The organism is Legionella sp. 39-23 (genome assembly GCF_001897665.1).
In the GTDB taxonomy this organism is placed as follows: Bacteria; Pseudomonadota; Gammaproteobacteria; order Legionellales; family Legionellaceae; genus Legionella; species Legionella steelei.
On record NZ_MKTO01000004.1, the window covers coordinates 173,015 to 230,685 of the forward strand.

A 57,671-nucleotide genomic window follows, 5' to 3' on the forward strand; every position below is an offset into this window, starting at 1 on the left:
AACAATCAGGAACTGCTCAATGATCCTATGTATCTAGGATGTCGTCATCCACGCATCAATCCCGCAGCATATGATGACTTCATTTCCACCTTTGTTCATGAAATCCACAAACAATTTCCCAATGCATTTTTACACTGGGAAGATTTTGGTCGTGGTAATGCGCGACGCATTCTGGAAAAATTCCAAGATCAATTATGTACCTTCAATGATGATATTCAAGGTACTGGTGCAGTTACCTTAGCGGCATTATTAGCAGCCTGTGATGTAACAGGTTCAAAATTACATGAACAACGCATTGTTGTCTTTGGTGCAGGTTCAGCAGGAACAGGGATTAGTGATCAAATTGTTGATGCGATGGTTCGCGAAGGGATTAGTCCCGAAGAAGCTTATCAACGCTTCTGGTTAATTGACCGCCAAGGATTATTACTCAACACAGACCCAGACCTTACCGAAGCACAAAAATACTACGCACGTACCCCTAAAGAAATAGAAGCATGGGCGATTAATGAAAAACAACACCCATCACTTACTGACACAGTAAGACATGTGAAACCCACTATTCTTATTGGTTGTTCCGCTCAGCCAGGAGCATTCTCTCAAGACATCATTGAAACCATGTCCGTCAACTGTGAACGTCCTATCATTTTTCCGTTATCTAATCCTGATGAAAAGTGTGAAGCAAAACCGGCTGATATCTTAATATGGAGCCAAGGAAGAGCATTAATTGCTACGGGAACAGCCTTCCCTGCAGTTGAATACCATAATCGCATGGTGCAAATTGCCCAATGCAATAATGCACTGGTTTTCCCAGGAATAGGATTAGGTGTTCTTGCTGTTAATGCAACAAAATTAACAAAAGACATGATCTTGGCTGCGGCCCATGCTTTGTGTAAGTTTGCACCAAGCAAAAAAGAAAGCTACTTACCATTATTGCCTTCATTAGATGATGCGCAAACTGTTGCTAAAGAAATTGCAGTAGCCGTAGCACGTTGTGCTATAGATTCCGGACTTGCGCAAAAAAATCATGATGCCGATTTGGAAAAATTAGTAGCAGATATGTTTTGGGAACCAAGATATTTGCCTTTTAAAAAAGCATGATGATGTCTTGTAGCCTGGGTGCTGAGCACCCAGGTGCCACCCACCATTAGTTTCCATCTTTTTTTACAAAGTTCACTTTAATTTTTTTAATTGTTGCAGTTTTAGGCTCCCAGGAGCGCGCATATTTAAAAACAAGCACAGTACTTTCAGGGTAACTTTTCCCTTTCTTTAATTCAAAAGTGAAATGCATTTGCCCACCAGCACCAATAAGATTAGTCTTCGTTCCTTCATAAGCACTGTTGCTAAGAATTAATAGATTTTTATCATACCGGACAACCTTCCACTGAAATCCTGTCGTTGGATTTGCTGGTAAAGTCACTACAAAATTGGGATTATTTACACTCACGTCCATGGTTGAATTATCATTTGCGGAGGCCATCATGGAACAACTGAGAAGCAAGAGACCAAGTATTGTTTTCATGCACAAGCTCCTTTTGGATTTTCTACACATGAGTTTAGCTTATTTTGCAACATTCTGTTACTTCATTTTCTAGCCCCTAGATTTTATATATTTAGATAATCAATGAGGCCAGGCTTAGGGCAAAGCCGTAACCCAGGTTGCAGATAAAAAGTCGGGCACTAATCCCCGGGTTCCGCTTCGCTGCATCCAAGCTACAAACACTCATGATACTGCCCTTAGTTGTGTATTTTTTATTTATTACATCGACTCACTAATTTTCAATATAAATCTTGATCTTAAGGCATAGAAAAGCGATTATTTTATCCTTTGTAATCACAGTTAGGAGCGCGTGTGGAACACGAAACCATGGAATTTGATGTAATCATCGTCGGTGCAGGACCGGCGGGGTTATCTGCCGCGATTAAATTGAAACAATTGGCCTTAGCCGCCCAAAAAGAATTATCGGTGTGCATCTTGGAAAAAGGCGCTCAAGTTGGAGCTCATATTCTTTCTGGAGCAGTTTTAGAGCCAAGAAGCCTTAAAGAGCTTCTCCCAGAAACCTGGCAGGATGCGCCTTTAGATACTCCAGTAACTGAAGATCTGTTTTACTTTCTATCTAAAAAAAGTGCCTACAAACTACCTACGCCCAAACCAATGCATAATGAAGGCAATTATATTATTAGCCTGGGTGAGCTTTGCATGTTTCTTGCGCAACAAGCTGAATCTCTGGGTTGTGAGATCTACCCTGGTTTTGCTGCCGTGCAAGCGCTTTATAATGATCAAAACCAAGTTATTGGTGTGGCAACTGGGAACGTGGGCCTCGATAAAAATAAAGAAAAAACCAATAATTACCAACCAGGTATGCATTTACTTGCGAAACAGACGTTGCTTGCTGAGGGATGTCGTGGGCAACTTAGCCAAGGCCTAATGGCGCGCTATCATCTTAGAGACAAAACCAACCCACAAACGTACGGTTTGGGTATAAAAGAAATTTGGCAGGTCAAACCAGAACAACATCAACCCGGAAAAGTCATTCATACTATAGGTTGGCCAATGGACCACGCAACCTACGGCGGTTCATTTATGTATCATTTATCGAATCATCGTGTTGCCATTGGTTTTGTTGTGGGTTTGGATTATAAAAATCCCTGGCTAAATCCTTTCGCGGAATTTCAGCGGCTCAAAACACATCCATTAATTCAGCCTGTTTTAACTGGAGGCGAACGAATCAGCTATGGTGCACGTGCACTGAATGAAGGTGGGTGGCAATCTTTACCGAAACTTACTTTTCCAGGTGGTGCATTAATTGGTGATGCGGCTGGTTTTCTTAATGTTCCTAAAATAAAAGGAATACACACCGCAATGCAATCGGGCATGCTTGCAGCTGAAGCATGTTTCGAGGCATTGCAGCAAGAAAACACGCCCCAATTTGAACTAACTACTTACCCTCAAAAAGTCAAAAACTCTTGGCTGCATGGTGAGCTTCGTTCTGTACGCAACATCAGACCAGGATTTAAATACGGCTTAATTCCAGGTTTGCTCAATGCAGCACTTGAAACTTATATTACACGTGGCCACTCACCATGGACCCTAACCAATCATGCCGATCACAATACGTTGATTCCAGCCAACAAAGCCAAGAAAATCGACTACCCTAAACCTGATGGAGTTCTTACCTTTGATAGGCTTTCATCTGTCTTTTTATCCAATACCTATCATGAGGAAAATCAACCCTGCCATCTCGTATTAAAAAAACCTCAATTGGCAATAGAAGTCAATTTAAAAACCTATGCATTCCCTGAAGGTCGTTATTGTCCTGCAGGAGTATATGAAATTGTTGAAGAAGAACATGGTCCCAGATTACAAATTAATGCTCAAAATTGCATTCATTGTAAGACCTGCGATATCAAAGACCCTCGACAAAATATTGTCTGGAATGCGCCTGAAGGAGGTGGTGGTCCTAATTACTCTGGAATGTAACGCTCAAACAGGTTGGGCTTTAAAAGCTCAACCTGAATTAAAATCCACTTAACGAGCTATTTTGCAAAAAAAACTCATTTTGCCGATGTTTTTTTCACCATTATCAATTAAAATCCACCCACTCCAAATAAACGAGTGCAGCATTGAACTGTTGACTGTCTAAAAGAAAGGCTATTTATGTCCAGATTAACGAAACTACATAAAAAAATACTTACTAATTTTAATACTTATATATCTGATGCAGAACAGATAAAGTTATTGGCTGCAAATATTAGCCTATTTGAAGAGATACCTGACTCCTATTTAAAAAAACTTTTTAAAAGAATCTCTGCTTTTGATTTGCTGCAAAATAACCAGGTTCTCTTAATTGTTGCAGACAGCTACATTCAATATGCACTTGAAAATAAAAATACAACCAACCTGAATGACCTACTTATTCTTTTAAATAAGGCGGCAGGCTGCTTTCAGAGAATTATTAATGCCAATGAGTCACTTCCTCCTGCTCTATTAAATCAGGAACACTCAGAACAGTTACTTATCGCCAAATTTCAACTACATAAAATCAAATTTCTTGAAGCTGAAATGCGACTCTTTTTTATTGAGAAAGAAATAAAGAATAATTCACAAAATATAGCCTGGGTGCGTAGAGAGTTAAGAGAGATTCTTAATGAATATACTTACTTTAAAAGGACTTTGGCGAAGTATTACAAAGACTCTACGCTTAGAAGTCAACTTTCAATCAATGATACACTCTTACATTCTATCGATGAAGGGTTTACATTAGCAAAAAATTTATTAGATAACTTACCTCCACAAACAACAAAGCGTCGTCAACTTGAGGCTGTCCCTGTGGATGATGGCAAAGCAGATGAAAACACAGAAGATTTATCCCAAGCAAAGAGAAACAAAAAAGATACAAGTGACAATCAAACAAGTACTTCAAACACTGAGAATAGCAATCCAAGCTCTGAGTTGACTGGTTTAGACCTTTTAAGTGCTTATGTCGCTGAGGTAGCCCCTATGGAACTTAATGACGAAAACACTATGGTTCCACCTATGTCAGAACCTAATTTTACACCGCAAATTTTTTGGACCCAACCACCATCCAAATCTACAACAGACAGTAGGAAGTTTTTAACTGAATTTAATCAATGGTCTAGTGCATACTTCCATACACGCAGCGACTATTCAGATGCCAAAAAAACTAAAAAAGCTCTCGAAAAAATTGCTCATGCTTTGTTATTTGCAGCAATAAAGTTACAGAAAGAAAGTTCAATTTTTAAAGATCAACAATTTAATCCAGCCATTCAAATCGCGGTACAGTTATTTTCATTGGCATGTGTCAAAGAGGCAAAAACAACTTCTGAAGCGACAGAAAAATTAGGCCAATTATCAAAGACCTACGCACCTCTTTTAAGACCGTTCGTACGTTCATTTTTCCATAAGACATCACCTGAAAAATTCATTAGCCATCTAAGAAATCAATTTATGGCCATAAGTCAAACGAATGTTTCCTTTCTAGGTTTAGAACCTCAAGAACTTGTTGAGCAATTATTTAAACATTTGGAAACCGTATTAACTGCTGATGATTATGAAAAAGTAACACAATGTTGCCTCGATTGTGTCACACAAGCTCATATGAGGTTAGAGCATAACTCTTTACCATCACATAAATAAAAGCATTGAAATTTAGTGAGGCAGTCACTAGTGACTACCTCATTTTAAGCAGCATGCCAACTAGAAAAGTTTAGTAAACAATATTTTTTGAGTAATAGTTCACGGTTATTTTTTAAGGCGATAAGCGTTGTAAATACCATTGATTTTGTTTTAAACCATATTCCCAAACATCCGATAATTCATCCTGTCGATATGCATAGAACACAAAACGTTGAGGTTGTATACGAAAACCACAATACTCGGGACTTAGAGGGATTGATTCACCATGAAACGAGTCCTCAATCTTTTGGCGTTTTCCTTCAAGGACCTCTTTGCTCTCAATTGCATGCATTGAAGTGGCTGCGTAGCTTAAAAAACGAATTTGCGCCCATTGCGGGTACGTTTCCCAATATTTTTTATTCTCTGCATCATTTAAAAATTGCGCATTACCTTCAATAATAACTTCTCTTTGCAAAAGTTCCAACCAGAAAACAAGGCTTACACGGGGGTTACTTTTTAATTCCATTACCTTGCGAGTACCTTTTTGGGTAAAGAATAAAATTCCTTCGTCTGAAATCTCACGAACCGCAACAACTCGACTATGTGCAGCACCATCTATCGCTGTAGATGACAAAACAGCGTGATTTGGATTAGGTGCTCCTGCCTCTCGTTCACGTTCCAACCAAAGACTCAATTCAATAATAGGATTTGCTTGCATTGCCTATTTTCCTACGACTTAAAAAGTGTTTTATTAATTGTACTTGCAACTCTGTTTTCAGCATACCATCGACAATCAAATTGGCCTTTCTTTTCAGATCTTCATCAAAAAATAAAGCTCTTGCCTCATTTACATAAAATAACAACTCCTCCAAAAGCTCAGCTTTCCCTTTGTTATTCTCTTTAAAATCGCGTAACACCCTTCGGCATAAAGAAATATCTAAAGGAACGTCAATATGAAAACATAAATCAATATATTGCCCAGTCTGGTGATGCAAACGCCCTAAAGGCGCATCAAAAATAATAAGCTCAGTCGGTCTCAATACATTATGAGTTACCGGATGTACAATAGAAGCACCTGATTTAAGTGTCTGTAGTACCTGTGCTAGTTCACAGTAATTCCATTCGTGATAATCTTGTCCTCGTTGATACCAATCCACGTAATCTTCTGGTGCAATTGAAATCTCATCAAACTCATCCCAACTGATTAACACTGCATTTAAACCCTGTGCTAAAGCAGCCGCAAGTGTTGATTTACCAGCACCTGATACCCCACTCACACCAAGTATCATTACCATAACACCCTCCGTAGCCTGGGTGCAGCGCAGCGGAACTCGGGATCGACGTGATTACTTTCCCCAGTCTCTGCATTGCTTCACTCAGAGCTCTATGAATTCTTTTGAGCAACCCATACCGTTGCATCGCCACAATCTGGATCGCGAATTTTATGTACTATTACATGTAGGTTATTCTTATGTAAAATTGCTTCATACTCATTGCTATCCAGTGATGCATGATATAAATCATAACCACCATTATCACCCCAAACTTCTCCTGCCTCAGGACCTGAAGTAAAAAGTAATAGGCCTTTGGGTTTTACTAAGGATGAAAATAAACTCAACGTACTTCTTTGATCCGCTTGAGTTAAATGAAAAAAACTATGCCATGCAATGACAACATCAAATTGCTCATTAAATTTCATCGCACGCATGTCTGTTAAAATCCATTGGGCATCCGGGAACATTTTTTTGCAACGCGCGATCATTTTTTTGCTCGCATCAACACCAGTTAACTCATAACCTGCTTCAATAAAAAATTTTGCAATGGGCTCACCAGTACCACATCCAACGTCCAAAACACGTCCACCACAAGGAAAATGCTCTCTGACTTTTTCCAAATAAAATTGTTCCATATCCAGCTCTTTATTACGATGAACATCATACCAATCAATGATGTGATCATAAGCTTCATACACTTTATTTTTGTTTGATTTTTTCATCACTTTATCTTGATAATTTTAAATTGAAATATGGGGGCCAATGCTATCAACTGTCAGGTTAATCTACTTGTGAAGCGACTTTAAGAGCTACTTTACCGCTGATTTTTTATCTTTTACTTATCCACCAAAGTCCATTCTATTTTCGTCATCGGTATCTTCTTTAGGGCGCATGTCTTGCAAAGCAGATTTATATTTCATTATAGAATCCGATAGATTATGATCCTGAACAATGTCTATCTTTGTAGCAAGCTCTGAATCGGATGACATTGCATCAATTACAGACGCAAAAAACTTCACAGCACTCGCTAAAGCACGCCATAATGAAGAGGAACTTCCCATTGCCTTATGAGAAAGGTTAACTAAATCCTCATTAACCTTATGCATTTCCACCATCTCACCCTTCTGCAATAAACTCAAGTTATTATTACATTGTGCAATAATATGAGTCAGCGTATCCAATTTTTTGGGATCCATGTTTTTCAATACACCCTCATCATTATGGTCCGCAATTGCATCCAGCCGTTTTAATATCTTATTCATTGCATGTTTAAGAGGCCTACTCGCCTGCTTTTCTGCAAAGGAAGTATAAAGGTCCTGATATGCTTTTACTGCTGCATCTTTAAAAAGGTTATCTATGTCTTTTATTTCTTCTTTATTATCAATTTTTTCTTTGAGTTTACTATAACAATCTAAACGGGCTCTGACGCCTTCCCCATGCTCACATTGAGCCAGTGAATCCAATAATGCCTGCATTAACTCTTGCTTTGCTGCTAATTGTTTTGGATCTCCAGCACACCACTCAAGCTCGCCAAATAAAACCGTTGAAAGTTCTTTTTTCAAAGGTTCATCCAATGAAACATGCAGCCGCTGAAAACACTCCAGCTTACTTTGATGTAAAGCAATCGCTTTATCTAAAAACCCTTCAGGGCCTAAATAATCTTGATAAATTTTTATTAGTTGTTCTTTAACGCCAACATCACTTTTCTGCATTTTTTGAATTTGCTCGGCTAAGAGAGGGGCAACACCATACAAGCGAGAGGCCATTAAATTTTTAACTTGCTCAAAATGATTAATTTTTAAACTAGTATGAGGTGGACTGATAACCACAGTATGATCTCGCTCAGAATCAGGTTCAGGCTCAATCTGAGTTACTCGCTCATCTGCTACAATTCCATTTTTAGATATCGTACCATCATGAATCGCCACAAAATCAAGCATACCATATCCTGTATAGCCCACTCGCTTTGGATCCGGACCGCGTATATGATTGTAGGTGGATTCGCCACTGTACTGGGCTGCCGCAAGAGAAACACGATGAATGCCATGTATTTCGGGATACTTACTCGGATCATCCCACATATTAACCTCTTGACCCTGCTCATCAACTCTATGACGAGTATTCACATCATATCCCGAAAGCAATAAATTAGGACAGGCCGCTACAAGGTCATCCCAATTCGTCACCTCTTTTATTGTTGCTTTATGAAGAACATGCCAATCTCGATTGCGTTTCAGAATATTACTAGCATCTAAATGACCACTTACTGCTTGCGCATGGATACACTCTCCGTTTCGTGTTATGGAAAAATCAGTGACCAATCCACCTTTGTTATATCCTGGACCACTACTGAGTCTCTCAAAAAGTCCATCGCCTGGACTACGTCGTGCTTCTCTTGGGGTTTTCTTACTTAGCACTAAGTCATTCTTATAAATAATAAAAGATGCTATTCCCGTATTCGAATGAAATTGTGTATCCAGTTTAGTGTGGGTAGCCATTTGCCCCAAACACTCTACCTTATAACCCTCGCTAACCAGGGCTTCAAGTTGTTTTTGGGTATTTTCAAAGTGGACTTCTTGACAATTGATCACATAAAAATCGGCATTGTCTTCTGCAAGTAATCGCGCAATTTCTCCACCGGCTACCATCCCAATAGCATCATTACCACAATTCGCTGTAATTGCCCGATATTTAAAAGCCATGGAACCCTCTCACTACTGATCCATAATTTCATTGACCTATATTACAAATATAGACTATCGCTTAGGTATCACGCAGTAGACATTAAGACTTTGCTCATCAATCGCCACTTTCGAAGCATAGTTTGATAGATTTTTATCCAATCACATTCAGCAACGAGCGATTTACCTCGGGAGGGCGATATCTACTCTTAAAAACGATTACCGCATCAACTATTTGCTCTACATCGCCTTTTTCAGCCCAAAAACTTTGAAATGCTAAGGGGTATTTTCTTAACATATCTTTTTTAGATATTTCTGTAGGATGGTGCATTACTTTTGACATTGCTGTTAATAGTTTAATTTTATCTTTTATTGTCCCATGCTCTGCTGCCTCATTTTGTCTTAAAATGTGTAATCTTTGTTGAATAAGCCTGAGAAGATAAGGTTTTGCCTCATCCAAATCCATCGTGCGAATCAATGCACTATAATCGCAACATGTAAACATTCTATGATGTTTCGGCTCCATTTCTTGAGCGTTTTCGAGTTTTAAAATCTCCTGCTGATGTGCCATTGCATCCTGATTGGCATCTGGCTTACTCAAATGCAGCCATCCTTTGATTAACTTTTTTACATCATAGGGAGTCATCCGCCACAATATATCAAAAGCAGTAAACAACACCGCTGTAATTGAAAAGGCACTACCTACAGCGGGAATAATAGGAAAGAGCAATACAAACACAACGGCCCCCAAAGCAGAAGCTAAAAAAGCCGTAGCAAACAGGTTACTAAATGCCGCTTGAATGTAGTGCATACGCTGAATGCTATTTTTTGGAGATTCATAAGCTCGAAATAAATTGAGTCCAAACATCATCAACTGATGGCTGGATGCCACAATTAAGCTACTGAAAAAAAACCAAGGACCTGCCGCAAAACTAAAATTAAGTAGTACAGATAGGGCTGCACCATAAAGCGATATACTTGCTAAAGCGGCACACGCGGCTGAAGTGATGAAAAGAAACCAGCGATCAAAATTGCGGTTGCTGGCTTTTGCCAGCCGATATCCATTAATTAGAGCATTTGCAGTCAATAATAAACCTATAAAAGGTAACATGACGTAAAATAAAGGGGATGCACGAAATGCCGCTGATAACCCAGCGTCAGCCATTGTAGTAAAAAGGGCTATTTCCTGCGCTTCTCTAAGGTATGTAATTGCTTTCTGGATGTGAGTAACAAACATAAACCTCCTGATTATTATTATTCTTAGTACTTGGGAGACCTATAAAAACTCTTAACTTGTGGCCTAGTTGCTTGCAACCAGGATTTTCTGTGTGATCTAAAGATCCTGGTGCAAGCAACTAGGCCACTTTTTTCTAAGATTCTTTTTTTGTAACAAAGAGACAGCGGTGCCTATCAGAGAGATATACCTTTGCCTCTCTATCGCTCCCCCACTTGTGGAGGAGCGATTTTATTTTATTGTCGCAAATGAGGGAACAAAATAACATCTCGGATTGACTGGGAGTTGGTAAATAACATGACCAATCGATCAATACCGATACCCTCTCCTGCCGTAGGTGGTAATCCATATTCCAGAGCCTCGATATAATCACTATCAAAATGCATCGCTTCTAGATCACCCGCATCCTTTTCTTCAACTTGCTTACGAAAACGTTCTGCTTGATCTTCTGCATCATTTAATTCAGAAAAACCATTGGCGATTTCTCGACCAGCAATAAAAAATTCAAAACGATCTGTCACTTCTGGATCATTATCGCTGCGACGTGCCAAAGGTGATATTTCCGTAGGATATCCCGTAATAAAAGTAGGCTGAAATAACTGATGTTCAACAGTTTCTTCAAACAATATAATTTGCAACTTGCCTAAACCGTCTGTTTCTTTAAAAGCAAAGCCCTTTTTCTGCAAAAGTGCCCGACAACTCACAATACTCTCAAGTTGTTGTGCCTCGATTTCAGGGTGGTAATATAAAATTGACTCTTTTACAGTCATGCGTGTAAATGGCTTATTAAAGTCGATGATTTGACCTTGATATTCAATCTGGCGTTTTTCTAGTACTGTATCACAGAGATAACGCAATAATTCCTCAGTAAAATTCATCAAATCTTTGTAATCAGCATAGGCTTGATAAAACTCGACCATTGTAAACTCTGGATTATGGCGTGTTGAAATGCCTTCATTACGAAAATTACGATTAATTTCATAAACTCGCTCAAATCCACCTACAACGAGACGTTTTAAGTAAAGCTCAGGTGCAATACGCAAATACATGGTCATATCCAATGTATGATGATGCGTCACAAAAGGTCGAGCCATAGCTCCCCCTGGAATAGGATGCATCATGGGTGTTTCCACTTCCAGAAAGTAATTTTTATCCATAAATTGTCTAAACGCTTGAATTAGTCGTGAACGCGTTAAAAACGTATGACGGCTTTCATCATTAGCAATTAAATCAACATATCGCTTACGATATTTCACCTCTTGATCGGCTAAGCCATGGAACTTATCAGGCAAGGGTCGTAATGACTTCGTTAATAATTCTACACGTTCTGTCTGTACCGTAAGCTCACCGGTGTTTGTTTTGAACAACTCACCTTGAACACCCACTATATCGCCTAAGTCCCAATGCTTAAATTCTTCATACTGCTCAGGGAGATCATTAGCACGAATGTAGACTTGCATGCGTCCGGAAACATCTTGAATATGGAAGAAACTGGCCTTACCCATAATACGTCTTAATACAATACGGCCAGCGACAGTTACTTTAACATGCTGTTGTGCTAACGTTTCCTTATCTAATGAATCATAATCATTTATTAGCTCTTTGGCTAAATCTTCACGACGGAATTGATTTGGAAAGCTAAAGCCCTTTGTACGTAATTCAGCTAATTTTTGTTTGCGAATAAGATAAACTTCACTCTCATCAATATGTTCTATTTGTTCGTCACTCATGCTGCCCTACTCCTGCCTTTAAACTGGCTTCAATAAATTGATCCAATGCACCATCCAATACTGCCTGAGTGTTGCTCGTTTCAACACCAGTGCGTAGATCTTTAATACGAGATTGATCTAATACGTAAGAACGGATTTGAGATCCCCATCCTATATCTGATTTACTGGCTTCCAATGCCTGCTGCTCTGCATTTTTCTTTTGCATTTCCAATTCATACAACTTAGCGCGCAGCTGCTTCATTGCCTGATCTTTATTCCGATGCTGGCTTCTATCATTCTGACATTGTACTACAATCCCACTTGGAGCATGAGTAATACGTACAGCCGAGTCAGTTCGGTTAACGTGCTGGCCTCCGGCTCCGGATGCTCGGTACGTATCAATGCGTAAGTCAGCCGGGTTAATTTCTATATCAATATCATCATCAACCTCGGGCGAAAGGAAGACTGCTGCAAAAGAAGTATGTCGTCTATTGCCCGAATCGAAAGGAGATTTTCGTACTAGCCGGTGTACCCCACTTTCTGTACGCAGCCAACCAAAAGCATACTCACCCTTAAAATAGATAGTAGCACTTTTAATACCTGCAACCTCTCCTGGTGAACATTCAATTAATTCGGTAATAAATCCGTGCTGTTCTCCCCAACGTAGATACATGCGCAATAACATTTCTGCCCAATCTTGAGCCTCCGTTCCCCCTGAGCCAGATTGAATATCCAGGTACGCATTTGAATTGTCCATTGCTCCCGAAAACATGCGGCGAAACTCTAGATCAGCGACTTTTTGTTCAATAGAGGATAATTCTTCACCAATTTCATTTATCGTTTGCTCGTCATTTTCTTCGCGTGCAATCTCAAATAATTCATGAAAATCATTAATGGATTGACTTAATTGCGTTAAAGTTGAAACTACCGCTTCGAGTTGCGTTCTTTCACGCCCTAATGCCTGAGCTACTTCAGGATTATCCCAAACTGTGGACGATTCTAGTTCGCGAATAACCTCTTCCAAACGCTCACTTTTAGCGTCAAAGTCAAAGATACCCCCTAAGCGCGTGTACTCGCTGCTCAAGATCCACCAGATTAAGATTAATTTGGTTAACTTCTAACATAAGTGTCTCTTTAAAAAATAATAAATTGAGTCAATGTAGCCTGGGCGAAACGAAGCGTAACCCGGGTAACCCTTCGTTTCGCCCAGGCTACAAAAAAAATAAGCTTGGGATTTTACCGTGAATACAGTTAAAAAAACAACTTTATGGAGTCTTCATTGCTGTTCGATAGGCTTGCAAGTTCATTAATAAATCAGCTTCCGCAGGGGATAAATGACAACTATCGACAATTTCATCTCGATTGCCCCCCATTTCCAAAATACGTAAAGCATGCCGATAACCGCCATCATTCTCTCTTTTATTTTCTAAATCCTGAATTTGGTTATCCATACTAATTAATTGCGTATTAATTTCCTTTAACTGTTTGGAAAACAATAAATCAGCATGCACTAACATGGGATGATCTTTGATAATTTGATCGATCAATTTTTGTTGTGTCTCTAGTTTTTCCTGAATATCAATTAATTTTTTGCGTTGATTTAATAAGTAATTTACTACCAATGAAAAAATAATCACATTTAAACATGAAAGAAAAATTATCATTTTATTTCCTTATTCCCAATGACTACACGATGGGTTTGCTCACTTAATGCAGGATTAAAAAGACGAGGAACATTTCGACTCGGGGCAATAACGATACTCACCCTGCGATTTGCCGCTCTCCCTTGTTCTGTAATGTTATCTGCAATTGGAAATTGTTCCCCATAACCCGTTACTAAAATACGTTGTGTTGAAATCCCAAATGAATTTAAAATTCGACCAACGGCCGCTGCACGCATGGCTGAAAGCTCCCAGTTTGATGGAAACTGTGGGGTTTCTATAGGAATATTATCCGTATACCCTTCTACAGCAATAATAGAAGACGATTTTTTAATTTTACTCGCCAGGCGCATTAATTTAACAAAAGCGCCTGGTTTTAAATCAGCCTCACCGGACTCAAACAAAGCACCTGATTTAATGTCCAACTCTATCCAACCTTCTTGACGGTTAATCTTATAATTTCCATCTTCCAATTCGGATAGCGATTGATTCAACTCATCAAGTCCATCATTATAGAGTCCATGAACTTGTTTGGTTTGCGGTCCATCTTTTTTATTATCCGTTGATTTGAGCGCACGAGCCTCATCTTTTTTATTAAAAGCTGATTTCATCCCCTCTGAAAGTGAGTGGTATTTTGAAACATTCACGGAAGAAATAGCGTACATCACAACAAAGAATGCAAAAAGCAAGGTAATAAAATCTGCATAAGAGACAACCCAGCGATGATGGTCATTATGTTGTTCATTTCTTTTTTTTCGTGATTTCATTTTTCTTATGCTGACCAAAGTTATTGAGTTTTAACAGCAAGATCCCTGGACTTTCCCCTGAGGCGATGGCGACTAAACCTTCTACAATCATTTCGTCATAGTGCACTTTATGAGCAATACAACTTTTTAATTTATTCGCCACAGGCAAAAAAATGAGATTCGCCATTCCAACTCCGTAAATAGTCGCTACGAAAGCAACCGCGATACCTAATCCCAATTCACTCGGCTCAGATAAATGACGCATCACTTGAATCAATCCTAATACTGCACCGATAATTCCGATAGTTGGGCTGTATCCGCCCATACTTTCAAAAACTTGTGCTGCATGCATGTCATGATTTTCTACACGTTCAATCTCATCTTCCAAAACTTGTCTAATCGTGAGTTTGTCTACACCTATAACCAATAGCTCTAATCCTTTATTAATCAGCGGGTTCCTTTCAACTTCCAAATGCTCTTCCAGAGAAAGTAATCCCAGTTGGCGTGCTTTTCGTGCCAACTCAAACATTTTATTACGGCAAGGTTCAAAATCGAGTTTTGGGGGTTTTATGACCCAAGGTAGAATATTAAATGCTCTCTTAAAGGTACTCAGTGGTGTTTGCACCATAACGGCACCAATTGTTCCTCCTAGCACGATAAGCAGTGCAGACACATTCATTAAAGCCTGCATGCTTCCGCCTTCAAACACCTGGCCGATTATAATAGCTAAAAAGCTGGTTAACATCCCTATTAAAGTTAAAACATCCATTGTTTTTTATTCCGGTAAACGTGATTTAATCCGATGTGTTGCCTGGCTAAGAATCTGTGATACGCGTGATTCACTAACGCCGATAACGTCCCCAATTTCTTTTAAATTCAGATCCTGTTCGTAGTATAAAGAAAGTACCATTCGCTCCTTATGGGGCAATCCTCGGATGACTTCCGATAAACGACTCATCAAATCATTATGAAATACATTAACATGAGGTTCAGCATATCCATCTTGAACTTGCAACACATCATCGGTGACACCCAGGTCTTCAAAACCGTACAGATGACTGCTCACTGAGTCTTGTAACATTTCATGATACTCATCAAGTGAAATACCAAGTTCCGTTGCAATTTCTGAGTCCTTAGCTTCTCTTCCTAATCGATGCTCAACATGTTTTACTGCTTCAGAAATCATTCTTGAATTACGATATACTGACCGAGGCACCCAATCATTACGTCTTACTTCATCGAGCATATATCCTCTAATTCGAATTCCTGCATAGGTTTCAAAGGAAGCACCTTTGGAAGAGTCGTAATGTTTTGTTGCTTCCAGCAATCCAAGCATTCCTGCTTGTATTAAATCATCCAATTGCACGCTTTGCGGTAAACGTCCTAATAAATGATGCGCTATACGCTTAACCAACAAGGCATGGTTTTTTACCAGCGTTTCTTGGATTTGCTGATTAACTTTGCTATAGGCAGCCAAAGCATCCACAATATTCTCCTTAAAATTCACCTGCTACTAATCGCTCTAAAAAGAAACTGGTATTACCACCCAGTAAAGAGCTGGAAGGCCATTCAGATACTTCATCTGCTAACTGTCTAAGTGCCAAAGCAGCAGCAGAATCTGGATAAGCAATTAATACAGGTTTTTGCATTTTTACTGCCCTGTGTATGTGTTCATCAAAAGGTACCGCTCCTAAATAGTCTAGCTGAACCTCAAGAAATTGCTCGGAAACTTTGAATAATTTGTTAAATAATTCCCGTCCATCTCTTTCATTTCTCACCATATTGGCCAAAATATGAAAACGCGTCCATTCATAACGTTTACTCATTACTTTAATTAAAGCATATGCATCAGTTAATGAAGTGGGTTCATCACATACAACAACAATTAATTCTTGCGATGAACGGGCAAAACTTAAAACCGTGTCTGAAATCCCAGCTGCAGTATCTATAATCATGTAATCTAAATCATCGGTGAGCTCATTGAAGGCATCGATGATTCCTGCAAGCTCCGGTGGAGAAAGTTGGGTCATAAATTCTGTCCCTGAAGCTGCGGGAATGACACTAATGCCATTTGGTCCTGGCAAAATAATGTCACTTAAATGACAGGCGCCCTGTATTACATGAGATAAATTATACTTTGTATGTAATCCCAGCATAATATCGATATTTGCCAATCCTAAATCGGCATCGAGTATCATCACTCTTTTGTTAAGCTGGGCCAAACCAACTGCCAAATTAACGGAAACATTGCTCTTGCCTACTCCGCCTTTCCCGGCAGAGACAGCAATTACCTTAATTGGTTTAGCACGTGACAGATTCCTCAGACCTGAAGCCTGATCACGTATATTTTTCTTTACTTTAGACATGATATTCTCTCCCAGCACCTTGGTGCCCTTTTCCAACCTTGTTTGTCTGGAATAGCTGTGCTTCCTGCTCTGCAAACAACTCAATTAGTTGGTGACGTGTTGCCATTTTAATGTCTTCGGGTACACGTTGTCCGTGTGTGAGATAGCTCACTGCTAAACCTGACTCAATGAGTGCGCTTAGTGCACCACCTACTGCTAATGACTCATCCAGTTTGGTTAAAATACACTGATCAACTTGATTTGCCTCATAACGTCTTATGGCATCCACTAATACTTGATAGTGGCTGGTTGCAGGTAGAACCAAAACCTTAGAAATCGATTGCAAATAAGTGCCTAATACATGCATTTGTTTTGCAACTCGCTCATCTGCCGGATTCATTCCCGCGGTATCAATCAAAATTAATTTTTTGTCGCTTAATTGTCGTAATACTCGTGCTAAGGAAACTTCATCCTGAGCAACACAAACCTTAACACCCAAGATTTTTCCATACATCATAAGTTGTTCTTGTGCGGCAATGCGATAAGTATCCATAGTTACTAGTCCTAACTTATCGGCCCCAAATCTCAATGTAAATCTCGCCGCAATTTTGGCTAATGTCGTCGTTTTTCCGACACCAGTTGGCCCTACAAAAGCGTAAACGCCACCTTCTTCTATCCTATGGGTATCACGTATGGTCAATTGCTCAGAAATAAGATTCAGTACTGCTTCCCAGCCTTTTTGCTGATTCAAATCAGACCGCACAGAACATGCCCAAGTCGCAGCTGTAGTGTGACTTACCCCCAGATACAGGAGCTTCTGAAGCAAAATGGTATGCAAAGGCTCATGAACACCGACATTTCCTCTTAATTGGGCCTCAAGCATGCCCCTTAGTGTTTGAATTTCTTGACGCATATCATCAAGAGGAGTTTGCATTTGAAATTTATTAGCCTGGCTTGGTGGTTCAGCGCAAGCTACTGCGGCTGAAGTTGAAAGAATTGTTTCATCAAAATCAATCGCAGCAACAACTTCCACGCCACCTTCTACATGGTGACTGGACAAAATGACTGCATCGTCACCAAGTGTCTCTTTAATTTGTTTCATAGCGCTGCGTGTATCGGTCGCAACAAAACGTTTTAATTTCATAAAGCCTCCTGCTTATGAAGAAATTTGTTACTATTCACGCAATGCCTCTATAGAAATTGTAGTCTGATTGTAGGAAAACTGAGAAATTTATGTTCTAAGTTTCTTTTTTCTTTCCAAGGCTACTGTTCCATATTACAGACCCAGTGGCCATTTCTATCCTACTGTACCTACTATTCTTATTTGTTTGTTATCAGGAATCTCCTGATACGACAAAACATGAAAGTCATGAGAGATATTACGCACAAATCGTGCCAATACTGCACGTATGCCTGGTTGTACCACTAATACAGAACTCTCTTGTTTTGCCTGCTGCTGCATTGCTAATTGTGTCAAAGAATGTTGCATTTTATCCGCCATTCCTGGCTCAAAGTTTACGCCTCCAGTCCCACTGCTCTGAATAATGTTTTGCAATAATTGTTCCAACTCGGGTTTTAACGTAATAATTGGCAGTTCCTCGTGAATTCCACTGATTTTTTGTGTGATTAATCGCGATAAGGCAATCCGTACCTGACTGATTAAAAACTCAGTATCCTTAGATTTTGGCGCTAACTCCGCCAAAGTTTCGACTATAGTGCGTATATCCGTTAGTGGAATATGCTCGACTAATAATCCTTGTAATACTTTACTGACCATTCCTAAGGAAAGACCATCTGGAACCAACTCTTTCACTAATTTAGGTGAGTTTATTGCAAGCTTATCTAAGAGCTGTTGTGTTTCTTCATAACCTAATAATTGCTGACTGTTTTGCTCTAATATTTGGCTTATGTGGGTCGCAACAACTGTTGAGGTATCAACGACGGTATAACCTAAGGTATGTGCCTGTTCTTTTTGACTCTCATTAATCCAGACTGCTTCCATACCAAATGCCGGATCATGGGTTTTTATTCCTTCAATGTCACCAAAAACTTGTCCGGGGTTTATAGCCAAGCAACGGTCCAAATGAATTGCGGCCTCGCCCATTACAACTCCGGCCAAACTAATTCGGTAATGGTTAGGCTTTAAATCTAAATTATCACGTACATGTACCGAAGGAATTAAAAAACCCAGCTCTTGAGATATTTTCTTGCGCACCCCTTTTATACGAGAAAGTAAAACCCCTCCTTGTGACTGATCCACTAAAGGAATCAGACGATATCCTACTTCAAGACTAATCACGTCAACAGGGTTCACATCATCCCATGATAGTTCTGATGAAATATTGGGACCTTGCACCGCCAGCGACTCACTTTCCTGACTGAGTTGTTCCTTACGTTTTACTTTTTCTTGTTGTTGAAACAAATAAGCAATTCCCGCCAGACCAGCAGCAAGTAAAATAAATGCTACATGAGGCATTCCAGGAATAATACCAATCAGCCCGATAATCGCTGCAGCAATAACTAATGAGCGTGGATTTGCCAGTAATTGAGAAATAACTGCATGCCCCATATTCTGTGCACTGGAAACTCGCGTAACAATAATGGCTGCGGCAGTTGATAAAACTAAAGAAGGAACTTGCGCAACCAAGCCATCACCAATGGTTAATAGAATATAATTATGCAATGCATCTGCAACTGTCATCCCATGCTGAAAAACACCAATAATCAACCCACCAATAATGTTCACAACCAAAATTAAAATCCCAGCAATTGCATCACCACGAACGAATTTGCTGGCACCATCCATAGAGCCGTAAAAATCGGCTTCCTGCGCTACCTCTAATCGACGTTTTATCGCCTGTTCTTGATTAATTAGACCCGCATTCAGATCAGCATCGATAGCCATTTGCTTCCCAGGCAAAGAATCCAAAGTGAAGCGCGCACTGACTTCAGATACACGGCCAGCACCCTTGGTGACCACAACAAAATTTATAACAACCAGAATAATAAATACGACAAGACCTACCGCATAGTTTCCCCCAATAACCACTTCACCAAATGATTGAATCACATGTCCAGCAGCATCAGTTCCTTTATAACCATTTAATAAAACCACACGAGTTGAGGCTACGTTTAAAGACAATCGCAATAAGGTTGCAAGCAATATGACGGTTGGAAATACGGCAAAATCCAGAGGCCTTTCACTGTATATCACCGCTAACAGCACGACTAAAGAGAGAGCAATATTAAAAGTAAAAAACACATCCAATAAAAAAGGCGGCAAAGGCAACATCATCATGCCAAGCATCATGATGAGCGCCAAAGGTGTGCCTAAACCTTGACGCATCCAATATTGAATATAGTGCAATGCTTTATTCATTAGCAGTCTCCTCTGCTTCGCGTGCTAATTCTGGTGGAATAGGAACATCCTGTAACACAGTAGGCTTATAATCATAACGCTCCTTATCACGCAGTTGAAACACGTAGGCTAAAACCTGGGCTACAGCGACGTAGAGTCCCCTTGGTATTTCTGCATTTAATTTGGTAGAAAAATAGAGGGCGCGAGCTAACGGTGGCACTGTAATAATAGGAATTTGATGTGACTTTGCAACATTACTAATTTGGAAAGCAATCAAGTCCTTACCCTTTGCCACCACTATTGGTGCTTTATGACTCTTATCTTTGTAGCTAATTGCCACCGCATAATGCGTGGGGTTCGTTAACACCACATTTGCTTTAGATATTTCATTCATCATACGTCGGCGTGAAATTTCTTGTTGCGCACGCCGAATAGCACTTTTTACCTCTGGCTTACCTTCTGTTTCTTTATATTCATCCCTCAATTCTTGCATCGTCATTTTCATATTTTTTTGATGCTCATACCATTGAAAAGGTACATCAAAAGCAGCAATCAAAATTAAACTGGCGGAAATCAATACAAATGATTTCACAACAATTAAAGAACCACTCCCAATCGCTGTTTCTACAGGAACATGGGCTAAAGCTAATAATGCAGGAACTTGTGTTTTAAGTACTGCTATGGCGACAACTGCAACAATGAGGAACTTAAAAAACGATTTGATCATTTCGGCAAAACCTTTCACCGAAACCATCCGTTTAAGCCCTTGAAATAGATTGAGTCGTGAGAATTTGGGCTGTAGGACTTGTCCACTAAAAACCCAACCGCCCATAAGCAACGGAGCCAATAAGGTAATAAAAAAAATCACAACCAATAAGGGCACTAAAGACCAAAACCCCATCTTAGCTAAAAAAAACAAACGCTCAAAACTCTTTGTTGGCGTAATAAGAACTCGTGTATCAAACTCAAAAGCATGGTGCATCATAGTTGCCATTTGATGTGCTAATTGCTTTCCAAAAATAAGAAAGCCCAAAGCAGTAAAGAGTAAGGTCACTGTAGTATTGAAATCTTTCGAGCGAGCAACCTGCCCCTTTTGTCGCGCTTCTCTGAGCCGTTTGGCCGAGGGCTGTTCGGTTTTTTCTTGTGCTTGTTCTTGATCCGCCATCAGCGCAACATCCCTATCATAAAACGCACCCCATCATTGATAAGATCAGCCATTTGTGCAGCAACACTCGGCAAACCCACCTTAATCACAACCATTCCCATGATTAACGTTATAGGGAATCCTAAAGAAAAAATATTTAATTGCGGTGCCGCCCGAGCCATAATCCCGAAGGCAAGGCTCACAATAAGTAAAGACAATAAAGCAGGAATTGAAATCAATAATGATTGTTTAAACATCCAACCTGAAAATAAAATAACATTCCATACCATAGATTGAGTAACTGAAAGCTGTCCTATAGGCATCATTCTGAAACTATCTAATAAGGTCTCAAAAACCGCCAAATGTCCATTAAGCGCTAAAAAAATTAAGGTCATCATCATTGAATAAAGCTGACTAACCAATGGAACACTGGCTCTGCTGGTAGGGTCCATCATCACCGCAAAACTAAGTCCAGCCTGCATTGCAATAATTTGTCCACCCAAAATAAAAACCTGAAAAACAAGTTGTAAGACAAATCCCATTAACAATCCAAAAAGCAATTCCTGGATAATGTATCCCAAAAAAACACCTTTGAAATTCAGGAATGAAAGCTCTTTAGGAACCATAAAAGCGCAGACACAACTTAAAAAGAAAAGCAAAATAATTTTAATGCGACCAGGTATTAACATAGAGGAAAATACAGGTACTGTAAGCAATAAACCACCAATACGTCCCATGGGCCATATAACCTGACTTACCATGCTTATTATTGTTGGATAATCCAGCTTCATCTTGGGGTTAGCCTATTAAATAAGGAATATTGGTAATTAACGAATCCGTGTAATTCACCATCGTCTTCAATAACCAAGGGCCAGCAAATACGAGCATCAAAAAAGTAATAAATAATTTGGGTATAAAACTCAGACTCGTTTCATTAATTTGTGTTGCCGCTTGAAACATGGACACGATAACTCCAACAATCAAACCAGGCAGAATGAGTACGGTGATCAATAACAGCATCAAATACACACCTTCACTGAATATAGAAACTACAGACTCTGGGGTCATATTATTTCCCTATAATTTTATAGCCTTTTTACAGACTCTTCTTTCTTTTTAATTCACTTCATCATGCCTTTAACTCATGGCAAAACTTGATGCCACTGATCCTAAAACAAGTGTCCAGCCATCAACCATAACAAAAAGCATGATCTTAAAGGGTAATGAAATAATTAAAGGCGATAACATCATCATACCCATAGCCATCAGAACACTGGATACCACCATATCAATAATCAAAAAAGGTAAAAATAAAATAAAGCCAATCTGGAATGCTGTTTTTAATTCACTGGTGATGAACGCAGGAATCACCACACTCATGGGGACTTCATCAAGCGTAGCTGGATTTTTTTGCGCAAATTTTTCAAACATGGATAAATCATTTTTGCGTGTCTGATTGAGCATAAATTCACGTAGAGGCACTTGTGCATTGGCTAAAGCCTGAGGAAATTTTATGGTCTCTGCAAGATAAGGTTGTACTGCAGTATCATTAATTTTATTAAATACGGGTGACATCACAAAATAAGTCATAAATAAAGCAATGCCAATTAAAATTTGATTGGTTGGAGTTTGGGCCATGCCTATAGCCTGGCGCAAAATAGAAAGCACTATAATGATTCGTGTAAAAGCTGTCATTGCCATCAACATTCCAGGCAAAACAGTTAACAAAGTCATAAAAATCAAAATTTGGAGGTTAACGCTGTAGGTTTGTTCTCCGTTTGCTCCAGGTTGTACTGTCATTGCTGGTAAGGATAAAGGTGCCGCCTGCAAAGCCACAGGAACACAACAAAATAAAATAACAAACAATGTAACCTGGGTGCGGCGCAGCGAAACCCGGGATTTAAAAGCACTCATTACTATTTCCATTAAGTCCCATACAGAGGATAACCAGTTCCGTACGTATAAATTCATTCTATTCATCTTATGATTTCACAACCGATTTAAGCAGATCTGCAAATGAAGATTTATTTGTAGTATCAAAGCCTGGTGGCAATTGTTCACCAAAATCATGGAGTAACGTGACATTTCCAGCACCTGAGCCAACCAACAAATAACGTGTTCCTACTTTTAACAAAGTGATTTTTTCCTTTGGTCCCAAAAGCATAGAGGCCACAGATTGAAATCCTTTTGCCGACCCCATTTGCATACCATGTAAACGCTTCACTACCCAAGACAATACAAGGATGAGCAATAAAACCAATAATAAGCCCATCACAACACGCATGAGCTCTCCTTGACTGAGTACACTTTGCATTATCTTAATCGCTTAATTCGTTCTGCTGTACTAACAATATCAGTTAATCGCACACCAAATTTATCATTCACCACAACAACCTCGCCATGCGCAACCAGAGTGCCATTAACCAAAACATCCAGTGGATCACCCGCTAAACGATCCAGAGCAACAATACCTCCTTGGTTTAATTGCAGTAAATTACGAATGGTCATTTTGGTACGACCAATTTCTACCGTCACGGATACCGGTATATCCAAAATCAAATCCATTTTCTCACTGTCTGCATCCTGAGGAAGATTATTGGCTGGTTTTGGTTGTTCTATTGCTTCTTGAGACATTATTTATCTCCCTAATAACTAATATTTTTTATTATTTTTACTGCGCGTTTGTCATTTGCAGTACCTTGAGTTGCCGTAAAACCTGGAGTCCCTTCAATATCTAAAGTAACTATTTCTTTCATGTCCATAGGGATGAAGTCACCTACTTGCCATGACATCACTGCCCCCAGAGTACTTTTTGTTTCAGCCATTGCCGAACTGACAGTTAACTCAACATTCATTAACTCTTCTTTCAGTGATTTAACCCAGTTGGGATCAATTTCATCATCAGGTCGAGATGCACCAAGCTCCAATTGCTCTTTAATCGGCTCAACCATGGAGTAAGGTAAAATGAAATAGAACGTTCCAATTTCTTTGCCAAAATCCATAGAAAAACGGGCTACCAACAGCATTTCATCAGGTTCTGCAATATTGACCAACTGTGGGTTTGTTTCATCATTAAATTTGGTAATATCAAGCTGGATAATTGGCTTCCACGCCTGAGTCAGATTGGCAATGAGTTTTTTGGTAATGACATCCATCACACGCAACTCAGTCGCAGTAAAATCAGTTCTGTCTTTTTGAGCAAAAAATTGCGAGCTTCCACCAAAATAATAGTCGACCAGATCGTAGACGAAAGTACTATCAAAAAGAATAATACCTTTACCTCGTAATGGTTTGAATTTAGAAATACACATTAAGCTTGGATTGGGTAAGCTCTCCATAAAGTCGCGATGCTTTATAATGAGTAATGGATCTTGTTTAATCTCAAAATCTTTGGCGGTGACATTATAGACATCCGATGCAAATAAGCGCGCAGCGCGATCATAAATTCTATCTAATACTGGTAACTTGCCTTTGACGATGCGTTCTTGAGCAGTAAAGTTAAGAGTTTTTACATCATTTTCTTTTGTTTCTACTGTCTCAAATACAGCTTCTGCTACCTGTTTTTTTTGACCTTTTGCTTTTTTATGCCCAGCTTTTTCAGGAGCCCCTGTAGTCTCTGTTGAGTCTTTATGCACTTCTTCAGGAGTTTCGCCTACAGTTTTCAGCAGCGCATCTATTTCTTCTTGTGATAAAACGTTTTTATCAGCCATATAAGCAATCCATACTAATTTTTAAGCTTGAATTCACTCATTAAATTCAAGCAAGTATCATGATTTTTCTATTGAATGACTACGATATGCAAACTGTATGCCATTTGTGAAAAAAGGTTTTATTACATTGCTATTAGATGAAGCGCGTTTCCCTTCTACTCATAGGGAGAGGAGACTAAGTGGCAGTATTATCCTAGGTGCTGCACCCAGGCTACAATTTAAATGGAAATAACCGTGATGCAGGCGATTTGACAGTCAAAAAAATTTTATGCCAATCATTTGACAATGTATTCAAATTAACGAGAAACAATGCAGGTAATTTTACTCATTCGTCTCTTGCTGGCATTTTGCCTGTGCCATTCTTCGGCAATTATCCTGGCAATCAATTTGCTCTGAGTTTAAGCATTGAGAATTAATACAATCCTGGCTCGTATTGTTGATGCACTGCGATTTGTCATACTTCTGTGCGCCTATATTATCCTGAGGAATATCCGCCGCGAAAAGTGAAAGAGAAAAAAAGAAGCTCAAAAAGCTTAAAAAAGTTTTCATCATAATTCCTTTTAATTATGTTTCTAAATGAATTATAGTCTTAATATTGAAAATAATTGAATCACGAAAAAAATGCACAGCAAAACACAAACGCTCAGCAATTTTAGCCGTGCACACTTTAGTCAGTCCTCCTGTCTACGTCCAGATGATGAAGCGCAACTCGTTGATTATCTGGCACATAACCCGCAACAAAATCTACTCGTGCGAGGCTCAGGTTTAAGTTATAACGACAGTTGTTTTAATACCAATGGATTTATTATCGACAGCAGACGCTTGAATCATTTGATCGATTTTAATCACGAGACAGGGATTGTGCATTGTCAAGGTGGTGTATCACTTAAAGAGTTATTTTTAGTACATCCTGATTTCATTCCACCCGTTCTTCCTGGCACAGTCCACATTACAGTGGCAGGTGCAATTGCTCACGATGTACATGGAAAAAATAATCACCAGGCTGGTAGTTTTGGCCACCATCTCATTGAGTTTGATTTATTGATTGGTAGTAAAAAATTCCATTGCAGCCGTGAAAAAAACAGTGACTTATTTTATGCCACGCTTGCAGGATTAGGCCTTACAGGCGTTATTACTCGTACCGCGATCCGTCTTAAAAAAGCATCTCGTTTTGTGCAAGCAGAACACAAACCATTTGCATCCATGCAAGCACTAACAGAATATATGGCCACTGAAGGTATTCATCATGATTATCAAGTATCCTGGCTTGATCTTCTTAACCCAACACCACGAGCGATTCTTTCGGTAGCGGATTATTGTGAGCCAATTAACGATAAAAAACCCAAAGTTCATACCGTACCTAAAGTGCCCTTTTCTTTAATCAAAGCATGGAGCATGAAATTATTTAATCAGCATTTTTTTAACAATAAAAAAGGGCATGAAAAACTATCGCTTGAACAATTTAATAATCCGCTTGATAAGCTCTTGCACTGGAATAGACTTTATGGTCCTAAAGGATTGATCCAATTCCAAGCAGTATTTAGTGCTGAGCAGGTTAGAACTACTTTGGATAAGCTGATTCAATTAATGCGGATTAATAAAGCAACACCTACTCTTGCAGTCCTCAAGTTATGCACACAAGCAGGAGAAGGATTACTTTCTTTTTGTGAACCAGGATTTACCTTAGCGGTTGATTTTGTTCATAACAATCAGGCGAAACAAGCGATACGTGCAATGAATCAATTAATCACTGACCTTAATGGTCGAGTTTATTTAGCGAAGGATTTGCTTTTGAATCAAGAACAATTCCACAGTATGTATGAGAACCATCAGCAATTTTCTCAGACACTGGAGCACTATGGATGTACAATGCACTCTGATCTGGCAAAACGATTAGGGATAAAAAAATGACGCAAAGAACTTGGGTAATACTTGGTGCAACCTCCATTATTGCAGAAAAATTTGCACATATTGTTGCTCATGAAGGACATCAATTGCTCTTGGTAGGCCGCCAACAAACCCCGCTGCAAATCATTGCGAACGATATCAAACTGAGATATAAAACAAGCTGTGATGTGCTGATTGTGGATCTGCTTGAGCAGTTGGATGAACTACTCACTGTATTAAAAACAAATGATCGTGAATTGGATTTGTTCATTGCCCACAGTGATTTCACTAATAACGATCATCTGAATTATGAAACAATTACACACCTCATTAAACTCAATATTCTAAGTACATCTTTAATCATCCATACCTACTTGAGTCGTCAACAAAAAGAATATAATTTACTATTTCTAAGTTCCGTTGCAGCATGTAGAGGACGCTCCAAAAACAGTCTTTATGGCGCAAGCAAAGCAAGTATTGAAATTTATCTCCAAGGCTTACAACAATCCGCCAGCGACAACCAACACATTACAATCGCCCGCTTGGGTTTTATTGACACCAAGCAAACTTATGGCGTACCTGGAGTTTTTTATGCGGCACCTGCAGACGCTTGTGCAAAAGCATGTTGGAATGGATTAATGCGTCGAAAAAAAATGTTTTATTATCCTTATTTCTGGCGAATGATTATGGCGATAATCACTCGTTTGCCATTCTTTCTTTATAAGAAAATGGGTAAGGTTTGATCGTATCTTTTGAGTTTTTAAAGCGCTCCGAACAGAGCAAAAGTATTAGTCTTATTTATTAATGCATCTCCTATTCTATATTGAACAAGAGATGCAATTTCATTTTTTCTGTATTTTATTATGCAAATACATTTTTAGCTACATCGCCATTCGTCATTCTGATGCGAGTGAGGAGTCTTTGCGGTATGGTAGAATCTCTCACTGTTTGAGATAACAGAGTAAATTAAAATTAACCAATTAAATACAACTGCTGCAAGCAGCAGTTGTATTTTAATGTCACTGCAACTATATATATTTCCCCTACATAAGTAATTATTTAAAGATCTTAACCATAGGTAAGATTGTTTTTATCAATCCAAAAAATTGTAAAATGTAGATGACGAGTACAATAAGTACCAGCACATTTAACAGGCTTTTAATTGATGGGGGCATAGGAATAAAAGTATCTATTAGCCATAATACTAACCCAAAAACAACAATTACAGCGATCAAATTCAGCAACCCGCTCATAATTATCCTTATTAAGATGGTTTTCTGTATAAAATTATAGCAGATTTACAAATACTTAGCTTTTTTAATATCCAATTAGATCATAATGTAATTGTAGTGATGATTCGTATCGCCATTATCCCTGCATGTATTAAATAATTCGTTGACAAAAACACGCAAAACAACCGTAGGCTGGGCTGTTGTTAAGCCCAGCGTTTTAACATCGCTCTAAATATTTCCCTCTTGGGAACAACCATGGATAGACACTTGCTAATTGTATATATAATGATAAGTGGGTAAGCAAGAAAAACGCTGGGCTTAACAGCACAGCCTACTTTTCCACAGTCAAAATAAGGGAAAAAGATGTTTGCAGAGAACTCCGAATTACACTGTGCTAATCCGGTAACATTATTCGCTTTGTGTACCTGTTTTTTCCTTCAATAGATCACGAATTTCCGCTAATAAAGTTTCTTCCCTTGATGGTGGTGTTTCTTTTTTTTCTTCTTTTTTTCTTAATAAAGAAATCCCTTTGACTGCTATAAAAATTGAGAAAGAAATGATGGTAAAGTCAATCACTGCTTGGAGAAACTCGCCCCACTTCACAACTGCATCTCCGAGTGTAAACGTTTTATTGGCGACATTGACACCACCTAATAATAGACCAATTAAAGGCATGACAATACCACTAACTAAAGAACTAATGATTTTGCCAAATGCAGCGCCAATCACTACTGCAACAGCGAGATCAATTGCATTTCCTTTAACAGCAAATTGTTTAAACTCTTGTAAAAAACTCATGTCATCTCCTTATAGATGGTTATTTTACAAAAAGTAGCCTAGAGTTCACATCTTATTCACCAAACGGTTACGGGGAAAAGCCAGGCTACATCAAATCGATTTATGAATGGTGGCGAACCATTTCTCTAATTTCTTCTATCTTTTTCTCCAAGTCATCCGGAGCAACGCCGCCGCCCTGAGCCATATCATCTCGACCACCACCCTTTCCACAAAGATGTCTTACCAAAGTAGCTGCTGTAGGTGCTTTGCCTAAAATATTTTTACTCACCCCAGCAATCACATTCATTTTACTTTGATCGAGGGTAAATAAAACAATCACTGCAGAATCAAGTCTTGATTTCAATTGATCCAAGGTAGTACGCATGGTTTGGCTGTCTGCGCCTTCCAATTGTTTCACAAGCAAATTGATTCCATTGATTTTTTCCACCTCATTTGCCAGATCAGCACCTGATTTTTGTGCTTTCTCACTTTGTAATTTGGCAATTTCTTTTTCCAAACCTTTATTTTCAGTGATGAGTTGTGCGATTTTATCCGCTAAATTATTTGTTGTGGTTTTTAATAAAGAGGCTAATTCGCTCAACAAAAATTGTTGCTCATTAACCCAGGTTAAAGCATAACGACCAGTCACCAGCTCGATACGTCTTACACCACTGGCAATCCCATATTCCGCAACAATTTTAAATAGACCGATATCACCAGTCCTTCGTGCATGTGTCCCACCACAAAGTTCTTTAGAAAACTCTCCCATGGATAATACACGTACTTCATCTGTATATTTTTCTCCGAAAAGAGCAACAGCACCACTTTTTTTAGCCGATTCAATATCCATAACTCGGGTTACAACTTCATGATTCGCACGAATTTGATCATTAACTAATAGTTCAACTTCTTGTATTTGCTCTGCAGTTAATGATTCAAAATGAGAAAAGTCAAAGCGCGCACGCTCTGCATCTACCAAAGATCCTTTTTGCTGTACTTGTGGCCCGATGACTGTTTTAAGTGCGGCGTGCAATAAGTGCGTTGCGGTATGATTTAAACGAATAGCCTCGCGGCGTTCATTATCAATTTGTGCTTTAACCAACAGATCTAAAGTACCAGTGCCTTCAACTACTTCTCCATAATGCACTATGGCTTGGCCTTTCTTTTGTGTGTCATCGACACGAAAACGTAAACCTGCACCAGTTAAAATGCCCTTATCACCTACCTGCCCTCCACTTTCCGCATAAAACGGTGTATGGTCAAGGACCACAGCCCCTTTCATACCTTTATTTAAGGTGTTTACTTCTTTTCCTTCCTGAAGTAAGGCAATAATTTTTGATTCCATTTCCTTTTTTTCATACCCATGAAAATCAGATTGGTAATCTAATTGTGCACTAGTACTATAATCAACACTGAATTGGCTGGCTGCCTGAGATTGCTCTCGTTGTTGTCGCATCAATTGATTAAAGCCATCCATATCTACATAAAGATTTTGTTCTCTGGCTATATCCGCTGTCAAATCAACAGGGAAACCATAAGTATCATACAGTTTAAACGCGATTTCCCCAGATATTTCGTGGCCACCCAGAGAATGCATTTGCTCTTGTAATAAACGCAAACCCTGATCAAGCGTACGAGCAAACTGATTCTCTTCTTGAGTAAGAATTTTCTCTACATGGCTCTTATATTTTATCAATTCAGGATAAGCATCGCCCATGACTTTAATTAAGGGCTCAACTAACTTTGAAAAAAACGGTGTTGGTAAACCTAACTTATTACCATGTCTTATTGCTCTTCTAATAATTCTTCTCAGCACATACCCTCGTCCTTCATTGCCAGGAATCACTCCATCAGCAATTAGAAACGCACATGATCGAATATGATCGGCGATGACTTTTAGCGAGGTATGATTTAAATCGATATTATTTCCAAGTTGCGCAGTAGATTGAATCAAATATTGGAATATATCGGTTTCATAATTGCTGTGTACGCCTTGAACTACTGCAGCAAGTCGCTCAAGTCCCATACCTGTATCCACGGATGGTTTAGGTAGAGGATGCAGATTCCCATCTTTATCGCGATTAAACTGCATAAAAACTAGATTCCAGATTTCTATATACCGGTCGCCATCTTCATCAGGGCTTCCTGGAGGACCACCTGGGATTTGAGGACCATGATCATAAAAAATTTCAGTGCAAGGGCCGCAAGGACCGGTATCGCCCATAGACCAAAAATTATCTTTTTCACCACACCGTGAGAAACGTGTGGCTGAAACGTTCATTTCTTTTAGCCAAATATCTTCTGCTTCCTGATCGTCTTTATAAACAGTCACCCACAAACGTTCTTCAGGTAAACGCAGAACTTGAGTCAAAAATTCCCAAGCAAATTTTATGGCCTCACGCTTGAAATAATCACCAAAACTAAAATTACCTAACATTTCAAAAAAGGTATGGTGTCTTGCTGTATAACCCACGTTTTCCAAATCGTTGTGCTTACCGCCTGCACGCACACAACGTTGTGCAGTGACTGCCCGTTGATAAGAGCGGGTTTCAAGTCCTAAAAATAAATCCTTAAATTGCACCATACCTGCATTGGTAAATAATAAAGTAGGATCATTAGCAGGAACTAAAGAGCTGGACTCCACGAGTTGATGGCCACGTTGTGTGAAATAATCAAAGAATGCTTGTCTAATTTCAGAACTTTTCATTTTCTAATTCAATACCAATTTGAGTTAATTTTTATCTGTAGCCTGGGTGCAGTACTCTTCATCATCCCAAGCACAGCAAGGGATAACGTCCCAGGTTTCGCTACGCTGCACCCAGGCTACAAAGCTATTTTTTTCATTCCCCAAAGACTACGATCTCATTTTTATCTTTTCAATTCTTTTTTCACTTGAACAATGGTATCCATTCCAAATCCACGATACAGCAAAAAACGCTGTTGTTTTTGCAATTCATCAAAAGAAAGATCAAGTTGTCCTTTACTTTTTTTATGCCAAACATCTAATGCATAAGTCAACCAATTATCTTCTTCTTGTCGCATGAACTGCTGAATTAATTCCTTATCAATTCCTTTACTGCTCAATTCCTGGCTTATTTTTAAAGGTCCATAACCCTGCCGTATACGTGAACGACTGTATATTTCTACAAAACGTCGATCACTTTGTAAATCCAAGCGCCGGCATTCATCCAATGCGTTGTTTACTTCAACTACACTATATCCTTTTTGTTTTAACTTCTCATACAGTTCTAGTGCACCGTGCTCGCGCCTAGACAACAGGCGCACAGCACTATCAAATGCTTTAGTCATCGGCGGTCTCAAATTCTTCCGCACTGGCTGCCGCAAGCATAGGTAATTTCTTCTCTAAGAGCTCAGTACGAATGAGCTGCTCAAGAGTTACTGCAACTTGAGGATTCTCCTTCAAATACAAGCGAACATTATCTTTGCCTTGGCCAATTTTCTCTCCTTTATAACTGTACCAAGCACCAGATTTTTCAATCAGATTGAGTTGAACACCCAAATTGATGATTTCACTTTCACGAGAAATACCTTCGTTATAGAGAATATCAAATTCTGTCATCTTGAATGGTGGGGCCACTTTATTCTTCACTACTTTAACTCGTGTTTCGCTTCCTAAGATTTCCTCACCTTTCTTAATTGACCCAATGCGGCGAATATCTAAGCGAACAGAAGCATAGAACTTCAATGCGTTACCACCAGTAGTTGTTTCAGGGCTGCCAAACATGACACCAATTTTCATACGAATCTGGTTAATAAAAATAACTAGGGTATTAGACCGTTTAATATTAGCAGTTAATTTACGTAACGCTTGTGACATGAGTCGAGCTTGTAAACCAACATGTGAATCCCCCATTTCTCCTTCGATTTCCGCTTTGGGAGTCAATGCAGCAACAGAGTCAACAATAATTACATCCACAGCTGCTGAACGTACCAACATGTCGGTAATTTCTAGAGCTTGTTCTCCAGTATCAGGCTGAGAAACCAATAACTCATCCACATTAACACCCAGCTTTTGTGCATAGCTTGGATCTAATGCATGTTCTGCGTCAATAAATGCGGCCGTACCACCCATTTTTTGACACTCGGCAATAACTTGTAAAGTTAGCGTGGTTTTACCAGAAGACTCTGGTCCATAAATTTCAACGACACGTCCTTTGGGTAAGCCACCAATTCCCAATGCAATGTCCAAGCCTAACGATCCTGTTGAAATGGCTTCGATGTCTCGGGATACGGTGCTGTCGCCCATACGCATCACTGATCCTTTACCAAATTGACGTTCAATTTGCGAGAGAGCGGCTGATAATGCTTTTTGTTTATTTTCTTCCATAATATTTTCCAGGTAGTTTGCAAGGGTAAAATTATCACACAGATAGGAACAAGCAGCAAATTGATTCACAGGTTTAAAATGAGTTTTTTCACTCAAGCCCGAGCCACGCAAAGTTGTATAGAAAATCATCTTTTTGCCCTACTACTTCATTTAACTGGTAGCCTAAGCAGGACACAGAAATTATAAAATTAATCACCCCAGAAAATATTATCTTTAATTCTTTTGTTAAGAAGCATTTCTTCCAAGTCAATATCACAATTATTGATCTAAATTTCATTAAATGGTATAATTTTAAAACGAACGAAGGGTGGCAACTATGCAAAGTAAACATGAACAACCGTCACTAATTTCTAATGTCGCATCCACGGCATTATGCGCTGAGCGCGCGGTAATGAATATTACTCGTTCTGCTAAGCATCTATTTTTTCCTACAGCAGATGAATCAAGAGTAAGCTTTATAGATCGTACTCAAGTTGAACTGAAACAAAAAGGATTCGAGATAGCTAATGATTTAACCAGCATCGTTCCACGAAAATAAAGTACCTAGTAAAAATTTTTTCCATTTTTAATATAGGACAGAAGGCCTGATAACACGACTTCGCATGCAGCCAAGCGTATATCTTGTCGGTTTCCAGTGAATTGTTTTCTTACTACTTTAGAATTTATGTCTTTAGCTGCCCACCCAAAACACACAGTTCCTACTGGCTTTTCAAGACTGCCGCCATCTGGACCAGCAATACCAGTAACTGAGACAGCCACATGTCCCGCACTATGTTGTAAGGCACCAGTCGCCATAGCTTGAGCAACAGGCTCACTCACTGCACCATATTCTTCGATTAATTGTTTAGGAATAGACAATAACTCTTCTTTAGCAAGATTACTGTACGTAACAAATCCACGCTCAAACCAAACTGAACTTCCAGGAATGTCTGTGAGATAGCTTGCAACAAGTCCGCCAGTACATGATTCAGCAGTAACTAATTGCCAGTTCTTTTTCTTTAAAATAGCAGCAATTTCTTTGATGAGATTGTCAAAAGGATTCATAAATATACCAGAAATATTCCTGGGTTATGGCTTACGCCGTCACCCAGGTTAAAATCTTAGTGTTGTGTTTGGTTTTGGGTTCCACCAGCAGGTTGAGCTGGTTGTGTTGTTGTAGTGGTATTATTTTCAGTTCCAGCAGTCGGTTGCTTATTACCTTGCTGACCGCATGCAGTTAAAGCAAGCGCTAAAAACCCAGTTGCTGCAATTATTGCGAAACGATTCATTACATTCTCCCTATAGATTAATATTTTTTTTAAATCCCTTTAGATTCTAGCAAATAAATTTAAATTCAACCATGACCTGTTGATATTTCAACAAAAAAGTCAAAGCCTGTAGCACTATCTTATCTTAATAGTCTAAAAAATTAACAATCCATTGGGCAAATACGGCATCATCACATGGTTGCTGTAGTGATTTTAATCCACACTCGACTAACTCCTCACCAAGTCTGTTTTTCCGCATTTCAATCAATGCTTGGGAATAAACTTTACTAAATTCAGGATGACCTTGCACAGTAAGCAGGTTGTCACGAATTTGCAGCATATAAAACGGACAAAAATCACTTGCAGCCAGAACCTCTGCTTCAGAAGGAAGAACTAAAACTTGATCCTGATGGCTCACAATCAAGTTAAGCTGATTAAGGGATGGAGACATCCATGCTTTGCGTTGGGTCATTTTATTAACGGACATTCCTACCCCCCAACCCTTAGGCGATTTTATAACCTGACCTCCTAAGGCTTTCGCAATAAGCTGATGACCAAAACAAATCCCTATAACCTTTTTGTTTGCTTCATGAAGCCGCAATACAAACTCTTCAAGACCTGTAATCCAAGGGAAACCATCGTTAACACCATGACGGCTACCAGTAATAATATAAGCATCAGCAGCATCGAGATGACTTGGTAATTCATCACAACGCACATCATAAACAGTGAATGTCAAATTCGACGCTACTTGCTGTAGTAGCTTGATATACATGTCTTGATAAGTGCCATAAGTCGCAACCAATTCTGTCTCGACTTGATCACATTGCAAGATTCCAATATTCATGTCGCTCCTTTAAGGTGCTTCTGCCAATCTAATCACTAGTCTACAAAGGATATGGATCCCCATGGATAGCTGCCGTAAGAATATTTTTATATTGCAAATCATCAAAAAGAATTGGATTACTTTGTGCGGAAGGATCTTCTGTCGCCATTGTCGCAATACGAGCCACATCATGCGCATCAATACCAATTTCAAGCAAACTGTGCTCGATACCTAATTCACGACGTAAATGTAATATCCATTCCAGAAATCCAGCAAATCCATTATCAATTGCTAAGTAATTCGCTAAGCGCACTATTTTTTGTTCAATTACGGAACGATTGGCTTGCACTACATACGGCATTAAAATTGCATTTAATCGGCCATGATGCGCATCATAGATTGCACCCAATGGATGAGCGAGCGCATGCATTGCACCTAACCCACGCTGAAACGCTGTTGCTCCCATCATCGAAGCAACAAGCATTTGTGTTCTGGAATCTAAATCATTGCCATTACGCATGACTTGCGGCAAATGTTCTTTTATTAAACGTATCCCTTCAAGAGCAATCCCCTCTGCCATGGGATGATAATTGGGTGCACAATAGGCCTCTAGACAATGAGATAATGCATCCATACCCGTTGCTGCAGTAATCTTCGGTGGTAAAGCGACCGTTAATTCAGGATCTAAAATAACGATGGAAGGTAACATCTTTGGATGAAAAATAATCTTCTTTCGTTGGTGCTGCGTATCGGTTATCACCGAAGCACGCCCAACTTCCGAACCAGTACCTGCCGTGGTTGGTAGTGCTATAATAGGGGCGATACCTGCAACATTCACTCGTTGCCAATTATCTCCAATGTCTTCAAAGTCCCATAGGGGACGGTTTTGTCCAATCATTAATGCAATTGCTTTGCCTGCGTCTAAAGCAGAACCGCCTCCAAAAGCAATAATTCCATCATGTTGGCCACTTCGATAAGCTTCCACGCCAGCAAAGACATTTTCACCTGTTGGGTTTGCTTTTACATCTGAAAATAAAGCACCATGCAAACCCGCATTACGACAGTTCGCTAATGCTGATTCAATCATAGGTAATTTTGCAAGATTGCTGTCTGTGACTAACAAAGGGGATTTCATCCCCAGAGTATGGCACGCATCGACAAGTTCGCATGCACGCCCTGCCCCCACCTTTATTGAAGTGGGATAATTCCAGTTAGCCTTTAATGATGATGTACTCATTTATAGATCCTTTTCTGGAGTCTGTTTACAATTCCCCCAGTTCAAGTCCGAGGGAATTGTAAAATAACCCCTAATTGTTTGTTTTTATATGAAAAGACTTAGGTCTGGTTAATACCTCATATCCTATAGAAGAAAGCGTACACCCACGTCCAGAATTTTTGACTCCAGTCCAAGCCAACGCAGGATCCAAATAATCACAACGATTGATAAAAAATGTTCCTGTTTGGAGCTGTTCGCCAATGGCAATTCCCTGCTCTATATCTTGAGTAAAAACAGCGGCTGTTAAACCATAATCACTGTCATTCATTAGTGCAATCGCTTCATCGTCGCTATCAACAGGCATAATACCTACTACGGGTCCAAATGTTTCTTCAGTCATTATCCGCATTTTATGGTTTACTTCCGTTAAAATCTGCGGAGCCATGTACGCAGATCCGGGTTGATCCATAACAAATTTTTGGCTATCGATATGGGCTACAGCACCTTGTGCCAACGCTTCTCGAATCTGGCCACGAACAAACTCTGCGGCAGAGGAGCGCACGAGTGGTCCTAAAGTTGTATTCGGATCATCAGGACGTCCAAGTCGATACTGCATCGTCAACGCTACTGCTTTATTAACAAACTGCTCATAAACATCTCGGTGGACGTAGATACGCTCAATACCACAACACGATTGGCCTGAATTAAAAAATGCACCATCCACAAGTGTTTCTACCGCGTGATCAATATCAGCATCGAAACGTACATATCCAGGATCTTTTCCCCCAAGTTCTAAGCCAATATTCAAAAAACGTCCTGCCGTAACACGCTCCACCATCTCGCCACCAGCAACCGAACCCGTAAAAGCAACATTATTTATTGCAGGATGATACAAAACCTTTTCTGTATCTGCATGAGTTAGATGCAAATACTGAAATACCCCTTCAGGGAGATTTGCCTCTCTAAATGCTTGGGCAAATCGTTCCGCAACAAGTGGTGTTTGCGCTGAATGCTTCAGTAAGACAACATTTCCGGCCATAATAGCCGGGATAATCGCATTCACTGCGGTAAGGTAAGGATAATTCCATGGAGCAATAACAAAGGTCACTCCTAGTGGTTCTCGTTTGATGTAACGAATAAAACCTGTTTTTTCAGGCAGCATAATCGGCGCAAGTGCGGCACTTGCGGCAGCAATCATATAACGTGCACGCTCCTCAAAACCATTAATCTCTCCTGCAGCAGAGCGGATTGGGCGTCCCATTTGCCAGCAAATTTCCCAGGCAATCTCGTCCTTATTAGCAACTAAGGCATCTACAGCTGCGCTGCAATAGCGCTCACGCTCGCTCAAAGTGGTATTAGCCCACAGCTTTTTGGCACTTAATGAGCGGTCCAAAGCGAATTGGATTTCATCATCTTTAGCAAAAGCACGCTCTACATAAAGCGAATTATCTATAGGCGAATAAGTTTTCAATGTATCGTTCATAATTTCGAAAATCCAAGTTAAATAATTTCAAAATAGCGATCTAATTCCCAATCAGTAATATGACGACGAAACTCACGCTCCTCCCATTCGCGAGAAGCTGCAAAATGCTCGACAAAGGGTTCGCCAAATAAAGTTTTGGCAGCCTTTGACTCTCTGAGGCGAGAAGCAGCTTCCCACAAAGTTCTTGGCAAAGCGAGTTCCGCTTGATGGTGTTGTGTATAAGAATTACCTTTAATTTCTGGGTATGGCTCCAGTTCATGCTCAATGCCGTACAATCCAGAACCTAAAGCCGCAGCCAAGGCCAAATAAGGATTTGAATCAGCAGAACCTAGGCGATACTCGACACGTTGTGACTTATCACTTCCAGGGATAACGCGTAATGCGGTTGTACGATTCTCTACCCCCCATGTCGCATCCGTTGGTGCCCAGAAGCCTGGAATCAGTCGAGAAAAACTGTTCACAGTAGGAGCAACCATTGCTAAAAACTCAGGCATTAGTTTTTGTTGTCCTGCTACGAAATGTCTTTGAATTTTACTCATATTATGTTGCATCGCAGGATCGTAAAAAGCACTGCCTCGATTATTTTTATGTCGTAAAGAGAGATGGATGTGCCCACTTTGCCCGGGATAGTTCGGTGACCATTTGGCCATAAAGGTTGCCATTTTATCGTTTCGTTGCGCTAAAACCTTCATAAATGTTTTAAATAATGCCGCCTTATCGCCTGCTTCTGTGGCGTTATCTACAGCAATAGCTGCTTCAATTACCCCAGGACCTGTTTCTGCATGCAAACCTTCAATAGGAAAATCCATGATCTCGCTCATATTGAGGATTTGATGATATAAGTCGGCATGAACCGTGTTGCGAATCATCGAGTAACCAAAAAAATCGGGGGTCATGGGTTTTAAATCACGAAAGCCTTTAGCGCGTATACTGTCTGGCGTTTCATCAAACATAAAGAATTCATATTCTAATGCCGCATAAGCATCAAACCCCATCGCATCTGCTTTATTAACCATGCGGCGTAGTAATGCTCGTGGACATAGATTTTCAGCTTCCCCAGCAAATTCAGCCATAAATAACAGCTGATTCTCTTCAAAAACAAGATCGCGACATGTTTCTGGCAAAATGCGCACTAAAGTATCAGGATAACCTGTGTGCCAGCCTGTATATTTTCCATTATCATAGAGCTTATCTTTGGAGTCCCAACCTAAGATCACATCACAGAAAGCAAAACCATTATCCAAAGCCGAGAAGAATTTATTACGGCTCATATACTTTCCAAGCATCACTCCATCCACGTCAAATAAACCAACCTTGACATGGCTTAGATTACGCTCCTCAATAATTTGTTTTGCGGCCTCAACAGTTTTAACATCCTTTGCAGTTAACATAGCCTTTCCTTTGCCAGTTCATTGTAACTAATTGATAATATCTCAGATTCTATTCTTGAAGCTAGGGTTATTTATTGACACTTAAAAAGACAATCATGCAAAAATAATTGCGGTTTCATCTGCCCCACATTAAAGATTTCTATCATCACATCTCTGCTCATTTTGATGAATATAAATGACCTCTACTCTACCTTTAATGATTTTGCTAAAATCGCCGCACTTTCAACTCGAGATAACAGCCTTCATGACTACTTCCCATACTCCAATGATGCAACAATATTTACGCATTAAATCAGAATATCCTGATATGCTCTTGCTCTATCGTATGGGTGATTTTTATGAGTTATTTTTTGATGATGCCAAACGGGCGTCACAATTATTGGATCTCACGTTAACTCATCGCGGTCACTCTGCGGACAAGCCAATTCCCATGGCTGGTGTTCCTTATCATGCTGTGGAAAATTATCTCGCACGACTGATCAAAAAAGGTGAGTCAGTAGCTATTTGTGAACAAATAGGAGATCCCGCAACCAGTAAAGGTCCCGTTGAACGACAAGTAACTCGCATTATCACCCCAGGGACAGTAACCGATGAAGCACTTTTGGATGCTAAAAAAGATAATTTATTACTGGCCATTCACCACCAAAAACAAAAAATTGGCTTAGCTTGGGTTGAACTCAGCAGCGGCCGTTTTCACATTCAGCAATTAACAGAAACAAATCAACTCAGTGCGGAGCTCACACGCTTGCAGCCTGCTGAATTACTGTTACAAGAAGAATCTCCCTTGGAAGAGTACTGTCTGAATTTTCCAATAAAACTTCGGCCAGGTTGGGAGTTTCACTTTTACAATGCTAAAAAACTCTTATGTGAGCAATTTGCAGTAAATGACCTTAGAGTATTTGGTGAGGAAGAGAATGCTACAGCACTTGTTGCAGCAGGGGCATTATTAACCTATTTGCATGCGACACAAAAACAAGCTCTTCCTCATTTAACAACAATGACACTTGAACATAGCAATGATTACTTGCAACTGGATGCATCGACACAAAAACATCTCGAAATATTTGAAAATATGAATGGCAGTCATGAAAACAGCCTGTTATCGCTGTTGGATAAAACCGCATGCTCCATGGGCAGTCGTTTGCTCAAGCGTTGGTTAGGAAGACCTCTCATACAACATGAGCAAATTATGGCACGCCAGAATGCCATAATGGAAATCATGCGTCTTCAATGCAACATGTCTGTCTATGAATTACTAAGACAAACATGTGATGTAGAACGAATTGTCTCACGCATTGCTTTAAAATCGGCTCGCCCACGTGATTTAGTCGCTTTAACTCATACTTTAGCGTTACTTCCAGAATTGAATTCCATACTGGCCCATCACTCAAGCGAGCTCATAGTACAATTAAAAAAAGACATTAAACCATTACCGACACTACAACAATTGCTTGCTGCAGCAATTATAGAAAATCCACCCGTGTTAATTCGCGATGGCGGGGTTATCGCACCAGGTTTTGACGAAGAGCTTGATGAGCTTAGGATGCTCAGTACACGTGCTAATGACAAACTCCTGCATTTGGAGCAAGAAGAAAAGCAAAAGACTGGCCTCTCTTCTCTGAAGTTTGGCTTTAATAATGTACAAGGTTATTACATTGAGCTTTCTAAAGCCCAATCAGAAAAAGCACCTACTCATTACCACAGAAAACAAACCTTAAAAAACGTGGAGCGCTATATTACGCCGGAATTAAAGCAGTTTGAGGAGAAAGTATTATCAGCACAAGTTAAGGCTTTGGCACGTGAAAAGTGGTTGTATGAAAACCTGCTACTAGAAATCCAAAACAACATCAACGAATTAACGCTTTTGGCACAAGCATTGGCCAAATTAGATGTGTTAGCCACTCTTGCGGAACGAGCTCAAAGTTTCAATTGGTGTTGCCCTAATCTGGTGCCTGAATCACAAATCTCCATTGAGGCAGGTCGTCATCCAGTAATTGAACATTTGCTGCAAGAGCGTTTTATTGCTAATGACTTACAACTCAAACCATCACAAAATATATTGCTCATTACCGGGCCCAACATGGGAGGTAAATCAACCTACATGAGACAAACTGCTTTGATTGTACTTCTAGCACATATTGGCAGTTTTGTACCCGCTAAATCGGCAACTTTAGGACCTATCGATAGAATTTTTACCCGTATTGGCGCCAGTGATGATTTAGCCTCCGGACGCTCCACTTTTATGGTGGAAATGACAGAAACCGCTCAAATTTTAAGGCAAGCAACCCATAAGAGCCTGGTCTTAATTGATGAAATTGGTCGCGGTACCAGTACTTATGATGGTATGGCATTGGCCTATGCCAGCTGTGCTTATCTGGCTACGAGCATTAAAGCATACACTTTATTTTCTACGCACTACTTTGAGTTAACTAATCTTCCTCAACAATGGTCCTGCATCCGCAATGTTCATTTGCAAGCATCATTGGAGACCGGCCGTATCATTTTTTTATATCGTGTCGAACCAGGCCATGCGAATCGAAGTTACGGACTTGAAGTAGCCGAGCTTGCAGGGATACCTCCTGAGGTTTTAAAAATTGCGCATACGCACTTAAATCATATGCAAAATCAGGCACCTCCAATAACTCAAACGCAGTCTATAGTTCAAGTAAAACCCCTCTCACCTATTTTACGAGAGCTAGCGCAAGTTGATCCGGATCGTTTAACAGCAAGAGAAGCACTTGACTTAATTTATAGGTTCAAAAACATGGAGACAGCTGATCTGTAAGCTTTATGTAGTAAAGTCAAAATGCAATCAAAAGTAAGTTGGGCCAAGACTCAACCTACTTTTGATATCTAATAAGTCTAAGATGTCCTTATTCAACTTTAAGTACTTAATGAAATTGAAGCGCTATGCTCTGACCTCTCCTTTAATACAGAGGCACTTTTTGTGAAAAACATATTAGGAATTACATGAGATAATAATCGTTGATTTTGACAGTAAGCCAAAACTCTCATTTGAAATTGCTGCAATATACTCCCAGCTGTACTCGCACTAACATGTGGGGCAAATCCACCCGTTCCCCCTTCCTCTTGGTCCATGTAATATTCAATATGTGCTTGGGTCAAAGTAATATTCTGCTGCAAGTTTTCTCCAACAATATCAATTATCTTACCCCCCGAGGTTTGCGTTGAAGCAGTAGCTTCCACACCAAAAGCTTGCCCTAAATCATAGCCTTGGTGATGCATGAATATCACATTAAGCGCTTCCTTATCTGCTACAGATGCCAAAGTTCTACCCGTCGAATATAAAGGGGCTGTTGTTTTTATACTTTTCAGTTGAATAGGTTCAACTAAATATTGACGTCTTTCCGGTGAATCAAGCTCTTGATAAATTGTTGCACCGTATGACGCAGCAATCACTTGTGACCCGCGACAAATACCGCATAGGGGTTTAGGTGCTGACTCACGTTGTTGCATATAGACTAAACTAAATTCAAGAATATCACGGCGTGGATCACTCAATTCTGGATGCTCAGTATATGTTGGTAAACCAGTTTTAGGATGACATTTTTCTCCGTAAATACGCGGATCCATATCTTGTCCCCCTGTTAACAGGACACCATCCACCTGATTAAAGATTGCTTTCGCATGGCTATAAAGAGTCGACATTTGTGGAAATGCAGATGGTTTTTTAGTGTTTTCTTCACGCATGATTTGAATCATTAGCAAAGGAAAACTAATACCTTGTTTTTTCCATTCTGCTGTAAAAATAGTTGATATATCGTCTGCGCTTGCTTTCACAGAACATTGCTCGGCTATATCGCTTTTACTTTGCGCCTCATAGCTTAATTCTTTTGAAGACTTAGTCGCTAGCTTTTTAGCTTTTGCAAGCACGTCATCTTTTAATTGTTGCAACCTGTGTTGGGTTAATGCATTTAGCGTATTGATTTCTTTATCTAATAATGCAGCATCTACTTCTGGCATTACATCCATGCGCACTGGATATATCCCTTGCGCCAATAACATTTTCTCAGCCAATGTTGCAGTCAGCAATGGGGTCACATTATTCCAAGACACCAATACAGCAGGCTTAGTATTTGTTTTTTTAACCTGATGCATTGCAATCTCTTTATCAGTTAACAACTCACTTACATGAGACAAACTCGCTCCAGGAGAGTTATTTATAATCACGTCTACAGTTCGAGCGCCACCCAATATGGAAGCTTGCTGCATAATACAATCTGTAAACGTTAGCTTACACAATTGCTTTAAATAATTAAAACGAGTACGTAGAAAATGATTTCCCAAGAAAAGCAAATCATTTAACGTGCTGTAATCGAAGGAAGTCTGTGTAAACTGATTGCGAATAAAACGAACACCATGGAATGAAGCATAATTAATCACCGTATTATTAAAAGAAGAATCACGGATCTCTTGCTCACGCCAAATCGATCCTGATAAATCACATGTATCAAACTGGCAGTTTTTTATTTCACAACCGGTAAAATCAATATTATTCAATAAATCCGTTCTACGAGGTAATTTAGTTGCACTCACCAAAGAACCATCTGCTCGTTGCATCTGCATCGTATTGACTGTTTTACCTGGAACTGCAAAATTAAGATTCTGTAAAATGGAGGAGTAGCCTTTTTCCTTTAAATAAACAGCAAGAGGAAGTTTAGCACCTGGAGGTAGCCCTTTTTTGTATAGCAAAATATCATCTAAAACTTTTTCAAATTCACTTTGTGTAATAGGTAAGCCCATACGTTAGTTCCTTCAAAATTTATCCACAGTATTAGACTCAAGAAAGATTGAAGATCTATCAAACTCTTATGAATCTTTATTTTGAACCTTAGTCCAGGTTAGAATAAGCTGTGCCTTCTAACGTGTTCATACCGCTACCTTAGTCCACCCTCTCGATTAAGGGTATATTCGTAACCAATCAAGAGGTATACTTAAATCTGGTGGAAAGCAATATTTGAGACCAAGTTGAGTTAAAAATAAACTAAGCGAATGCAGCATACATCAGTAGATAAGTATTTGCCAACTTATTTTTCGTTCAACCTACTCTCGATATAGCATTTCTAATAATGCAGCGCAAATACTTAGGTATTTTCTGATACAAGCAGGGATATTTTTGGTGAAACACCTACTGAGACTATCATGAAAAAACTCATCTATCTGATACTGCTCATTACCTGTTTTGCACTATTTGCAAAAAGCAATGACTCCGAAGCCATTACAATTTATGGGGTTTCTGGAAAAGTCGAAGCGAATGTTGAAAAACGTTTAAGTGAATTACAAAAATTAAAACCCCTTGACCAATTCACCTTGGAAGAATTACAAGAGCAAGTAGTTCAAGCTGTGCAGCCTTTTGGTTATTTTAAGGCAGAAGCCAAACTGCGAAGAACTAATGCACGCGAGCTGTCAGTTATTATCCATCCCGGCCCGCAAATCATGATTTCTCGAATTACAATTGAAGTAATTGGTGAGGGAGCACGTAATCCTATTCTCCGCGATACAGTAAAAAATGTGGCATTAACCCCAAGGACGCCCCTTTTTACTGAACAATACGAGCAAGCCAAATTAAAACTGCTCGAAGCGGCTGAAACCCAAGGATATATGCACGCAGGCTTTAAAAAAAGTGAAATTTTAATTGATGAAGATAGTTACACAGCAGAAATCACATTAGTTCTTGACACAGGCCCTCTTTATTATTTTGGACAGATACAGTTTAGTCCCACATATATTGATCCTAAGTTATTGCATCGTTTTGTTCCTTTTCACCCAGGACAAGTCTATTCAGGCGATAAAGTACTGCAATTAAATAATGTTCTATCAAATAGCGGTTATTTCAGTTCCGTACTTGTAAAGCCACAAATTACAGAAAACACAACAGTACCTGTACAAATCTACACGGAACCTGTATCCAAATACTCTTATACTTTAGGTGCGGGTTATGGAACTGACACTGGCGTTCGTGGTCGCGCTGCATTACATGTGGTACCTGTCAATCGTCAGGGACATAAATTCAATCTTATGGCACAAGGTTCTTTTGTGCAAAACGCATTACAAGCCCAGTATGTTATTCCAGGTAAAAATCCTATTCAGGATCAATACACGCTTACAGGTAATTTTTCGAATTTAAATTATAGTGCAGGATATAGTAACTCGTTTCTTATCTCATTGGCACAACAACATCGAATCACCGATTACCAACGCACTTTGTCCTTAAACACGCTTTATGAGGGATTTCATTACGCATTTCAGGAAAATACAAAACAGTTTCTACTCTATCCTAAGACAACGTTCACGTGGAGCAAAACCCAAGGCCTGCTCTTTTCTCCCTCGGGATATAACATTACGTTTAATGGTCTTGCAGCAAGTCAAGCACTCTTATCTACCATTAATTTGGCTCAAGCCTCTTTAGATATGAAAGTAGCAATGCGAATTGAGCCTCTCCGTTTACGTCTTTACGGGCATGCAATTCAAGGATTTACAGCAATTAATAATATTAACCAGCAGCCTGTATCACTTGCATTACTTTTAGGAGGAACGGATAATTTAAAAGCATTTAGTTTTAATTCAATAGGTCCAAGCAGAATAATAAGTTATGCTGGTTTTGAAATTCAAAAAGAAACCAAAAAAAATTGGTACTTGATTGCATTTTATGATGCAGGAGCGATTTACAATCCAACTCCTTTAAAAAGTTATTATGATGCAGGCGGTGGTTTAATGTGGGTTTCACCTATAGGTCCAATTAAAGTAGGATTAGCACAAGCAATTAATGGTCGATGGCGGCGAGATAGCAATGGTCCACGTTTGGTCATCAGTATGGGACCAGACTTATGAGACGTTTTTTAAGAAAAACTCTCCGTGTTTTAGTTAAAATACTTTATTTTAGTTGCCTACTTCTTATTTTATTGGGTGGGATGGCTTTGTTTTTACTAGAAACAAAGCCCGGTTTACGCACTCTTATTCAATTCAGTCATTTATACTTACCAGGCACTATTAAAATTCAACAAATTGAAGGCAGCTTATTCAATCACTTTGTCTTGAGTGGTGTTGAATATCAAAATGAATCGCTTAAATTAAGAATAGAACAACTAGACGTTCAATGGCGTCCTCATGCGTTAAGAGAAAGCCAATTAGTCACTGCTCAATGGCATGGTATGCAGTGGAAATCGGCACAAGATAAAATCATGAGCAGTAAAAAAGGAACAATCACGGCCACGGGTGTCCTCCCCAACATGCAAATTAATCTAAACTCACAAGTAACCACCGAACCAGAAGCTCATTGGTTGATGGATGCAACAATTCGGGGCACACTGCCATGGACCTGGACATTTGATGCGCATCTGACCCAACCCCCAAATATATCAGCACAACACACGCGTTTATATACCAGTTTCTCTACCAAAGGTGTGATCACTGCTAAAAATCAGGGAAATTTATTGCTCACCATACATCCCGGTTTTTATCAACTACCTGATAATGACACTATATCTCGGGTTCAATTTAAAGGTGGCTCTCTGAAAGTAACCCTTTCACCTGAGCAACTTAACGGTTCTGGAATTTTGACCATTGATGAACATAAAAATTTAAAACTAAAATTTAAACTTCCTCAATTTGCTCTTGATACTGGCTTAAAAGATGACCAGCCCATAAAGAGTGAATTATCATTGGAAATAAACTCATTGGACTTTTTACAAAAAATCAGTCCAGAAATTAATAAGCTCAAAGGACAATTGGTTGCGTCATTCAAAGTAAGCGGCACGATGAAGAAAAGAAAAGTCACAAGTCATCTTATGCTCAGCAAAACAAGTCTTTCCTTACCTAAGCTAGGACTTAATCTTGATACTCTCGAGGTAAATATCCACGGCAAAGAGCGATCCTGGGAAGCAACAGGTTCGGCCATATCTGCAGGTCATCATTTATCACTGACTGGCAAAGGAAATCTAAGCGCTCAATTTACAGGGGATTTCACCTTGGAAGGAGATAATTTTCCATTGGTTCAAACCAGCGAATACAAAATTCATATTTCCCCTAAACTCAATCTGCATGTCACACCAACAACGCAAACTCTTTCTGGTACTGTTTTGGTTCCTTATGCTGAAATCAAACCTCGCTCATTTCATAACAGCATCTCTTTGCCAGATGATATAGTTTATAAGCGTAAGGAAAAACCAGCACCATCCTTTAGTCCGATTAACAGTATGGATATTGATCTTGTAATGGGAAAAGAAGTAACCATCGATGTAAAAGGGTTAAAAGGCCATTTGAATGGAACACTGCATGTAAAGCAATCACAACAAAACTCGATCAATGCATATGGAGAATTATCCGTTAGAGATGGTACGTATAAGGCCTATGGGCAAGATTTAGCGATACAACAAGGACAACTCATTTTTACTGGCGGGCCTATTTCTAATCCAGGTATTAATGTTCGTGCAGCAAAAAAAATTAGCACTACCCCTACAACCTTTGCCAGCTCAAGCCAACTTTTAGACTTCAATAGCACGAATCTGCAAAATATTAATTATGGGGAAACCATGATTTTAGGAGTTGAAGTAACTGGTCGATTAGCTCGTCCCAAAATTCAATTGTTTTCTGAGCCTGCTGTTCTTTCACAAGCAGACATTCTTTCCATGCTTGTTCTTGGGCGTCCAGCAAACCAGGCAAATAAAGCTGGAGGACAATTACTTCTCACAGCGATATCTTCCATGAACTTGGGAAGCAACACAAACAGTCTTCGCCTTTTAGAACAGCTCAAACAATCCGCAGGTATTGATTTTAATGTACAAACCAATACTAACTATAATCAAGCCACCAATACCTCAAGTGACACCACTTCTTTTGTGGTAGGAAAATCCCTTTCGAAACGTTTCTATTTAAGCTATAACATTGGGCTTTCACAAACAGACACCAATATGTTGACACTCAGATACTTACTTAATCGATTTTTTAGTATTCAAATAAGCAACAGTGACACCAGCAGCGCGATTGATTTTCTGTATACCTCGAATAAGAAAATTAAAAAAAGAAAACGCTGAATTTTTTGTCAACTCTCTGAAATTTAGATCTGAATGTTTTGTGGCCTGGGTGCAGCATAGCGGAACACGAGAATTATGAGCATGAATTACAAGCCGAGTTCCGCTACGCTGCACCTAGGCTACAGTAATTGTGTTAATATATCTCGGATTTTTATGCCACAAAAAATAGACTGCTTGTCTAATGAATTAATAACAGGATTAACTCCATGACCGATTACAACATACCCTTAAGATTGACTCGTTTAAGAAGTAGCGCAATGTCGCGTGCATTGGTTAAAGAAACACGCCTGCATCCCCAGCAATTTATCGCTCCTTTATTTATTAGTGAACTACTTAATGAGCCTCAGGAAATAAGCGCAATGCCTGGTCAGTTTCAATTGAGCCTCGATTGCATCCCTAGAGAAATTGAATTACTGACTTCTTTGGGAATTCCCGCAGTCCTTCTGTTTGGTATTCCTAAACATAAAGATGCATATGGTAGCGAATCATTCAATGATGAAGGAATTATTCAACAGGCGATAGCAAAAATTCGCGCAGTGAATAAAGACATCTTAATTATTACTGATCTTTGTTTTTGTGAATACACAGATCATGGACATTGTGGTGTACTTAATGGTGAATGCATTGATACCGATAAGACTTTGGCTTTCCTTGCAAAACAAGCGGTGAGCCATGCAAAAGCTGGCGCTGATTGGGTAGCACCTAGCGGAATGACTGATGGAATGGTCCATGCGATTCGTAACGCATTGGATATCCAAGGATATCAACATATTCCCATCCTAAGCTACAGTGCAAAATATTGCTCTTGCCTATATGGACCTTTTAGAGAAGCTGCACAGGGAGCACCAAAGTTTGGCAATCGTAAGGCGTATCAAATGGACCCTGCAAATGGTGCCGAAGCCCTTAGAGAAACAGCATTAGATCTTGAAGAAGGAGCCGATATGATGATGGTTAAGCCTGCCGGATTTTACTTGGATGTGATTGCAAAACTAAAACAACATTTCCCTGAAGTGCCTCTTTGTGCCTATCAGGTAAGCGGTGAATATTCGATGATCAAAATAGCCGCTCAAAACAGACTTATCAATGAAGAACACGCCATAATAGAAAGTCTAACAGCGATAAAACGTGCTGGTGCAGATTTTATAATCTCTTACTTTGCCAAAGATATCGCACGCTTATTAAGCCAGAATAAATCATCTTAATTTGAGTCAATCATTTGTTGTCTAAAACTAATGTTGATAGACACTAGGCTATTTTACGATATACTCTTGGGGCGTTTTAACGATGTAGAACAGCCGATTGGTATAGAACCGTGCGTTTTCTTCAGACTTATTGAGGATGATAACTTGTACCAATCATTTATAATTAAACGGAGAAAAAGATATAATGAATTTAATATTTAAAGGTTTTTCAGCAATTGCTTTAAGTTTAAGTGCTGTAACAGCTTTTGCAAGTCCAGCCTATTTAATCACTCATAATAAAACTCCAGAAGAATCTAATGCCTATATAGCAGGCGTCCCTTCTGCATACCCAACGGCTGGCAATTCAACACAAAAAGTTTATTGGAATCTCGTAAAATTAGCTTGCTATGGACACACAACGGGCAAAGAATGCTCTGCAATAATTAAAATGGCTACTAATACTTCTAATCCTATAGAAGTAGGTGAAGTCAAAATGAATCTTGATACGGGTGATATCTCTCCAAAATTTTTATCAAAGAACGGATATACTCTAACTGTAAATGGTGCTGGTGAAGCGACTATTGAGAAAAGATAATTTTTTATATGGATATCAGGAGGCGCATTCTCGCCTCCATCTCAGAGCTTATCAGGCACATATCAATAAAGCAGTAAATTAGAAAGCGCAAAGCCAAATTTATCTGTCAAAGCGACAACACCATCATCCTGTGCGTTTACAACGATAGATCCTCTGATTGAAGTATCAAATTGAATATAGACTAACGACATCTTCGCTACGTTTGGATTTGTATATTAGGTAATTTGTTGAAAAAAATAGCGCAATGAACGTAGGCTGGGCTGATAAGCCCAAGGTTTACAAAGCAACAAAAGAACCATGAATAATACTTGTTAATTAGTATATTGATGGGTTCATGATGAACTTTTTGGAGAGTAAGAAATTAACAGTAAATGCTGGGTTTAACAGCTCACCCTACTCTCATGATTGTAGATGTTAATGTATACGAAGATAACGTATCTCTGTGATACACACTAACCAGAAATAAAAAAAGCCACTTTAAGTGGCTTTTACCGATTCAGTGTACAAATACTTATTTTGTTGGTGCCTCAGGGATTTTATCAATAATCCATGTCAATTGTGCACCGACTAGATCAGCAGCAAAATTACCGCCATTAATATCTACACTATATTCAGAAGTTTGTGAAAGAGCTTGGACTGTATCAACATCCGGGTTAGATCCAGCAAACAAATGAGTATATCCAACGTCAATACCAACATTGGGTCGCCATTGATAATGTGCGCCAACAGCAATTGCCCAGCGATCTACGTCAGGTAAACGAACATTTCTAAATGCATCAGGTGTTGGAGTCTGATCATAACCACCACCTACACGAAACATTAATTTTGGATTTACACGATAATTGGCACCAAGAGCAACACGCCAAGAATCATGATAGTCTTGCACTACATTACTATTAATATTTGCTTGAGTCACGTTAAAAAATGGCGCGCCCCCGATATTGGGAACAGCAACGTTATTCAATTGGATATCATTAAATACGTGCCAACCGGTATAAACAACTGATCCTAATAAAGCCAACCGCTCGTTGATGTCTTGATAACCACTTAATGTAAGGACATCGGGGAATTCTTGTGGATTGCTAAATAAGTCATTATTTGTTCGGGATGCCGATGGAGGTAAGATTGGGAAAACCAACTCAAAATTGTTATTAGCCAATATTCCAGATAAGCGGCTATGTCCATAAAAAACATGTCGCATGCGAGATTGATAATTAAGACCGATGCGTGTGTGGTTGTCATTAAACATACCCATCACCCCAACATGAAATCCAACACCCCATGAAGACGCTTTGTTATAGCTTAAAGAGTCAACTGAAGCAGGATCCTCTTGCAAAAGCAGGAAAAGCGTGGGAGCACCAATCATTTGATTAAATTTAGCACGAGCCCATTGCAGATCAAGACCTGCTCCCAATGCAAAATGTTCAGTAAGTCGAGTACCTAATTCTGGCGAAATATTAGTGGTTAAAATTTCTGTGTACGTCGCTGAATATCGTACTGGAGAATCAGGAGCCCAATCAGTGGCCAACCCAAATGGAGCAGTCACACTTAAGCCAAACGTAGTGCGCTCACCTAAAGGCAAAGCATAATGGAATGAAGGCACAAACGCATTATAACTACCATCTACTCCAGTGAAATTTTGTTCATAGTCAACAACTGCAGGGAACGGTGCAGGAAGACCAGTTGTGGTAATAAAATTACTTGAACCATTCATCTTCAAAGTGGGAAATATGCCAATACCACCAAAAACCAGTTGCTGCTCACGAAGTAAAGCTAAACCAGCAGGATTATACCAACCTGTTGATGCGTCGGCTGCTTCTGCTGCAGAACCTGCGGCGTAGTTACCAACTGCATATCCAGCACCTTCTCCATACAAAGAGAATCCAGCTGCATGAGCTCCACTAGCAAATAAAACGCTAATAACAGCAGCATTCACTAGTGTTCTTAAAGGTTTGTGCATATTTTTCACTCCTTTTACTCCTTAGATATCATACTTCAAAATTTGAATATAAATACGTCCGCTAAACAGCGAGTGTACCCTGTTTTGAAATCATTAAAAACACCTTCAAAATACTTTTTTCTATTTATATTCAACAAGTAATGAATATTAATCCATAGTGAAATAATTAAGCCCATCATGAGCAATTAATGAATAAAATTATCCCTGAATCTTTCAATTAGTGTCCTGGAGGCTTGTGCTGCTCCTCTCCTCCATGGTAATGTGTATTATTTTTGTGCGGAAATGAATCATGCAACAAATAGTAACTAAATTTGGTGGTACCAGCGTTTCAACTCGCAACACGTGGAATAATATTGCGTCCACTACTAAAAAACATATAAATTCTGGGGTACAACCTGTTATTGTCTGCTCCGCACTGACGCAAATTTCTAATAAGCTTGAAAAGGCTATTGAGGCTGCTTTACTCAATGAACATCAGAGCATTTTAACTGATATTCGTAATGGCCATCTCAATCTTGCCGAACAACTTGAAGTTGATCCTGAATTAATTGCCAAAGATTTACTTCAATTAGAACAATGGCTCACTGGCATTGCCCTATTAAAACAAGCTCCTGCAAAAACTCATGCGGAAGTTTTAAGCATGGGTGAGCTCATGATGACTCGCCTAGGCCATGCTTTTCTCAAAAAACAAGGAATTGATTGCACTTGGTATGATGCTCGTGAACTGTTAACCAGCACCCCTTTCCCTGATGGAGGGCCTGCGAATTATCTATCGGCTCGTTGTGAGAGTGAGTATGATCCTGAGTTAGTCGAACGATTTATCTCCAGCGGTTCGCAAGCGATTATTACTCAAGGTTTTTTTGCCGCCAATCCACAAGGAGAAACCGTTTTGCTAGGACGAGGAGGCTCTGATACTTCCGCTGCCCTGCTCGCAGGCAAACTCCAGGCCGCATCGTGTGAAATTTGGACTGATGTTCCCGGAATTTATACAGCCAATCCGCATCAGCTGCCACAGGCACGTTTATTAAAGAAATTAAATTATGATGAGGCACAGGAAATTGCGTCAATGGGTGCTAAAGTATTACACCCCAATTGCATACCTCCTGTTCGTCGTGCCAATATCCCAATGTCCGTCAAATTTACACAAATGCCGGAACATTCAGGAACACTCATTACTAAAGATATTGATGAAACAGCACCACTTATTAAATCCATTCAGATTAAAAACAGTATCTTATTAATCTCTATAGATACGTTGCATATGTGGCAACAAGTTGGATTTTTATCTGATGTGTTTACTGCATTTAAACATCATGGATTCTCGGTAGACTTACTCTCCTCCTCTGAGTTTAACGTCACTTTATCACTTGATATCAACAGTAAAATACATGACCGACCAGCAATTAACGCTTTATTGGCTGAATTAAATCAATTTGGGCGTGCAAAACTCATCGAGCCCTGTAGTGCAGTAAGCCTTGTTGGCCATCATATCCGAACTGTATTGCCACAACTTGGTCCAGCTTTAGAGGTGTTTGAAGCAAAACAAGTTTATTTAATGTCGCTTGCATCCAATGATTTGAACCTCACGTTCGTTGTAGATGAATCACAAGCAAATCAATTATGCCAAAAACTGCATCATTTACTGATAGAAAATAATCCGCAAATTTTCTATTACTCAAAAAGCTGGCATGAAGAGTTCGGTACACCGACTGCTCGCTGTATTCCGTGGTGGGAAAAAGAACGTGATCGTTTATTAACTATTGCCTCGCTCAATTCACCTTGCTATGTTTATCACAGCCGAACCCAAGCTGACAGAGCCAAGCAACTACTTGCCTTAAAATCAATTGATACATTGTTTTATGCGATTAAAGCTAATCCTCATCCATCGATTTTAAAAACCATGGAAAAAGAAGGTATCGGTCTTGAATGTGTTTCTATTCAAGAGCTGGACAGAGTATTAGAACTATTCCCTAACATCGATAGAAAACGCATTCTGTTTACGCCCAATTTTGCACCAAGAGCAGAATATGAATACGCTCTAAATATTGGTTGTTACGTCACCATAGACAGCTTATATCCTTTGGAACATTGGCCTGAGTTGTTTAAAAATCGTGACGTCATTATTCGTATTGATCCCGGCACTGGTGCTGGCCATCACAAACATGTTTCAACTGGGGGGAATGAGTCAAAATTTGGTATTACTCAAAATGACCTTGAGCAGGTTGTCACATTAACCCAAAAACAGAATATCCAAGTAGTGGGTTTACATGCCCATTCTGGAAGTGGCATTCTTACCCCAGAGTTGTGGCAACAAACGGCCTTAATGCTTGCATCATTAACAGAGCAATTCCCGCATGTTCAATCGATTAATTTAGGTGGTGGATTAGGCATAGTCGAAAAACCAGGGCAACAACCCTTAGATTTTGCAAGCTTGGATGCCTTGTTAATGGCAGTCAAATCACGTTACCCGCACATTAAAATTTGGCTTGAACCAGGGCGATTTTTTGTTGCAGAAAGTGGAGTTATTCTTGCCAAAGTGACTCAATGTAAAGAAAAAGGCAAGGTCAAATTTGTGGGTATCGAAACAGGGATGAACTCTCTAATCCGTCCTTCTTTATACGGTGCTTATCACGAAATTGTGAACTTAAGCAGGTTATATGAAGAAAAAGCAGGATTTTCACATATAGTAGGCCCAATCTGTGAGTCAGGAGACACTCTTGGCTATGATCGGTTATTGCCTGTGACTGAAGAAGGTGATGTGTTATTAATTGCCAACGCAGGCGCCTACGGCCGTTGCATGAGCTCACATTACAATTTGCGTCCTCCAGCACAAGAAATCATTGTAGATTAAAGCGTTTTTGTAGGTTGGGCCTTGGCCCAACAAAACCGCTTCCATATAATTCAGTGATGTTGGGCCAAGGACCAACGTATATGGTGGGGCAAAAAATATTTAATAAAAACATACAGGGACAAACACAATGCTAGTCGACAGTGATCAACGAAGCCAAGCTACCGATCCTTCCTTATCATTTATCGTTCAAGCTCCTGCAGGTTCCGGTAAAACCGAAATTCTTACCCAGCGCTATTTGCGACTATTAAGCACAGTCACTGCTCCCGAACAAATTATTGCGCTAACATTCACACGTAAAGCTGCAAGCGAAATGCGTGAACGTATTGTGCATGCATTGCAGCAAGCAGCAAGTAAAAAGAAGGCCGACACACCACATCAACACATGACACTTACCTTTGCTGGTGAAGCACTGCAGCGTGACGCTCATTTTCAATGGAATTTATTGCAACAGCCGAATCGATTAAGAGTCATTACAATTGATTCTTTATGCCAAAGCATAAATCAAGCAATTCCGTTGTTGGAAAAACAAATTGCTTATTCACAAATTACTGAAAGAGTTAATAGCCATTATTTAAATGCTGGGCGACGTTGTATTCAATTTGCTCTAACAACACCTGAATATCAGAATGCAATAAAAACACTTTTGCTGCATGTTGATAATCGCCAAGACCGACTACTTGAGCTCTTTACTTCACTTCTCTCTCAAAGAGATCAGTGGTTGGCTCCCCTATTTCAAGCAAGTGCCCAGGAAAAATCAACTTTTGAACGCGCACTCCAACTTATAGAACAACATGAGTTAAAGCGATTCAAACAAAGTCTACCCACACACGTGGCTGTTGAGTTAACTCGATGTGCGCGTGAGTTAGCGGATATAGAAAATAACCCTAGTTCACCACGCTATCCACTTAAGGATTGGTATGATTTCCAACAGGTCAATCAAGAGCTTGCAACAGCCTTAAGTAAACTATTACTTACAGGTGATGCAAATTTCCGTAAAAGTTTTGATCATCATGTCGGTTTACTTAGTAGCTCCTGCGCTCCAGACGAATACAAAAGGCTCAAAAATGCCAGTAAAGAACTTCTCAATGAATTGAGTGAGTATCCTGATTTTCTTGAGGCACTAATCCAAGTCAGTAATTTACCTGCGCCAGAATACGATCCTGAGCAATGGGAAGTCTTGCAAGCACTGTTTTTATTGCTCCCTCTTCTTGTAGGTCATTTGCATGTTTTATTTAGCGAGCACAATGAGATTGATTTTACCGCCATATCTCAGCAAGCACTGAATGCCTTAGGCCACGAAGAAAATCCAACCGATTTAGCTTTATATCTTGATCACGCTCTGCAACATATTCTGGTTGATGAGTTTCAGGATACTTCGATTACTCAATTTGAACTGTTAACAAAACTCGTTCTTGGATGGGAGAAAGGCGATGGGCGAACCCTATTTATCGTTGGCGATCCCATGCAATCCATCTATCGTTTCAGACAAGCAGAAGTAGGATTATTTTTTCGTGCTAAAGAACAAGGCATAGGGCCTGTTACCCTTCAGCCTTTGGAGTTAAGCTGTAATTTTCGCTCAACACAAACTATTGTTGATTGGGTAAATAAGCAGTTTACCAGCATATTTCCCAAACAAGTTGATATAGAGTCTGGGGCTGTTTCATTTCATCCCAGTGTCAATGTCATTCAGAATAAAGAATGCAGTGCTGTTCAAGCGATGCAATTTAAAAACCGTGAGCAGGAAGCAAAAAAACTCATAGAAACCATCCAATATGAATTGCAAACTCATCCTGATCACACCATGGCCATTCTGGTGCGCTCAAGAACACAACTAAGCGAAATCATTCGTCTCTTACGCCAACATCAGATCCCTTATCAAGGAACTGATATTACTTTATTAGCCAATCTAGGCCACTTACGCGATGTGTGGTCATTAACCCAGGCTTTATTGATGCCCGCAAATCGCCTCGCATGGCTCGCAGTTCTTCATAGTCCTTATTGTGGCTTGTCATTAAGTGATATTCATGCCATAGCTCAATTCAATAAGAAAAAATCGATTTACTTCGCTTTATTGCATTTAAACAAAATACCAGGCATAAGTGACGAAGGCAGACTTCGTGCAGATTATTTGATCCAAGTCATGCATCAATCACTAAGTCAAAGGTATGAAAACCAACTCTCAGTCTGGGTCATCCGCACCTTAAAAGAATTGCATGTCGATAGTATTCTAAAAACCGAGCAACTTAATGACTTAGAACAATTCTGGACTTTGCTTGATCGTTATGAACAAGAAGGTCGCTTACCGGATATGAATGAATTTCTCTCAGAACTCAATAAGCTCTATTCACAACAAGCAAACCCTTCACGCTTACACGTGATGACGATTCATAAATCTAAAGGACTGGAATTCGATACCGTATTTTTACCTGGATTAGGCACCCAACCTAATCGTGGAGACAATCCAATGTTACGCTGGCTCAATTTACCGACTCAAAAACATGGTAATTTGTTGCTGATGTCACCTATACACGCTGCTCATCAAGATCATTGTGCATTGTATGATTACTTAAGTCAGTTAGATGAAGTAAAAAGCCGCTATGAAGCACAACGATTATTGTATGTCGCCAT

At 39.5% G+C, this 57,671-nt stretch carries 49 protein-coding genes (2 of these 49 running past the window's edge); 13 read left to right on the forward strand and 36 right to left on the reverse strand.

All coding sequences use genetic code 11. The features are described from left to right. On the forward strand, nt 1-1,098 hold the 3' portion of the coding sequence (locus BGO44_RS01935) for an NAD-dependent malic enzyme (protein WP_058512354.1). Its footprint begins 615 nt before the window's first position; 1,098 of the gene's 1,713 nt are visible here — the last part of the coding sequence; its start codon lies beyond the left edge, outside the window; the stop codon is at nt 1,096-1,098. Nucleotides 1,099-1,144: 46 nt separating this feature from the next. Here the strand turns inward: BGO44_RS01935 and BGO44_RS01940 are convergent, their stop codons facing one another. Next, nucleotides 1,145-1,519 carry a protease inhibitor I42 family protein gene (locus BGO44_RS01940; RefSeq protein WP_058512353.1) on the reverse strand — a complete coding sequence of 125 codons (375 nt, stop codon included), beginning with the start codon at nt 1,517-1,519 and terminating at the stop codon, nt 1,145-1,147. Nucleotides 1,520-1,849: 330 nt separating this feature from the next. On the opposite strand from BGO44_RS01940, the gene BGO44_RS01945 reads away from it, so the two are divergent. Further along, nucleotides 1,850-3,478, forward strand: a complete 1,629-nt coding sequence (locus BGO44_RS01945; RefSeq protein ID WP_058512352.1) for an electron transfer flavoprotein-ubiquinone oxidoreductase — start codon at nt 1,850-1,852, stop codon at nt 3,476-3,478. Nucleotides 3,479-3,655: 177 nt separating this feature from the next. Beyond that, a complete protein-coding gene (locus BGO44_RS01950) occupies nt 3,656-5,155 on the forward strand; it encodes a hypothetical protein (protein WP_058512351.1) in 1,500 nt (499 codons plus the stop codon). A gap of 112 nt (nt 5,156-5,267) precedes the next feature. Here BGO44_RS01950 and BGO44_RS01955 read toward each other — a convergent pair whose 3' ends face one another. The 22 genes from BGO44_RS01955 to BGO44_RS02060 form a co-directional block, all read right to left on the reverse strand. Then, nucleotides 5,268-5,852, reverse strand: coding sequence for a pyridoxine/pyridoxamine 5'-phosphate oxidase (locus BGO44_RS01955; RefSeq protein WP_058512350.1), 585 nt, complete (start codon nt 5,850-5,852; stop codon nt 5,268-5,270). Beyond that, the gene (locus BGO44_RS01960; RefSeq protein ID WP_273199097.1) at nt 5,830-6,429 is read right to left on the reverse strand and encodes an AAA family ATPase; all 600 of its coding nucleotides are present in this window, start codon (nt 6,427-6,429) and stop codon (nt 5,830-5,832) included. Before BGO44_RS01960 ends, BGO44_RS01955 begins: the two co-directional genes overlap by 23 nt. 89 nt (nt 6,430-6,518) lie before the next feature. Further along, complete coding sequence (locus BGO44_RS01965; RefSeq protein WP_058512348.1) at nt 6,519-7,130, reverse strand: class I SAM-dependent DNA methyltransferase; 612 nt, start codon at nt 7,128-7,130, stop codon at nt 6,519-6,521. A gap of 117 nt (nt 7,131-7,247) precedes the next feature. Beyond that, entirely contained in the window at nt 7,248-9,110 is a 1,863-nt protein-coding gene (locus tag BGO44_RS01970; RefSeq protein WP_273199095.1) for a hypothetical protein, read from the reverse strand. A 133-nt stretch (nt 9,111-9,243) separates the two neighbouring features. Then, a complete protein-coding gene (locus BGO44_RS01975) occupies nt 9,244-10,326 on the reverse strand; it encodes a hypothetical protein (RefSeq protein WP_273199093.1) in 1,083 nt (360 codons plus the stop codon). A 233-nt stretch (nt 10,327-10,559) separates the two neighbouring features. Further along, nucleotides 10,560-12,053, reverse strand: coding sequence for a lysine--tRNA ligase (gene lysS, locus BGO44_RS01980; protein ID WP_273199091.1), 1,494 nt, complete (start codon nt 12,051-12,053; stop codon nt 10,560-10,562). Beyond that, nucleotides 12,046-13,156, reverse strand: a protein-coding gene (prfB, locus tag BGO44_RS01985) for a peptide chain release factor 2 (RefSeq protein ID WP_273199089.1) whose coding sequence is annotated in 2 segments (ribosomal slippage) — nt 12,046-13,080 and nt 13,082-13,156 — 1,110 coding nt in all. Because the reading frame shifts where the segments join, the coding sequence is not laid out codon by codon here. Before prfB ends, lysS begins: the two co-directional genes overlap by 8 nt. 141 nt (nt 13,157-13,297) lie before the next feature. Next, a complete protein-coding gene (locus BGO44_RS01990) occupies nt 13,298-13,696 on the reverse strand; it encodes a DUF2802 domain-containing protein (RefSeq protein WP_058512344.1) in 399 nt (132 codons plus the stop codon). Beyond that, complete coding sequence (locus tag BGO44_RS01995; RefSeq protein ID WP_273199086.1) at nt 13,693-14,460, reverse strand: flagellar motor protein MotB; 768 nt, start codon at nt 14,458-14,460, stop codon at nt 13,693-13,695. Before BGO44_RS01995 ends, BGO44_RS01990 begins: the two co-directional genes overlap by 4 nt. Beyond that, the gene (locus BGO44_RS02000; RefSeq protein WP_058512342.1) at nt 14,435-15,208 is read right to left on the reverse strand and encodes a flagellar motor protein; all 774 of its coding nucleotides are present in this window, start codon (nt 15,206-15,208) and stop codon (nt 14,435-14,437) included. Before BGO44_RS02000 ends, BGO44_RS01995 begins: the two co-directional genes overlap by 26 nt. A gap of 6 nt (nt 15,209-15,214) precedes the next feature. Continuing rightward, nucleotides 15,215-15,925, reverse strand: coding sequence for an RNA polymerase sigma factor FliA (locus BGO44_RS02005; RefSeq protein ID WP_058512341.1), 711 nt, complete (start codon nt 15,923-15,925; stop codon nt 15,215-15,217). A gap of 10 nt (nt 15,926-15,935) precedes the next feature. Then, complete coding sequence (locus BGO44_RS02010) at nt 15,936-16,805, reverse strand: MinD/ParA family protein (protein ID WP_058512340.1); 870 nt, start codon at nt 16,803-16,805, stop codon at nt 15,936-15,938. Continuing rightward, nucleotides 16,798-17,928, reverse strand: coding sequence for a flagellar biosynthesis GTPase FlhF (flhF, locus tag BGO44_RS02015; RefSeq protein WP_058512339.1), 1,131 nt, complete (start codon nt 17,926-17,928; stop codon nt 16,798-16,800). The genes BGO44_RS02010 and flhF overlap by 8 nt, the downstream gene beginning before the upstream one ends. 153 nt (nt 17,929-18,081) lie before the next feature. Then, entirely contained in the window at nt 18,082-20,163 is a 2,082-nt protein-coding gene (flhA, locus tag BGO44_RS02020) for a flagellar biosynthesis protein FlhA (RefSeq protein WP_058512338.1), read from the reverse strand. Then, on the reverse strand, nt 20,156-21,307 hold the full coding sequence (flhB, locus tag BGO44_RS02025) for a flagellar biosynthesis protein FlhB (protein WP_058512337.1): 1,152 nt from the start codon (nt 21,305-21,307) through the stop codon (nt 20,156-20,158). Before flhB ends, flhA begins: the two co-directional genes overlap by 8 nt. After that, the gene (gene fliR, locus BGO44_RS02030; protein WP_058512336.1) at nt 21,307-22,077 is read right to left on the reverse strand and encodes a flagellar biosynthetic protein FliR; all 771 of its coding nucleotides are present in this window, start codon (nt 22,075-22,077) and stop codon (nt 21,307-21,309) included. Before fliR ends, flhB begins: the two co-directional genes overlap by 1 nt. 7 nt (nt 22,078-22,084) lie before the next feature. After that, nucleotides 22,085-22,354 (reverse strand): flagellar biosynthesis protein FliQ, encoded by a 270-nt coding sequence (gene fliQ, locus BGO44_RS02035; RefSeq protein ID WP_058512335.1) that lies wholly within the window; start codon nt 22,352-22,354, stop codon nt 22,085-22,087. A 69-nt stretch (nt 22,355-22,423) separates the two neighbouring features. Then, a complete protein-coding gene (gene fliP, locus BGO44_RS02040; RefSeq protein ID WP_058512334.1) occupies nt 22,424-23,200 on the reverse strand; it encodes a flagellar type III secretion system pore protein FliP in 777 nt (258 codons plus the stop codon). Nucleotides 23,201-23,267: 67 nt separating this feature from the next. Further along, entirely contained in the window at nt 23,268-23,600 is a 333-nt protein-coding gene (gene fliO / locus BGO44_RS02045) for a flagellar biosynthetic protein FliO (RefSeq protein WP_058512333.1), read from the reverse strand. Continuing rightward, nucleotides 23,600-23,920 carry a flagellar motor switch protein FliN gene (gene fliN, locus BGO44_RS02050; protein WP_083504015.1) on the reverse strand — a complete coding sequence of 107 codons (321 nt, stop codon included), beginning with the start codon at nt 23,918-23,920 and terminating at the stop codon, nt 23,600-23,602. The genes fliO and fliN overlap by 1 nt, the downstream gene beginning before the upstream one ends. An 11-nt stretch (nt 23,921-23,931) precedes the next feature. Further along, a complete protein-coding gene (gene fliM / locus BGO44_RS02055) occupies nt 23,932-24,996 on the reverse strand; it encodes a flagellar motor switch protein FliM (RefSeq protein WP_058512332.1) in 1,065 nt (354 codons plus the stop codon). A gap of 321 nt (nt 24,997-25,317) precedes the next feature. Beyond that, nucleotides 25,318-25,548: a hypothetical protein gene (locus BGO44_RS02060; RefSeq protein WP_237760523.1), complete on the reverse strand. Its 231-nt coding sequence runs from the start codon at nt 25,546-25,548 to the stop codon at nt 25,318-25,320. Between the two features lie 69 nt (nt 25,549-25,617). On the opposite strand from BGO44_RS02060, the gene BGO44_RS02065 reads away from it, so the two are divergent. Both BGO44_RS02065 and BGO44_RS02070 read left to right on the forward strand, forming a co-directional pair. Next, entirely contained in the window at nt 25,618-26,907 is a 1,290-nt protein-coding gene (locus tag BGO44_RS02065; RefSeq protein WP_273199080.1) for an FAD-binding oxidoreductase, read from the forward strand. After that, complete coding sequence (locus tag BGO44_RS02070) at nt 26,904-27,626, forward strand: SDR family NAD(P)-dependent oxidoreductase (RefSeq protein ID WP_273199079.1); 723 nt, start codon at nt 26,904-26,906, stop codon at nt 27,624-27,626. The genes BGO44_RS02065 and BGO44_RS02070 overlap by 4 nt, the downstream gene beginning before the upstream one ends. A gap of 312 nt (nt 27,627-27,938) precedes the next feature. Here BGO44_RS02070 and BGO44_RS02075 read toward each other — a convergent pair whose 3' ends face one another. The 5 genes from BGO44_RS02075 to recA all read right to left on the reverse strand — a co-directional run bounded on the left by BGO44_RS02075 (nt 27,939) and on the right by recA (nt 33,240). Continuing rightward, nucleotides 27,939-28,136, reverse strand: coding sequence for a Thivi_2564 family membrane protein (locus tag BGO44_RS02075; RefSeq protein ID WP_058512328.1), 198 nt, complete (start codon nt 28,134-28,136; stop codon nt 27,939-27,941). Nucleotides 28,137-28,523: 387 nt separating this feature from the next. Beyond that, complete coding sequence (mscL, locus tag BGO44_RS02080; RefSeq protein WP_058512327.1) at nt 28,524-28,913, reverse strand: large-conductance mechanosensitive channel protein MscL; 390 nt, start codon at nt 28,911-28,913, stop codon at nt 28,524-28,526. A 100-nt stretch (nt 28,914-29,013) separates the two neighbouring features. After that, nucleotides 29,014-31,599 (reverse strand): alanine--tRNA ligase, encoded by a 2,586-nt coding sequence (gene alaS, locus BGO44_RS02085; protein WP_273199077.1) that lies wholly within the window; start codon nt 31,597-31,599, stop codon nt 29,014-29,016. 161 nt (nt 31,600-31,760) lie between these two features. Then, a complete protein-coding gene (gene recX / locus BGO44_RS02090; protein ID WP_058512325.1) occupies nt 31,761-32,201 on the reverse strand; it encodes a recombination regulator RecX in 441 nt (146 codons plus the stop codon). Continuing rightward, nucleotides 32,194-33,240, reverse strand: a complete 1,047-nt coding sequence (gene recA / locus BGO44_RS02095) for a recombinase RecA (RefSeq protein WP_058512486.1) — start codon at nt 33,238-33,240, stop codon at nt 32,194-32,196. The genes recX and recA overlap by 8 nt, the downstream gene beginning before the upstream one ends. Nucleotides 33,241-33,556: 316 nt before the next feature. Here recA and BGO44_RS02100 point away from each other — a divergent pair, with 316 nt between their 5' ends. Next, complete coding sequence (locus BGO44_RS02100; RefSeq protein WP_058512324.1) at nt 33,557-33,778, forward strand: hypothetical protein; 222 nt, start codon at nt 33,557-33,559, stop codon at nt 33,776-33,778. Between the two features lie 5 nt (nt 33,779-33,783). On the opposite strand, the gene BGO44_RS02105 is transcribed toward BGO44_RS02100, so the two are convergent. The 6 genes from BGO44_RS02105 to BGO44_RS02130 all read right to left on the reverse strand — a co-directional run bounded on the left by BGO44_RS02105 (nt 33,784) and on the right by BGO44_RS02130 (nt 39,403). Next, complete coding sequence (locus BGO44_RS02105) at nt 33,784-34,284, reverse strand: CinA family protein (RefSeq protein ID WP_273199075.1); 501 nt, start codon at nt 34,282-34,284, stop codon at nt 33,784-33,786. A 56-nt stretch (nt 34,285-34,340) separates the two neighbouring features. Then, nucleotides 34,341-34,508, reverse strand: coding sequence for a hypothetical protein (locus tag BGO44_RS02110; protein ID WP_193393443.1), 168 nt, complete (start codon nt 34,506-34,508; stop codon nt 34,341-34,343). A 124-nt stretch (nt 34,509-34,632) separates the two neighbouring features. Continuing rightward, nucleotides 34,633-35,334, reverse strand: a complete 702-nt coding sequence (locus BGO44_RS02115; RefSeq protein WP_058512322.1) for a glutamine amidotransferase-related protein — start codon at nt 35,332-35,334, stop codon at nt 34,633-34,635. Nucleotides 35,335-35,374: 40 nt separating this feature from the next. After that, entirely contained in the window at nt 35,375-36,550 is a 1,176-nt protein-coding gene (locus BGO44_RS02120; RefSeq protein WP_273199070.1) for an iron-containing alcohol dehydrogenase, read from the reverse strand. 70 nt (nt 36,551-36,620) lie between these two features. Continuing rightward, a complete protein-coding gene (locus tag BGO44_RS02125; protein WP_058512320.1) occupies nt 36,621-38,012 on the reverse strand; it encodes an aldehyde dehydrogenase family protein in 1,392 nt (463 codons plus the stop codon). Nucleotides 38,013-38,029: 17 nt separating this feature from the next. Then, nucleotides 38,030-39,403 carry a glutamine synthetase family protein gene (locus BGO44_RS02130; RefSeq protein WP_273199068.1) on the reverse strand — a complete coding sequence of 458 codons (1,374 nt, stop codon included), beginning with the start codon at nt 39,401-39,403 and terminating at the stop codon, nt 38,030-38,032. A gap of 244 nt (nt 39,404-39,647) precedes the next feature. Between BGO44_RS02130 and mutS the strand changes: the two genes are divergently transcribed. Further along, nucleotides 39,648-42,188 (forward strand): DNA mismatch repair protein MutS, encoded by a 2,541-nt coding sequence (mutS, locus tag BGO44_RS02135; RefSeq protein ID WP_273199203.1) that lies wholly within the window; start codon nt 39,648-39,650, stop codon nt 42,186-42,188. A gap of 98 nt (nt 42,189-42,286) precedes the next feature. Here mutS and BGO44_RS02140 read toward each other — a convergent pair whose 3' ends face one another. Next, on the reverse strand, nt 42,287-44,167 hold the full coding sequence (locus tag BGO44_RS02140; RefSeq protein WP_273199066.1) for a gamma-glutamyl-gamma-aminobutyrate hydrolase family protein: 1,881 nt from the start codon (nt 44,165-44,167) through the stop codon (nt 42,287-42,289). 399 nt (nt 44,168-44,566) lie between these two features. Between BGO44_RS02140 and BGO44_RS02145 the strand changes: the two genes are divergently transcribed. The 4 genes from BGO44_RS02145 to BGO44_RS02160 all read left to right on the forward strand — a co-directional run bounded on the left by BGO44_RS02145 (nt 44,567) and on the right by BGO44_RS02160 (nt 50,232). Continuing rightward, nucleotides 44,567-46,255 carry an autotransporter assembly complex protein TamA gene (locus BGO44_RS02145; RefSeq protein WP_273199063.1) on the forward strand — a complete coding sequence of 563 codons (1,689 nt, stop codon included), beginning with the start codon at nt 44,567-44,569 and terminating at the stop codon, nt 46,253-46,255. Beyond that, complete coding sequence (locus BGO44_RS02150) at nt 46,252-48,456, forward strand: translocation/assembly module TamB domain-containing protein (protein WP_273199061.1); 2,205 nt, start codon at nt 46,252-46,254, stop codon at nt 48,454-48,456. Before BGO44_RS02145 ends, BGO44_RS02150 begins: the two co-directional genes overlap by 4 nt. Before the next feature lie 206 nt (nt 48,457-48,662). Beyond that, nucleotides 48,663-49,658, forward strand: coding sequence for a porphobilinogen synthase (hemB, locus tag BGO44_RS02155; protein WP_058512315.1), 996 nt, complete (start codon nt 48,663-48,665; stop codon nt 49,656-49,658). A 184-nt stretch (nt 49,659-49,842) separates the two neighbouring features. Beyond that, nucleotides 49,843-50,232, forward strand: a complete 390-nt coding sequence (locus BGO44_RS02160; RefSeq protein ID WP_058512314.1) for a hypothetical protein — start codon at nt 49,843-49,845, stop codon at nt 50,230-50,232. Between the two features lie 511 nt (nt 50,233-50,743). On the opposite strand, the gene BGO44_RS02165 is transcribed toward BGO44_RS02160, so the two are convergent. Further along, entirely contained in the window at nt 50,744-52,201 is a 1,458-nt protein-coding gene (locus BGO44_RS02165; RefSeq protein ID WP_058512313.1) for an OmpP1/FadL family transporter, read from the reverse strand. 280 nt (nt 52,202-52,481) lie between these two features. Here BGO44_RS02165 and BGO44_RS02170 point away from each other — a divergent pair, with 280 nt between their 5' ends. Together BGO44_RS02170 and BGO44_RS02175 are read left to right on the forward strand one after the other, a co-directional pair. Further along, nucleotides 52,482-55,043, forward strand: coding sequence for a bifunctional aspartate kinase/diaminopimelate decarboxylase (locus tag BGO44_RS02170; RefSeq protein ID WP_058512312.1), 2,562 nt, complete (start codon nt 52,482-52,484; stop codon nt 55,041-55,043). 127 nt (nt 55,044-55,170) lie between these two features. Beyond that, nucleotides 55,171-57,671 carry the 5' portion of a UvrD-helicase domain-containing protein gene (locus BGO44_RS02175; protein ID WP_273199058.1) on the forward strand. The gene runs 745 nt beyond the window's last position, so 2,501 of the gene's 3,246 nt are visible here — the first part of the coding sequence; its start codon is at nt 55,171-55,173; its stop codon lies off the right edge, out of view.

What these genes read in the sequence shown, in the direction of transcription:
- BGO44_RS02060 (WP_237760523.1), bottom strand. Translation starts at nt 25,548, where the DNA reads ATGATGAAAACTTTTTTAAGCTTTTTGAGCTTCTTTTTTTCTCTTTCA.
- BGO44_RS01965 (WP_058512348.1), bottom strand. Translation starts at nt 7,130, where the DNA reads ATGAAAAAATCAAACAAAAATAAAGTGTATGAAGCTTATGATCACATC.
- BGO44_RS02125 (WP_058512320.1), bottom strand. Translation starts at nt 38,012, where the DNA reads ATGAACGATACATTGAAAACTTATTCGCCTATAGATAATTCGCTTTAT.
- BGO44_RS01955 (WP_058512350.1), bottom strand. Translation starts at nt 5,852, where the DNA reads ATGCAAGCAAATCCTATTATTGAATTGAGTCTTTGGTTGGAACGTGAA.
- fliO (WP_058512333.1), bottom strand. Translation starts at nt 23,600, where the DNA reads ATGCAAAGTGTACTCAGTCAAGGAGAGCTCATGCGTGTTGTGATGGGC.
- fliR (WP_058512336.1), bottom strand. Translation starts at nt 22,077, where the DNA reads ATGAAGCTGGATTATCCAACAATAATAAGCATGGTAAGTCAGGTTATA.
- BGO44_RS02010 (WP_058512340.1), bottom strand. Translation starts at nt 16,805, where the DNA reads ATGTCTAAAGTAAAGAAAAATATACGTGATCAGGCTTCAGGTCTGAGG.
- flhA (WP_058512338.1), bottom strand. Translation starts at nt 20,163, where the DNA reads ATGAATAAAGCATTGCACTATATTCAATATTGGATGCGTCAAGGTTTA.
- recA (WP_058512486.1), bottom strand. Translation starts at nt 33,240, where the DNA reads ATGGAAGAAAATAAACAAAAAGCATTATCAGCCGCTCTCTCGCAAATT.
- BGO44_RS02145 (WP_273199063.1), top strand. Translation starts at nt 44,567, where the DNA reads ATGAAAAAACTCATCTATCTGATACTGCTCATTACCTGTTTTGCACTA.
- fliN (WP_083504015.1), bottom strand. Translation starts at nt 23,920, where the DNA reads ATGTCTCAAGAAGCAATAGAACAACCAAAACCAGCCAATAATCTTCCT.
- mscL (WP_058512327.1), bottom strand. Translation starts at nt 28,913, where the DNA reads ATGAGTTTTTTACAAGAGTTTAAACAATTTGCTGTTAAAGGAAATGCA.
- fliP (WP_058512334.1), bottom strand. Translation starts at nt 23,200, where the DNA reads ATGAGTGCTTTTAAATCCCGGGTTTCGCTGCGCCGCACCCAGGTTACA.
- BGO44_RS01950 (WP_058512351.1), top strand. Translation starts at nt 3,656, where the DNA reads ATGTCCAGATTAACGAAACTACATAAAAAAATACTTACTAATTTTAAT.
- BGO44_RS01960 (WP_273199097.1), bottom strand. Translation starts at nt 6,429, where the DNA reads ATGGTAATGATACTTGGTGTGAGTGGGGTATCAGGTGCTGGTAAATCA.
- mutS (WP_273199203.1), top strand. Translation starts at nt 39,648, where the DNA reads ATGACTACTTCCCATACTCCAATGATGCAACAATATTTACGCATTAAA.
- BGO44_RS02100 (WP_058512324.1), top strand. Translation starts at nt 33,557, where the DNA reads ATGCAAAGTAAACATGAACAACCGTCACTAATTTCTAATGTCGCATCC.
- BGO44_RS02110 (WP_193393443.1), bottom strand. Translation starts at nt 34,508, where the DNA reads ATGAATCGTTTCGCAATAATTGCAGCAACTGGGTTTTTAGCGCTTGCT.
- BGO44_RS02120 (WP_273199070.1), bottom strand. Translation starts at nt 36,550, where the DNA reads ATGAGTACATCATCATTAAAGGCTAACTGGAATTATCCCACTTCAATA.
- BGO44_RS02065 (WP_273199080.1), top strand. Translation starts at nt 25,618, where the DNA reads ATGCACAGCAAAACACAAACGCTCAGCAATTTTAGCCGTGCACACTTT.
- BGO44_RS02075 (WP_058512328.1), bottom strand. Translation starts at nt 28,136, where the DNA reads ATGAGCGGGTTGCTGAATTTGATCGCTGTAATTGTTGTTTTTGGGTTA.
- BGO44_RS01975 (WP_273199093.1), bottom strand. Translation starts at nt 10,326, where the DNA reads ATGTTTGTTACTCACATCCAGAAAGCAATTACATACCTTAGAGAAGCG.
- BGO44_RS02150 (WP_273199061.1), top strand. Translation starts at nt 46,252, where the DNA reads ATGAGACGTTTTTTAAGAAAAACTCTCCGTGTTTTAGTTAAAATACTT.
- alaS (WP_273199077.1), bottom strand. Translation starts at nt 31,599, where the DNA reads ATGAAAAGTTCTGAAATTAGACAAGCATTCTTTGATTATTTCACACAA.
- BGO44_RS02170 (WP_058512312.1), top strand. Translation starts at nt 52,482, where the DNA reads ATGCAACAAATAGTAACTAAATTTGGTGGTACCAGCGTTTCAACTCGC.
- BGO44_RS02160 (WP_058512314.1), top strand. Translation starts at nt 49,843, where the DNA reads ATGAATTTAATATTTAAAGGTTTTTCAGCAATTGCTTTAAGTTTAAGT.
- BGO44_RS02000 (WP_058512342.1), bottom strand. Translation starts at nt 15,208, where the DNA reads ATGGATGTTTTAACTTTAATAGGGATGTTAACCAGCTTTTTAGCTATT.
- BGO44_RS01940 (WP_058512353.1), bottom strand. Translation starts at nt 1,519, where the DNA reads ATGAAAACAATACTTGGTCTCTTGCTTCTCAGTTGTTCCATGATGGCC.
- hemB (WP_058512315.1), top strand. Translation starts at nt 48,663, where the DNA reads ATGACCGATTACAACATACCCTTAAGATTGACTCGTTTAAGAAGTAGC.
- BGO44_RS02105 (WP_273199075.1), bottom strand. Translation starts at nt 34,284, where the DNA reads ATGAATCCTTTTGACAATCTCATCAAAGAAATTGCTGCTATTTTAAAG.
- recX (WP_058512325.1), bottom strand. Translation starts at nt 32,201, where the DNA reads ATGACTAAAGCATTTGATAGTGCTGTGCGCCTGTTGTCTAGGCGCGAG.
- flhF (WP_058512339.1), bottom strand. Translation starts at nt 17,928, where the DNA reads ATGAAATTAAAACGTTTTGTTGCGACCGATACACGCAGCGCTATGAAA.
- BGO44_RS02070 (WP_273199079.1), top strand. Translation starts at nt 26,904, where the DNA reads ATGACGCAAAGAACTTGGGTAATACTTGGTGCAACCTCCATTATTGCA.
- BGO44_RS02115 (WP_058512322.1), bottom strand. Translation starts at nt 35,334, where the DNA reads ATGAATATTGGAATCTTGCAATGTGATCAAGTCGAGACAGAATTGGTT.
- BGO44_RS02140 (WP_273199066.1), bottom strand. Translation starts at nt 44,167, where the DNA reads ATGGGCTTACCTATTACACAAAGTGAATTTGAAAAAGTTTTAGATGAT.
- BGO44_RS01995 (WP_273199086.1), bottom strand. Translation starts at nt 14,460, where the DNA reads ATGAAATCACGAAAAAAAAGAAATGAACAACATAATGACCATCATCGC.
- BGO44_RS02130 (WP_273199068.1), bottom strand. Translation starts at nt 39,403, where the DNA reads ATGTTAACTGCAAAGGATGTTAAAACTGTTGAGGCCGCAAAACAAATT.
- fliQ (WP_058512335.1), bottom strand. Translation starts at nt 22,354, where the DNA reads ATGACCCCAGAGTCTGTAGTTTCTATATTCAGTGAAGGTGTGTATTTG.
- flhB (WP_058512337.1), bottom strand. Translation starts at nt 21,307, where the DNA reads ATGGCGGATCAAGAACAAGCACAAGAAAAAACCGAACAGCCCTCGGCC.
- BGO44_RS01970 (WP_273199095.1), bottom strand. Translation starts at nt 9,110, where the DNA reads ATGGCTTTTAAATATCGGGCAATTACAGCGAATTGTGGTAATGATGCT.
- fliM (WP_058512332.1), bottom strand. Translation starts at nt 24,996, where the DNA reads ATGGCTGATAAAAACGTTTTATCACAAGAAGAAATAGATGCGCTGCTG.
- lysS (WP_273199091.1), bottom strand. Translation starts at nt 12,053, where the DNA reads ATGAGTGACGAACAAATAGAACATATTGATGAGAGTGAAGTTTATCTT.
- BGO44_RS01990 (WP_058512344.1), bottom strand. Translation starts at nt 13,696, where the DNA reads ATGATAATTTTTCTTTCATGTTTAAATGTGATTATTTTTTCATTGGTA.